This window comes from Anaerococcus porci, assembly GCF_009696575.1.
GTDB lineage: Bacteria > Bacillota > Clostridia > Tissierellales > Peptoniphilaceae > Anaerococcus > Anaerococcus porci.
The window spans coordinates 57,672-114,221 of record NZ_VULQ01000006.1 but is presented as its reverse complement, the minus strand read 5'-3'; the positions used below and the strand labels follow the sequence as shown (position 1 = coordinate 114,221).

Below are 56,550 nucleotides of genomic sequence, written 5' to 3'. Positions count from 1 at the left end.
TAACTTGCATATATTCTATTATTTTTCAAAATATTTGTCAATAGTCTTTTAAAATATTTTATATAGAAAACTAAAGCATTGAAATCTAAACATTAATATAGGTACAATTTTTAATTTTTTAATTTTACAAAAATAAAAGACTAACATAGATTTTTAAATAAAGGCTAGATAATGATAACTTCGATATTTTAAAGATAATAATGAGATTATCTTACTTATTAACTACCTTAGTTTTGCTGATAGTCAATTCTACTAGTCTTTTATAATATTATACTTTTGCACCTTCTTCTTTTAAATTCTCACGAGCCTGACTCATCATAAGCTTAACCCTATTTATTTGATTAACTTCACTTGCACCTGGATCATAGTCTATGGCTACTATATTTGCTTTTGGATAGATTTCTCTTATTTTTTTCATAACTCCTTTACCTGTAATATGGTTTGGAAGACAGCCAAAAGGTTGAATACATACTATATTTGGTGCATCTTGGTGAATTAACTCAACCATTTCACCTGCAAGAAGCCATCCCTCACCTGCTTGATTTCCAAGACTTGTAACCTCTTTTGCGTATTCTTTTACATCATTTATATAAACTGGTTCTTCAAATCTTTTTGAGTTTTTAAGAGCTCTTCGAATAGGCTTTCTATAAAACTCAATTGTATTTATCGCAGCCTTTCCAAAAAATGCTGTAAGTGGACTCTTTCCATATAAGTCTTTTTTTATCTCAGTATTTGCAAGACAATACATTAAGAAATCTGTTAAATCTGGAACTATAACCTGAGCTCCTTCATCTTCAAGTGTATCTTGTAGATGGTTGTTTGCCTCTTCTAAGTATTTAACTAAAATTTCTCCAACAATTCCAGCCTTTGGTTTTTTTATATCTAAAACTTCAACTTCATCAAAGTCATTAACTATATCTTGGATCATTTTCTTATAAGTCTTTGAACTCATTCCAAATATCTTATCACAAGCTTCACCTATCCATCTTAGCTTAAGAGAATTTACTTCACCCTTATTCTTCTCATAAGGTCTTGTTGCATTTGAAACCCTATTTATTAAATCTCCAAGTAAAAGAGATCTTACAATATTTATAAGCATAGGGATACTGGATACTTTTTTAAGATCAAAACCTGAGTGAGATTCTATACCTTGGGCTGATAGGGCAATTACAGGAATTTGTGGATAACCAGCATCTTTTAAGGCTTTTCTAATATAACCCACATAATTTGATGCTCGACAAGCTCCACCTGTTTGAGTCATTAAAAGAGCAAGCTTATCTGTATCATATCTTCCTGATTTGATAGCTTCCATAAATTGACCTACTACAGTTATTGAAGGATAACATGAATCATTATTTACATATTTTAGGCCATTATCAATGACATTACTGTCAACCTTATCCAAAAATTCTATATTATATCCATACCCATTTAAAAGACTTTCCATAATTTCAAAGTGCTCTCTTGCCATTTGTGGAGCAAGAATGGTATATCCATCATTTTTCATCTCTTTGGTGAATTCATGACTTTCATAAAGTTTAATATCATCATCTAAATTTTCTTTTAAATCTTCACGTCCCTTTTGTTGTTCAAGAGCTTGGACTAAAGATCTTATCCTAATCTTTACAGCTCCTAAATTTGATACCTCATCTATTTTAAGAAGGGTATAAATCTTTCCCCTTGATTCAAGTATTTCTTGAACTTGATCAGTTGTTACTGCATCAAGTCCACAACCAAAAGAGTTTAGTTGAACTAATTGAAGACATGGGTCATTTGCTACAAATTCAGCAGCCCTATATAATCTTGCATGGTAGGACCATTGGTCAAGAACCCTTGTTTCATATTTTAAATCTTCTATCGAATATGCTATAGCATCTTCTGATAAAACAGGTATTCTCATAGATTCTATAAGCTCTGGTATACCATGATTTATCTCAGGGTCTATATGATATGGACGTCCTGCAAGAACTATGGCCTTTTCATTATTTAAATGGACATATTCAAGAATTTCTCTTCCTTTTTTTCTTATATCTTCATGGTATTGACCTTCTTTAGCCCAAGCATTTTTAACTGCATTTATAATTTGCTTTCTAGTTAATTTATATCCATTGTGTTCATATCCTTCAAAAATTTCTACAAGCCTATCTGATATTATCTTTTCTGATTCAAAAGATAGGTATGGAGCCATATATTTGGTTTTTGAAAGGTTATCTACATTATTTTCAATAAGATCAGGATAACCTGAAACAACTGGACAATTCATGTGATTTTGAGCTTTATCAAATTGTTTATATTCATAAAATACTGCAGGATAAAATATCATATCAAGGTCTTTTTCAATTAAGCTTTCTATATGACCATGGCTAATCTTTGCAGGATAGCAGGCAGTTTCTGATGAAATTGTAGCTATACCCTTTTCATAAATCTCCCTAGTTGATTCATCTGATAAGACTACATCAAAACCTAAAGATGTAAAAAACTCATGCCAAAACGGATAATCTTCATACATATTTAAAACTCTTGGTATACCAACCCTACCTAGTATATTTTTATCTCCCAATGTTTTTCTATCAAATAGAAGTTTATTCTTAAATTTATACATATTAAGGTCTGCTAAAGTTTCTTCTTGTTTTACACCAGCACCTCTTTCACACCTATTGCCAGTAATATATCTTGAACCATCTGGAAATATGTTTATTTGTAGGGAACAATTGTTAGTACACCTACCACACCTTGCTGATTTTTGGGTGTAAGTGAAGTTATCTATCTCCTCAAGAGATAAAATCTTAGAGTGGCCAGTTGATTTTTCCTTAGATAAAAGTGCCATACCCATGGCTCCCATAAGTCCAGATATTTCAGGACGGGTAACTTTGCGAGTTGATAATTTCTCAAAGGCCCTAAGGATTGCATCTCCGTAAAATGTTCCACCTTGTACAACTATATTTTTTCCTAAAGATTTGGGATCTCTTACTTTTATTACTTTTTGAATAGCATTTTTAATAACTGAATAACAAAGACCAGCTGCTATATCAGAAACTTCTGAGCCTTCCTTTTGGGCTTGTTTTACTTTAGAGTTCATGAATACAGTGCATCTTGAGCCAAGATCTGCAGGTTTCTTAGCAAAAAGTGCCTTTTTTTGAAACTCTTCTACAGAAAGACCTACACTTGCAGCAAAGGTTGAAAGAAATGAACCACAACCTGATGAACATGATTCATTTAATTGGATAGAATCAATTATCCCATCTCTTATGTGCATAGCTTTCATATCTTGTCCACCAATATCTAGTATAAAGTCCACCTCTGGATTAAAGAATTTAGCTGCAGAGTAGTGGGCTATAGTTTCAACCTCACCATTATCTATGTGAAGAGCATTCCTTATAAATTCTTCTCCATAGCCACATATTCCACTTGATACAATCTTGGCCTTATTACTCATCTTCTTATAAGCCTTTTTAAGCATGCCTATTACAACTTCAAGAGGTCTTCCTAAATTCATTTGATAATCATCATGAAGAATTTCATTATCTTCCGAAATCATTACAAGCTTTGAAGTAGTAGAACCAGCATCTATACCAAGATAAATTTCCCCATCATAATCTTCTATTTTCCTATATTTTACAAGATCTGTCTTATGCTCTTTCTTAAATTCTTCATATTCATCTTCACTTTTAAAAAGCCTATCCAAGCTTTTTGTCATTTCCATATCTATATCTTTATCTTCCTCAAGACTTTTTATAAGTGATTTATATGAGATAGGCTCGCTTTCTTCTGCACTCATTATAGCAGCACCCTTTGCTACATAAAGTTGAGCATCTACTGGAGTAAAAAATGTATTTTCTTCTTCTCCCAAAGTTTCAATAAATCTATCTCTTAGGGCCTTTAAAAAATGGAGTGGTCCTCCTAGAAATGTTACATTTCCCTTTATAGGTCTACCACAGGCAAGATTTGATATAGTTTGGTTTACTACTGATTGGAAAACTGAGATTGCTATATCTTCCCTAGAAGCACCTTGATTCATCAAAGCTTGGATATCAGTTTTTGCAAATACACCACAACGACTTGCTATAGGATAAATTTTTTTATAGTCCTTACTTAAATCATTAAGTCCTGATGCATCTGTATCAAGAAGGGCAGCCATTTGGTCAATAAAAGCACCAGTACCTCCTGCACAAATTGAATTCATCCTTTGTTCTACAGATCCTTTTAGATAAGTTATCTTAGAATCTTCTCCACCTAACTCTATTACAACATCAGTTTCAGGAATAAATTTCTTTATGGCCTTGGTTTCTGCGATGACCTCTTGGACAAAGTCTATACCCAAGTATTTTTCCACAAACATTCCACCTGATCCTGTTACATTTACAGTTACAAAATCATTCTTAAATTGTTCATAAGCTTCTTTTAAGACAGTAGCTACTGTTTGTTTAACATCTGATTTATGCCTTCTATACACAGAGTAAAGAGTGTTAAAATCATCATCAGTTATAACAATCTTTACAGTGGTAGAGCCGACATCAAGTCCCATATGTAAATTCATACATTTTCCTTTCCTATATTATTAAAGGTAATTTATACCAATAAAAGCACAAGTAAAAACTTGTACCATCATATATTCTATGCTAATTTTAGCTAATTACAAGTAAATCACTCGTATTTATTTCAATTAAAAAATATAAGTTTTTTTAAGAAAAAATTTCCAATTTTTTATAAAAATACTGGAATTTTTTGCAGATTGAAACTTTTATTTGAAACTTCTATCCCTATATGATATTAAAAACAAAGTCTGATATCAAGCATAATTTATAAATTAACATTTAAAAATATAAATAAAAATAGGACCTTTTTCAGATGACTTGACAGCTGAAATAGTCCTATTTAACATTTTATTTTCTTATTTCTTTAACTAGATTTGAAATTTCTTTGAAATTTTTATCTTTTGAATCACTAGCTAGATCAAACATTATAAGTTCTGTATTGACTATACTTGCTCCCATATCTCTAATTAGTTTAAGACCAAGTTCTTTTTGCTCTTGATTAAAACTTGAAACTGCATCCTCAACTACAAATACCTTATAGCCTTCAAAAATAAGTCTTCTTACTGTTTGAAAAACACATATATGACTCTCAGCCCCTGTTATCACAACGTTTGTAATCTTCTTTTCTTTAAGGTATGAGAAAACATCATCAGTTATAGCATCAAAGCTTGTCTTAGAAAATATATGGTCATCATCCAAATATTTTTTTATGTCTGCTACACTTTTTCCAAGTCCCTTTGGATATTGTTCTGTAGCAATCTTATCAATACCATACATATCAAAAGTTTTTAAAAGTACAGAAGTTTTTTTAACTATCTCATCAGACTTGTATATTGCTGGCATAAGATTTTCTTGAAGGTCTACTACAAGTAAAATTGTATTCTCCTTACTATCATATGTTTTTGTATCAAAGTTATATCCTTCTACATAATAATTTCCTAATTCTCTTTCCATAAATCCCCCTGCTTTAAATTCATATCTTTTAATTTCTTGTCTATAGTTGAAAGAACAGCCGCCTTATTTTTTGACCAAATAGGCCAAACTATCCTATCATATCTACCATCTCCAGTAAGTCTTTGTATGACAATACTAGGATTTAATTTACCCAAGATCTCAATAATATAATCAGTAAACTCATCTTTTGTCATCGTAAAAAGATTCTCATTTTCTTTATAATAGTCATATATTAAAGTATCGTCTTCTATATAAAGATTGTGAATTTTAAGTCCCCAAAATCCTCTCTTATTTATATAATCCACATCCTTTAGATAATCATTTATATCTTCTTTAGGAAGACCTATTATAAGATGAGCTAAAGTTTTTATATTAAGATTATTTAGTTTTAAAACTCCCTTATCAAATTCCCTGTGGCTGTAACCTCTATTTATAAAAGAAATAGTATCCTCATTTACAGATTGTAATCCTAATTCAACTATTAAAAATGTCTTCTTGTTTAAATCATCCAATAACTCAAGTACTTCATCTGTTAAACAGTCTGCCCTAGTTGCTATAGAAAGGCCCATAATACTAGGATTATTAATCGCCTTATAAAAAACATATCTTATATAATTAATATCCCCATAAGTCGACGTAAAATTTTGAAAAAAGGCAATATAGCCCTCATCTCTATCTTTTTTTCTAAGCCTATTTATTTGGAATTCAATTTGCTTATCTATATCATCTAGCCTATTAGTAAAATCGCCTGCCCCATTTTCAGAGCAATAAATACAACCCTTATCTGAAATAGTACCATCCCTATTTGGACAAGTAAAGCCACCATCTAGAGGAAGTTTTATTATCTTTTTCTTATACTTCTTCTTAAAATAGGAATCAAAATCCCTATATCTTTTCTTATTTATCTCCATAAAATAATTTTACTTTTAAATAAAAAAAAGACACCTATAAGGTGCTTTCTTTGCTTATTGAAAATTATTTATTCTATTTATCGATTAATTTTAGTTTTCTTCATAAGGCAATAAAGCTACTTGTCTAGCTCTTTTTATTGCTCTTGTTACTTCTCTTTGATGTTTCGCATTTAGTCCTGTAACTCTTCTTGGAAGGATCTTTCCTCTATCAGAGATAAATCTTTTTAGAGTTTCAATATCCTTATAATCTATTACTTTTGAAGGGTCTTTGACAAATGGGTCGACTTTCTTTCTTGGTCTGAAATTTCTACGCATTTTATCCTCCTAATACTTAGAAAGGAATTCTTCCGTCATCTTGAATTTCTTGAAAGTCATCATCGAAAAAGTCATCATCATCGTTTATGTTTTGATTGTTGTTATTTTGTTGGAAATTACTAGAATTATTGTAAGACCTTTCTTGGTTAAAATTACTATAACCTTGATCTTGGTTCATGTTTCCAAAAGCTTGGCCATTTCCAGCATTATCTAATCTTGAACCTAAGAATTCCACATTGTCTGCAACTACATCTGTAGTATAGACCATCTTTCCATCTTTATCTTGGTAAGAGCCTGTTTCAAGCCTACCATCTATAGCACATTGACTTCCTTTTCTAAGATACTTTGATATATTCTCAGCTTGCATTCCCCATACTGTGATTCTTGGAAAATCAGCTGTTGGACGATTTTGAGATTCCATTTCTTGCTTTTTTTGTCTACTTAATCTTTTATCAACTGCTAAGGTAAAACTAACAACCGCTTGACCTGATTGGATATACCTAAGCTCAGGGTCTTTGGTTAGTCTTCCTATAAGAAAAACTTTGTTCATCTTAGTCCTCTTTTCTGATTACCATGAATCTAAGAATTAAATCTGATATTCTTAATCTTCTTTCAAATTCTTTGATGTGGTCAGCATTAGCTTTGAAATCAACAATATAATAATATCCTTCTTTGATATAGTTGATTTCGTATGCAAGTTTTCTTTTTCCCCAGTCATCTACAGATTCAACTTCTCCACTATCATTAATGATACCTTTGAATATTTCAAGAGATTTATTTCTTTCTTCATCTGAAACTTCTGGTTTGTAAATCAATACTGCTTCATACTTATTCATCTTTTTCACCTCCCTTTGGTCTTTGACCCCGATCTTTAAGTCGGAGTAGAGAATTCTTATTTATGTTACTATAAATTCAACTTTGTGTCAATATTTTTATTAAATAAACTCTCCACTATCTTCAATTTTAGAATAATATATTGCATTTGCAATAGCACGTGCCATCACCTTAGCTGATAAGGCCCCTACTAGGTTTATATCTGCCTTTACCTTGTTTGTAGCAAGGGAGAAAATTGTATCTCCATCAAGCATAGTATGGACTGGTCTTATAGCCCTGGCGTATCCATTATGAGCCATACCTGCAATTTTTCTTAGCTCAGTTTTGCTAAATTTCCCATTTGAAGCAACTATACCTATCGTTGTATTTAGGGAATTTTTCTTATCAATTTGATTTTTCTTATATAAATCACATAAGACATCTATAGTTGGTATAAATTTATTATCCTTATAAATTCCTGCAATTTGCTTACCATTTTCATCATCGAAAATGTCCCCCATAGCATTTAAGGCAACTATAGCAGATACCTTTAAATCCCCTACTTCAATTGTTGCAGATCCAAGACCTGATTTCATAAGAAAGTCTTCTCCCATTGCCTTTCCAACAGTCGCTCCTGTACCAGCACCAATTATTCCTTGGCGATTTTCATCAAAGTTTGCGTTTTCGTAAGCTTCTTTCCCCATTTTAGCATCTGGTCTTATTTTTGATTCCTTATAGTCTAAATCATATAAAATTGCTTGGGAAACTATAGGAACAATAACTCCACTTGGAAGTTTAAAACCTATCCCGTCTTTTTCAAGCTCTTCTACAACTCCAACGCTTGCAGAAAGTCCATAGCTTGATCCTCCTGATAAGACAAGAGCTGATACTTCACTTACTGTATTTATAGGATTTAATAAATCCGTTTCACGTGTTCCAGGACCTCCTCCTCTTACTTCTACACTTGCAGTATTTCCTCTTGGAGGAATAAGAACAGTTACTCCAGTTCCTGCATCAAAATTTTGAGCATGCCCTATCTTTATACCTTCTATATCAGTAATATATCCCTTATACATAAATTCTCCTTTATAAAAAGACTGTTTAAAATTTTCCTCTAAACAGTCTTTCGTTCTTATTTTCTATAATTTTCCATCATTGTCTCAAATACTTCTGCACTTGATGGAGCTGTGTATGAAATGGCATTAGCCCCAGCTTCTATGGTTTTTAGTATTGTTTCTGGCTTATTGCCACCAGTAGCTATAATTGGAAATTCCTCACCAACAATACTTCTGATTTTTGCCACAAGTTCAGGAGTTTTTGGACCACCAGAGATATTTAAAATCTCAGCCCCAGAATTAATCTTACCTAGTACATCATCCTTAAAACCTGTCACTGTAGCAATTACAGGTATATCTACAAATTCTGATATAGCTTCTATATCTTTATTTGGTATAGGTGAATTAACTACAACTCCATAGGCTCCCTCAAGCTCTGCATCAAAGGCAATATACTTACTTCTTAAGCCCTTAGTTGTTCCTCCACCTACTCCTATAAAGCATGGTACTGATGCTGTTGATATTATGGATTGAGCTATAGTGTTTTGCGGTGTATAAGGGTAAACTGCCATAATGGAATCTGCGTTTGTATTTCTAATAATGGCAAGGTCTGTCGTAAATAATAATGATTTTATTCTTTTTTCATAGATTTTAATTCCACTTGCCCTATATATTTCTTCTGGAACAGTAATAAAAGATTTTCTTAGTTTAGAGTGTACTTGAGGTATAAATTTTTTCTTTTTTTCAGTCATAAGCTCTCCTTAGTCTCTTTGGTAAATATCTCTTGAATATAGTTTATCTTTCACATCTTTTAGTTCTTCTTCAACCCTATTAGCAACAATTACATCACATTTTTTAAACTCATCTAAGTTATTTTCTACCCTCAATCCTTCAATTTCTTCAACTTTTAGAGTAGGTTCATATACAATTATTTCGATATTTTCTTTTTTGAGATTTTCAATCACATCAAAGATTGCTGACTTTCTAAAGTTATCAGAATTAGTTTTCATAGTTAGTCTGTAAATCCCAACCGTTTTCGGATTTTTATCTATTATTCTTCTAGATACAAAATCTTTTCTTATCTTATTTGACTTAATAATTGCTTCAAACATGGAATTCGGAATATTTCTATAGTTTGCATAAAGTTGCTTGGTATCTTTTGGTAGACAATATCCACCATAGCCAAAGGATGGATTATTATAATGATTTCCTATCCTTGGATCCTCACATACTCCATCAATAATATTTCTTGTATCAAGGCCTTTACTTTCAGCAAAAGAATCTAATTCATTAAAGAATGAAATTCTCATAGCAAGATAATTATTGGCAAATAACTTAACAGCTTCTGCTTCAGTTTTTCCCATAATTAAAACTTTTGGAGCATTTTTACTTGCCTTTAAGTAGGCTTTAATAATATTTTTTGTATACTTTTCATCCCCACCAAAGATAATTCTTGAAGGATATAAGCAATCATAAAGAGCTCTTCCTTCTCTCAAAAACTCAGGTGAAAATATTATATTTTCTGCATTATACTTCTTGCTAATCTCTTTGGTATATCCTATTGGAATAGTTGATTTTATAATGATTATTACGTCTTTGTTTACGCTTTTTACATCTTCTATAACCCCTTCTACAAGGGATGTATCAAAGTACTCATCTTCTTCGTCATAATTTGTAGGAACAGCTATAATTACATAGTCAGAGTCCTTATAATCTTCATCAGCTTTGGTCTTACAAGTAAGATTTAAATCTTCATTTTGAAGATATTCAATAATTTCCTTATCTTTAAGAGGTGATTTCTTATTGTTTATCATAGAAACTTTCTCTTTATCAACATCTACTCCAACAACTTCTTCATTTAAGGATAATAAAATTGCATTGGATAAACCAACATATCCTAAACCTACTACTGTAATCTTCATATCTTTCTCCTATAAAAATATTTTACCCATCTAATTAATTATTTAAAATTTGAATTTTCGTTTTACACCCAAAAACAATTCCTTCATAAGGTCTTAGGTTTAAAGTATTAACTATTCTTCTTCTTGAAATATTTCCAAGTAAAAACTTAGGCTTGGTCAAAATATTTAAGGTATCAACTAAAATATCCTTTTGACTTAGATTAATCATTATAACCAAGCACTCTCCATCCTCATAAAAAAGATAAGCCAAAAGGTCCTTATCCTTTTTATATAAAGGTAAGTATTTGCCTTTAATTATATCACTATATTCATATTTTATTAAAGATAGGTTCTTATAAAATTCAAATAAATCCTTTCTTATCTCTTTATCTAAACCATCCTTATACAATAAAAGTTCTTCCCCTTCCTTTATGAAAGAAGATTGTTTAGTTAGTATACTAATTATAGCTAAACTTTTTGCACATTCTATGTAAAAATTTGAGAAATTAAGGACTTTTGAACTTATCCAAAATCTAGATTTATTTAAAGAAATAAAATTATCATCATAGTCTTCATTTATCTTGTGAATGTAATTTTTTAAGTAAATATTCTTATCAGATGCTTTTATAAAATCAGATGAAAACTTATTGAAAATATCAAAATTTTCTAAACTAATAAAAGAAATTTTTAATCTTTTTAGCATACTAACCACATCAAATGAAGGTGTAAAGTCTAAGAAAAAACATCCAATTCCATTTTTCTTCCAATAAAAAAGGACTTCAATAAGACTATTTTCATCCTTAAAATCTTTTCTAGAAAATTTAAGATATGAACAGATACCAAGCTTCTTACAATTTCTAATCTTATCAATAAAATCATCCCTATTTCCTAAATTCGGGTATATATCAAATAAGTCATTTGGATTAATGACATCTTCTATAAGAATATTTCCAATTTGTAGGATATTTAGTAAAATAAATCTTTGATCAAGTTCATAAATATCTAAAAAACCTGTATTTTCTTTAGTATTAACTTTTTTTGGATAGGTCCTGTAAAATAAATCTCTCATGGTACATCTTATATTATTATATTGAAAAATTTATTTTATTCAAAACTTGAAATGATTTAAGCTAAGTATATATCAAAAAATAATTAGAAAGGAATAATATGCTAGAATTAAAAAATATTACCAAAATATATAAGACTGGTGAATATAAGCAAAAAGCCTTAGATGATATAAGCATCAGCTTTAGGAAAAATGAATTTGTATCAATATTAGGACCTTCAGGTGGTGGAAAAACTAGTCTATTAAATATTATTGGTGGGCTTATGGGCTACACACAAGGAGATCTTTTAATAGATGGTAGGTCAACTAAAAAATTCAAAGACAAGGACCGGGACTACTATAGGAATAAGTCTGTTGGTTTTGTCTTTCAATCTTATAATCTTATAGGACACCAATCAATACTTAAAAATGTCGAACTTGCCTTAACTCTTTCAGGAGAAGAAAAACATAAGAAAAAAGATTTAGCTATCAAAGTTCTAGAAGAAATGGGACTTAAAGATCACATATATAAAAAACCAGCTCAACTTTCTGGAGGGCAAATGCAAAGGGTTGCTATAGCACGTGCTCTTGTAAATAATCCTGACATAATCCTAGCAGATGAACCTACAGGTGCCCTTGATACTGAAACATCAAAAGAAATTATGGAAATCTTAAAAAAAATTTCAAAAGATAAGTTAGTTATAATGGTAACCCACAATCCAGACTTGGCAGAGAAATATTCAACAAGAATAGTAAAGCTAAAAGACGGGAAGATTCTTTCAGACTCTCTCCCATATGTGGAAGAAAAAAATCAGGATAATTTCAAAACTAAAAAGCTTTCCTTATCCCTTCCAACAGCACTTGGTCTGTCTTTTAATAACCTACTTACCAAAAAAACAAGAACTATACTTACAGCCTTTGCAGGCTCAATTGGGATTATAGGGATTGCCCTTATTCTTTCTCTTTCAAATGGAGTCGATGAATTTATAGTAGAAAGCCAAAGAAAAACTTTAAAATCCTACCCTATAGAAATTCAGGAACAGAGCCTAAAGCTTGGTGAAAGTTTTATAATGTCAAAAAAAGATGAAACAAATAATAAAAAAGATGATAAAAATGTGACAGCAAATGCCGAAATTATAGAAAAAAAGTCAAATCTCACTTCATCTATAAGTAAGAATAATCTATCTCCTTTCAAAGAATATTTAGAAAGTGGAGATCAAAAAATAAATAATTTGATAGGAAAGCACTCCATAAATTACTTATATAAGCTTAATTTTGATATATATGGTAAAGATAAGGATGGTGAGATAGTAAATACAGATGGGTCTGACTTTAAAGATGATGAAAATATAATATTTACTGGTCAATCTAGTCCAATTTTTACTATGGGAAATGGAGAACACAAGAATTTCAGACAAATAATCTCCAACAAAGATGGTACTATCTCTGACATAGTAAAAGAAGAATATGATTTAATAGAAGGGGATTGGCCAAGCAAGGGAAATGAATTAGTTTTATTCACTGATAAAAATAACTCAGTAAATGCTGAAAGCTTGTATGAACTAGGAATTCTTCCTAAAAAAGAATACAAGGATATATTAAAAAAGATTGATAATGGTGAAAAAATTAAGCTTGATAATAAAAAACTAAATAAATCAAAACTTATTGGTCTAAAATTCAAAGCCCTAATTCCTGCAGATTTTTACAAGAAAAGTGGAGACACTTATGAAAATATAAAAGATGATGAAAACGAAAGAAAAAAGACAATAGAAAATGGTTTTGACCTTAAAATAGTAGGTATAGCAAGAGCAAAGGAAGATAGCGAAACAAATAGTCAAACAAATGCACCAATAGGTTTCACTTCTAAGTTTACAGATATACTTATAGATAGGGCCAAAAACTCTGCCATAGTCAAAGAACAAGAGTCTAATAAAGATATAAATATCTTAAACAAAATCCCATTTAAGGCTAATAATGATAAGGAAAAAAGAGATGCTGCTAAGTCTTACCTTAAAAATCTAAAAGGCAAGGAAAAACTTGAGATCCAATCCTTTCTTCTTGCCAACTCAGATATCTTAAAGGAAAATTTGCAAAAGTCATCTAATGAAAATCTAAAAATATCTATGGAAAATCCTAGTGAAAATTCTTTGAATATTATAAATCTATTCTTAGAAAATCCAGAAGATAAGGTCTTAGATAAACTGTATGAAGAAAAGCTTTCTTCAAATACCTACACAAATAATCTAGAAAGTTTTGGATATATATCAAAATCCGCCCCATCTACCATAAAAATATATGTAGAAAACTTTGAAAATCGTGAAAATGTAAAAAATATAATAGATGACTACAACAAGGATAAAAAATTAGAAGATAAAATCAACTACGTAGACTTCGTAGGACTTCTTACCTCAAGTATTAGGACAATTATAAATACTATATCTTATGTTCTAATAGCCTTTGTTGGAGTATCTCTAATTGTTTCATCTATAATGATAGGTATTATAACCTATATATCAGTTTTAGAAAGAACTAAAGAAATAGGAATCCTAAGATCAATTGGTGCTAGCAAATCTGATATAAGAAAAGTATTCTTATCAGAGACCTTTATAATAGGTTTTCTTTCAGGTCTTTTGGGAGTTTTGATAACTTACTTATTAAATATACCTATATCAAATATCATGCAAAATGTAACCAAAATATCCTATATAGGTTCAAGACTTCCATCCAAAATAGGAGTATTGCTAATAATCATTTCAATATCACTTACCCTTATTGCAGGTATTATCCCTTCATCAATTGCAGCTAGAAAAGATCCTGTAGAAGCACTAGCAAATGAATAAAATAAAGCTCAAGAGAAATCTTGAGTTCTATTTGTGTATTTTTGTTAAGCTACTTAACTATTAAGACTTGTACAAGATTTTAAAAAAAGTATTATACAATATATGGAGAGTAATATGAAAAAAGATATATATGAAAATGAAATAATAGATAATTGGGTAAGACTTGATGATAATAAAAAAGACACCGATAGAAAATACAAAGAGTTAAGTAAACTACTTGACCCTATGTATGACTTTGTTCTTGCCTTTTCAAACTACTACAACACTAGAAGAGATTATGGATTTGGACCAGAACTTACTATGATAGAAGTTCATATCTTAACTCAAATTTCAGATAATCCATCAATAACAGTAACTGAACTTGCCAAGACTTGGCACAGATCCACATCAGCCATATCTCAAACTGTAAGAAAACTAATGAAACAAGACTTAGTTTATAGGAAAAATTCTAAAACAAATGGTAAAATTTTCCACCTTTATACAAGTAGTATTGGTGATAAACTTGCTCTTGCTCACAAAAAATATGACAACATAGACATACTTAAAACAAGAAAAAAACTTCTAAAAGAATATAGTGTAGAAGAACTAGTTGCCTTTGACAATATATGTGCCTCTTATACAAAATTACTAAGAAAATCTGAAAAAAAGTAAAGGAGCTATTGCAAAATAGATTATCTATTCTGCAACAGCCCCTTTTCTTATCACTTAAATGAAATCCAAGAATTAAAATTCATATCCCTATAAGCGACAAACCTTCTTTTTCCAGAATATCCTATATAGGAAATCCACCTATATCCACCACCTTCCCAAACCTCATCATAATAAATAACATCTCCCTTCTTATAAAGGGCAACTATTTGAGAGCTAGTAGATGGCTTAGCCCTTACATTACAATCAGCCTGACATATCCCCCTCCATTTTTCATCTTTTACCTTAAAGGCTTTAGAAAAATTAATTCCTCTTATAACAGGCCTAAAATACCTTTCATTAGCTGATCTCTTTCTTCTTAAAAATGATGAAATATAAGAATCACATCCATTAATAGTTACCGTATTATTAGATGCATTACAATGAATTATCTTATCTTTTTCTAAGAAAATCCCAGTATGACCATAAGCACCGCTAGAATATCCTTCATATCCTCTTATAAATATATCTCCTCGCCTTACATTTTTATAATCATAAACTTCCTCTAAGACTGTTCCATTTAATTTAAAGAGTGTCTCTGTATTTCCTATGGGATGATTTTTAGCTAAGAAGCCACCAGCTATAAGAGCATAATACACAAAAGAAGAACAGTCTAGAAAGTTGGGACCTAGCCTTTTAGGTCCCATAGAATATCCTACCTTATGCCATTTACTTATAGCATAGGATATCATTTTTTCAACGCTTGCCATTACTTCTCCTTCTTATCGATTTTTGCAATAAGTTCATTTACTTTTACAATCAAACAATCGACTTTCTTATCAAGACTTGTGATAAGAATTAAAGATACAACAATTGGAAAACCAAGATTAGTAATAATTTCAACTATATCCATATAAATTTTAACCACTTCATTTGTTATATCTGATAGACTCTGCATCAAAGTAGGTTAATCCTCCTTTCTTAAAGTCTATTTATCATTTTCATCATCAGATACATAGATTACTTCAATCTTTGTCATAAAAAATCACCTCCTACTTATAGATAAGTAAAAAGGTGATAATGTCCCAAATTTATATTTATTTGTAGAGTTCAAGCTCAGCTTCCATCTTAAGTCTATTAATTTCCTTACTCTTTTCTTTAGAAAGTCTTTTGATAAGGGTAAGGAGCTTTTTTTCTGCCATTTGTATATCAAACTTTTTCTTTCTCATACCTATCCTAAGTTTAATATCTGATAAGGCATTTCTTGTCGAACTATATTGGCTAAGCTTGTAAGGTAGGTCAATAATATCTGCAAGCCTTGGGTCAAAAAGCAATAAATCTGAATGGAGATTTAATAAAATATCCTGACTCCTGTCTATAGCATTATTTATGGCATTATTTTTGTTATTTCTCAAAAAATCTCCAACAATGTTTCTGCCCAGTAAAGCTGTAAGCTTGAAATCAGCTACATTTCCAACTCTTTTTGTAGACCTATTTAAAACTCCCAAGGCATATCTTGTTTTATCAATAAGTCTATCTATTTCCCTAATTCTTTCATTTGTGTAATTATAATCCTTCATATCAATCTCCCTTAATTTCCTTATTATTATATTATACCCAATTTAATTGAGTAAAATGCATTTTTGGGTATACTATTAATACTATGCAAAAAAGGAGAGAATATGGCTTTAATAGTATTATTTAACGCTAATGATATAGAAAAAGAAAAATTAAGAATATTAACAACAAAAGAAAATATTAAATTAAAACATATAGGTATGCGAGACTTAGACCAAAAAATGGGATATCTAGCAGAAATCGAAGGATTTGAAAATAACAATACCAAGTCAGACTATGTAAAAGACTACGACTTTACCTTTGCTTTTTTCAAAGACTTTGAACAAGAAGACTTATTTGACTTTATAGATAAAATGAGGGCAAATAATGTAGTAATAGAGCATAAGGCAGGTATAACTCCAACCAATATCAATTGGACCTTAAGATATCTATTAAATGAAAATCATAATGAACATGTAACTATGCAAATAGTAAATGAAATAAATACCTACCTTACAAAGGCCAAAAAAATAAAAGAAGAAACAGGCGAAGAAAATATAGAAATAGCAAAGCTTGTTAAAAACCTAAACCACTACTTCCAAACAGCAGGCGAAGACTTTGATGTAGAAATTGCAAAAGAATATAGGGATAAGATTAAAGAATTGGTTGAAAATCTTTAATAAGAAAAAAGGTCGGTTTTGTAAAAAGTTTTGTGTATCAACCTAAATCCTGATAAAAGGGTAATGGTTGATACAATTTTTTATGTATCAATATATGTCCATTTCTATAGAAATGGAGTTTATCTTAATTTAAAACTCTTGTAAAATTATGCAATAGTCTTTTTAGATTATTTACAATTAGGCTAAGATTATATATATTTTTTTATCCTTCTTCCTTATTTATGAGATTTATCTATCGCATCAATCTTCGATTTAAGCTATATCTTTATGCTAAATTTCAAAGTATAGTCAAATCCAAGACTTAGTTAATTACAACAAGTTACTTAGAACCTAGGAATAAGTTCCCTATGCTTGAATTAATTATATATTAAGAAAAACTGTTTAGTTTTATATAATAATTTAATAACTAAAGAATCCATTCATATAAGATAATATCTATTAAGGGGAACTTGTTCTTAGCAAACGAAGTAAGGCTTCAAAGCATTTTCTCTTCATTTTGATCAATTTAAGTGATTTAAGTTGCTTTTTTAATCAAATAATTCGTCCAATTTTTCTTCTAGGTCACCCTCTTTTATGTGTTCAAGAGAGTCAAGTTTTCTTAGATTATGGCTTTCTATTTTAATTTTATCGCTAAATCCTAAAACAAAATTAAGAGCTATCCTATAAATTATCTCAGTAGGAGCTAGACCATAAACTTGATTTTTAAATATATGATTTAGTCTTTCTTCCTCATTAGGAAAAATCTCTTTTATTTTTTCACTTCTAAATAATCTTTTTACAATTTCTGAAATATATAATCCTGATTTCATATATAAGTCTATGAAAGTTTTGTCTTTGCCATCAAAACATCCTGGGTTTTCTTTTTCTAATAAATCCACCATTTGTATAACTACTTTTTTAGGTGTAAATATTTGGTTAGTCTTCTGAGGAGGTATATAGTCGAATATATCCATTTTAGTATCATCTTCGAAATAATTTGAAAGTTTTTCTTTTTTATTTAAAAATTCTTTAACAGAATCATTAAATACTATTTGATCAAAGAGATTCCCCTCATAGTGTTTTGTCTCTCCACTTATTTCATCTGTGTAATCTCCACCATCTCTTAAAAATCTAAATTCATTTAAGCTTATACTTGTTACTTCTTTAAATACATAATCAGGTACAATTTGATCAAATGTTTCAAGATTTGTATTCTCATCACCATAAGCCATCAAGAAAGAAGGAATAGTTCTTGAAAAACCTCTTAGATGATCTCTAATACCATCTTCAATTGTTTTCTTTTCTTTTTCTTTTATATCTGTTTCAACTGTTTCTACTATTTCCTCTCCTGACTTCTTGAATATTTCTTCACTTTTAAATTTTTCCTCTATATTTTTAAACAATTCTTTTCTCTTAACTTCTAATTTTTCATTATAATCTTTGTCAATTTTAGTGAGCTCTTCAGATGTTTTTGCCTTAGCTTTTCTATCTTTTTTTTCTGATTCAATTATGTTTTTTTCTACTTCATAGTTACCATATTCTTTTTTGACAACCCTATCAGTCATATACTTTATTTTATTTTTTAACTTTCTACTAGAAGACTTACTTAAATCTTTACCATAATTTATTTTTGTAATTTCCATAAGATTATCTACTATAGGTTTACTAAAATCTTCTTTTAATCTTTCCAGATCATTTGTTTTTTTCTTATTTGAACTCTTATATTCCTCTGAAGTTTCATTAATCTTCTTTCTTATATCTTTATATACTTTATCTCCGAAAAGACTATTTGCTTTTCCTATTATCTTATGCTTAGGTATGGAAATCTCATTATTTTCATCTAAATCTAAATCATCTTTTGTATTATCATTTATATCTATATCTTCCTTTCTTTTGCCCTCTTTTTGTGGCTCAAATTTATTTATAATATCCCTTATCTCTTTTGGAGCTTGAAATATATTTGATATATTTGTAAATAAAAAATTAGACATAAATCCACGATTAACTACTTCATTTGCATGGATTTTTCTAGGAACTGTAAGAACTTTTTCAGAATCAAGTTCTACCATAAATCCTTCTTCGTCTTCTCCATACACAGGAAAAAAGTTAAGAAGTTCCCTAATATTTTCTTTCCTATTTTGAAGATCTCCCCCACCATTTGAAGTATCCTTGTTTAAATCATTGGCAAATTCTTCAAAAATTATAAGACTTCTTGCTGGATCAAAATCAAATACATAAGAATTTTTCTTTCGTAGATTTTTTCCATTTTCTTTAAAAAGACATGGATTTTGGGCTCTAAAAGCAGACTGCATATATAGAGCTGGACTTTTCATATTTGAAAGAATCAATACCGCAGTCCATTCTGGAATAGTGATACCAGTAGTTAATTGTCCTACTGATAAGGTTATAGTCTTATCATAATTTTTAATAGCATTTACTACCTTAGTATAGGATTGTTCAAATATATCTTCATCATCTAATTTTCCATCACCAGCTGCAAGCACTATCTCATATTCTCTAAAAACTGGATTATCAGAAAGCTTACTTGCAAGGGCTTTTGCGCTATCAACCCTATCTAAAATCCAAAAGGTGTGTTTAAGTTCATTTCTCAAATCTTCAGTTGAAAATGGAAACTTATATAAACTTGTTAAAGAATCCAGAAACTTGTCTACATCTGATTCATAAACAAATTTACCCTTGCCATTAGTTGCAAAAAACTCGTTTAAGTCAAAAGCGTATTCTTTATTCTCTCCTTCAAAATCTATCCCCTCTTTTACTTTGTCTTTTATAATTTCAGACATTTGATAGGTATATAGATGTAGCTTTGGCAAAGCTAAGTATGGGTTTTCTTCTTCCTGTGTATTGTCCCAACTCTCTTTGGCTTTTTGTTCATCAGCATAGGTCCAATTATATATAGCATCATCCGAAAACTTATAATTTGCTATTGCCTTAAAAGGAGTACCTGATAGGTGAAGAGTATTTTTTCTAGAAATATGGTCGAATGCTACATCCGTTTTATAGGTATCAACTCCCTCATGAGCCTCATCTATTATTATAATATCCCAATTAATTCCTATAGGTTTCCCTTCGCTGTCTTTAGCTGAACTTAACTCCCTTAGTTTATCACTGTTAGGATCTCCTCCAAAATACTTCGAACCTTTCAAGTCTTGTAAACTTACAAATTCTATACACCCCTTTACATTTTCATCACTTGAAACTTTTTTAATATATTGATTTCTATCTAATACATTTGAATTATCCCTTACACCTTCAACATGGCTTACAAAATAATATCCGGAGTTAAGACCTATAAATTTCTCAAAATCATTATACCAAGAATTAACTATGGCAGGTCGGTTAGTGACTATAAGTATATTTTTAAAGCCCATTTTCATGCACAAGTCATAAGCTGCAAGAGTCTTACCAAATCTAGGCTTGGCATTCCACAAGAATTCTCCTTCTTTATGACTTGCAAAATAAGCTATAGTCTTTTCTACTGCCTCTTCTTGTTCTTTTCTTAGTTTATATGGTATGGGAAGATTTTTGCTAACTTTAAATCCCCTATTTTCCCTAAAATCATTAAATTCATCCTTAGCATCTTTTGGATCTATCTTAAACCATTCAGTTCCCTTTTCTCTTTTGATACCTAATTTGTTTAGATAAGCATGGAACTCTTTGTCAGTAAAGGTTTCATTACTTCCCTCATAGGTTGCATTTTTGACCCGTTCTTTAATATATTTAATATTAGCTGTATGTGTCTGTTCTTTTATTCTTGTATCTACATCTCTTTCAGTAAAACCAATCTTGGTCCAGCCTTGATGATATTCTACTCCAGGAGTTGTGTAAGCGTAACATTTAGGAACAACTTCAACACTGGTACTTATATTAATTTTTTGCATTATTTCATCTCCTGAACCTTATCTTCTATAAAGTTAATTTCTTCATCATCTAAAGCATATTTTTTATATAACTGTTGGTCTATTTCAGCAATGGACTTAGACCAATCTATATCAGAATTTTCTGTGAAATCTTGTAATGGAACATTTGCCCATGTTTCTTTATTATTTCCTTGAGTTATTTTTAATATCCCTAATAATGTTCTACAAAATTTTGTTTTAACATATTTCAACATTGCCTTAGCTTCATATAAAGTATCAAATTTACCAAAAGAAATAAACGTTTGTGTATTCCCGATTAGGGGTTCCCCGATTAGGGGTGTACTTAAAACCTCTCCAATTGCTCCTGAACCATTAGCAGAAGGAACGAACACTTTATACTTATAGAGTACATCATCATTTTGGATATATTTTTTCTTAATATATCTATAAGCCCTTTTTTTATTAACTAATCCAAGAATTTTATAAGAATCATCATATATTTTATCTTTTGTAAATATTTCAGGTAATCTCTCCATAATAATTTGGCGTAATCTCTTATCTCTACCCTTATTCCCTATTATATTTTTATATTCAGGATAGTCTTCATACAGTGCATCCAAGTCAAATTTACTTTGTATTTCAATTATTTCTCTTATATCTTTAAATTCATTATTATTTACAACTTTATTTCTAATACTCGCTAATTCTTTAAAACTTGTAAATGCTTCTATTGGTCCGAAATCTTTACTTTCATCCCTATATGTTATTGCAACTCCACCTTTAATATCAGTTCCTTTAAAAACATCACTAGATTTCTGCTTATATTTTAAAACCTTAAAATGTTTATCATTTAACATTTTTTCATTCCAAGGCTTTGGTGTTTTTCCTGCATTAAATAAGAATCTAGCTGGAGTAATAAGTAATACTTTATCAGCAATATTAAATGATTCATCCATAAATAAATTATATACAGGACTATCACTTGTACTTTGACCTTTCGCTTCTAAATTATAAGGCGGATTCCCAATCACAAAATCAAATTTTTTCATCTCTTTCTCCTTTATTTCCTTAAATAAGACTGACTTATTGGAACGCCAATCATATATTCTACAAGGTGTAGCCTTTATTTTTTTATCTTCATCAGTTTTTTCAAATAAAGAAACTTGACTCTCTTTTTCTAACTTTTGACTAAATGGTTCCTCATCTTTCAGTCCATTCATTTGCCATATATTCCAAGCTATAATATTTGCTATCTTTTTTATTTCTTTATCACTTGGCCTTTCATTCCATCTTTTTTCATAATATTCAACATAAGTTAGAAGGATATTTATTCTAGCTATAAGTAGATTATCTCCTTGATATTCATAGCCGTAGATTGCTTCTATTGCCCTAGTTGCCCGCTTCTTCCATTCAGCCTTATTCCTGCTATTTTCATTTACAATCCTTAATTTCCTATCTAGAATACCAATTCTTTGATTCAAATCTTCTATAAGTTTTCCACTTACTACATCATATCTTGAAACAAGGTAAGGAGCCTCTCCACAAGTTATTTCAAGCTTTCTTGAATCAACATAGTCTTTCCAAGTCTTATCTTTTGGAAATTTTATCTTATTTTCTATGGATTCCCATGACTTATCTTTTTCTATATTGAAGACATTTTTGTATCCAAACCACTCTTCATCTATAAAATTTATCATTTGGTTAACCACCCAGGATGGAGTAAATACTTCAGCCCTCTTTCTAGTTCTTTCAAGTTTGATATCTTCATTTTTGTTAATTCTTGCATTAAGTATCCTTGTAACATTGAAGGTATCAGCTAAAATATAGGAAGTTTCATTATAGGCCTCTCCCAAATTTTTATAATTATCACTAGCCCATATTATATTTTTCTTTGTACTTTTATTCTCTAATAGACGTTTTAGACCAACTCTTACTGCATATGAACTTTGATCTAAATTATTTATTTTTTCTGACATTTGCTTATCTTTCTCTATCTAAAAATTCTTTTTAAAATTGGATTATTATCTATATTGTATCAGTTTTAATAGATTATTTCACTTTATTAATTCATATTACTACTATAAAAAAATATTTTGTAAAATTATTTGACAACTATCTTTTAATTTGTTATTATCTAAGAAATACTTTGAAAAGCAAGTAAGTTATAGAATTATCTTAAGAGAGGTCTTGGTTGGTGTGAAAGACTGGGTTTTGTGATTGAAGAGAGGCTTTTAATAGTTGGGAGTATAATACATAAGCTTTCCCGTCTAACCCTCGTTATGGGTTCTAATGAGGCAAATTTATTTTGTGAATTAGGGTGGCAACACGTTTTTTTCGTCCCTTTTGTCGGGGCGATTTTTTATTTGGAGGATAATATGGATGATAATATTTACTATGGATTTTTGTCACTATTACCTGCACTTATTGCAATTATTTTATCTATATGTACTAAAAATATTATAGTTTCACTTTTGATTGCAGTTTATGTGGGTGCTTTGATTATTAATAATTTTAATCCTTTTACAGGACTGATTTCTATGATTTCTGATTTTATGTATGTAAAAATTGCAGAGGAGTCTAACGCCCAGACTATTTTTATGATGTCTATTATTGGGGGTTTTGTGGCTCTTTTAACTAGTACTGGTGCTGCCAATTCTTTTGCAAAGAATATGACTCATAAATTAGATAGTCGTTCCAAGGGTGAGTTTTTAACATGGATTGGAGGAATTGTTATATGGTTTACTGATACTGGTAATTCTCTTATACTTGGACCTATATTTGAAGAGATTTTAGATAAGCTTAAGACTTCCAAGGAGAAGTTTGCCTATATTCTAGATGTTACTTCAATTTGTGATGCTGCTTTAATTCCTATTATAGGTTGGGGTGTTTATTCTATGGGTCTTATAGATACTGAACTTAAAAATTTAAGTATAAACAGTATTAGCTCATGGACTGTTTATGTAGGAGCTATTCCTTTTAATTTTTATGCTATAATCTCCCTTGTTTTAGCTGGTTTTTTAGCCTTTAGTCAGTTTGATTTTGGTCCTATGCTTAAGGCTCAACATAGGGCAGCTGTTAAGGGTGAGACTATGAGAGAAGGTGGAACTCCTATGAGAAAACCCATTAAAGAGCATTTTAATAAGGATGTAGATGTTTCTGTTTGGATTATGATTATTCCTTTGATTGTAATGGTTATAACTATTTTTACTAACCTTATTTTAAATGGCTTTCCAAGAGATGTTGTTCCTGGAAAGATGATTAGGTCATCTATTGCTGCAGGATTTTTGCTTGCATCTTTGACTTTGATTTTACTTTCTATGAAAGATAAGATTATGACTTTTAATGAGTGTATGTCCATATTTTTGAAGGGTGTTTCTAATTCTTCTTTTATGGCAGTATTACTTACTCTTGCTTGGTCTTTGGGAGGAGTTTCTACTCAAATGGGAACTGCTGAGTATATCTTAAGAATTACAGAAGGATTCTTGAGTCCAGAAGTTCTTCCAGGAATATTTTTCCTTATAGGATGCATAATGTCCTTTGCTACAGGTTCTTCTTGGGGAACTATGGCAATTCTTATGCCACTTGCTATACCTATGGCTTACAAGCTTGATGTATCCCTTTCAGTTGTAGTTGCCGCAGTATCATCTGGTGGACTTTTTGGTGATTCATCATCTCCAATATCAGATACAACTATGCTAGCCTCAACTGGGGCCGGTGGAGACCATATGGACTTTTTCACCTGTATGCTACCTTACTCATTAACTGTAGGAGTTATCTCTTTTGTAACTTTTATAATAGCAGGACATATGGCATCTAATCTTATAATATTTGCCTCACTAGTATTTGTTCTTGTACTAGCCTATCTACTACACAAGTTCTTTATGAAAAAGTATGGCTTTGATAAATTTTAATAAAAAAATATTTTATTTATTAAGTTATAAGCTAGTCTATAACAAAAAAGGATAGAGCCCGTATAATTGTGTAAAAAGAAAAAGGTCATTTGAAACCTAACCTAGTACAATGTTTTTAACAAGCCAAAACTAAACTAGGAGGTATCAAATGACCCAATTACATTGTAGACTTAAATCAACCAATTGCTTAGAAAGACTAAACGAAAAAGTTAGAAGACGTAAAAAAGTGATTGGAATATTTCCAAATCAAGAATCGGCTATTAGACTAATAGAAGCAATCCTCATTGATATCAATGAGGATTGGATAACATCTTCTAAATTGTATATTAGAATGAAATAGTAAATATTTTACTAGTAATTTTTGCACAATATTATGGACTTGACTAAAATCATGTAAAATAAAGCGATTTCTTTATCTTATTATATTAAAATTTATCCCTATAGTTTTCTAATTTTATAAAAAAAGCACCGTCTCCAGTGCTTTTAAAATATTTGCTAACTATTTTTTTATATAATTTCATAAGTTTTCCTACACATTCAAATTCTAGCATATTCTTCTAATCAAATCTAGGTATTTATTAGTTTAGTTGGCTTATATCAGCCAAATTTCAAATTAAAACATCATCTCTTATTTGATATGCTTAGTAAAGCTGAACAAAAAGAATACTTTTCAAAAACTAAATTTGGCAAATATTCTTTAATTTCTTCATATACAAAATATATTTCTTCATCATCCCGGTATTTTCCAGCTTTTAATTTACAAGATTCTAAATCTTTTCTTCTCTCAAAAGCTACATCTCCAATAAATATTTTTCCACCTTCATTTAATAGTAAAAGTAAAGATTTTATAAACGAAATCTTTTGTGAATCTTTCAAATGGTGAAGTGAATATGTTGCAATAATTACATCATATCTTTGTTTTCCCAAATCTTCTACTAGTCCTTTAGTAAAATCGCCTTTATATAGCCTTGCATTTGGCATTTTTTCTTGAGCAGTCTTAATCATCTTTTCAGAGAAATCTTGCCCATAGATTTTATATCCTTTTTCATATAAATGACTTGCTAAATTTCCTGTACCAAAGCCAATATCTAAAACTTTTTTTCCATTTGATTTTAATACTCTATTATAAATCTCATTTAAAATTTTTTTATAAGCTGCAAAAGGATATTCCTTATTATCATCTGATAAAGTAACACTTTCATTATAATTTTCAGCCCACAAGTTAAATCCATTATTATCTAACAATTATTTCTCCTCGATTTTTATATATGATTTTACAAATTTATTTATATCAATATCTACTCTCATAATATCTTGAAATGAAAATCATGATTAAGGGAGATATAAAGACTGATATTCCTAAAAATATTGCTGGTAAGTATGCCTTTATTGACATTGAGATTATTGCGATTATTCCCATTAACACCATTAATATTGCTGACATTGTTGCATTTACCTTATCTCTTATTTTCTCATTTCTTTCATCATTTATACTTATTCTATAATCTAAATCTTCCTTTAACATTTTATTATGAATTATTTTTACATAACTAACAGTAAAGCTTATAGCAAATACTTGGGTTAATATTATTTCTAATGTTTTATTTAAATCTAATAAAAATACTACTAAAAGGCTTAAGATTCCTATTAAACATCCTAAATACCAAATTTTATTATTTTTCATAATCTTTCTCCTCATAGATAAAAATTTCTTCAATTTTTAGATTAAAATAGCTTGCAATTTTAAAGGCCAGTATTATTGATGGATTGTATCTTCCATTTTCCAAAGAACCTACAGTTTGTCTTGATACTTCTAGTGCTCTTGCAAGCTCTTCTTGCGTTATACCCTTTTCCTTTCTTACTTCTTCAAGTCTATTTTTCATTTAACCACCCCACTTATGTAAAGTTAGCTTTACATATATTATAATAATTTTAATAATTTATGTCAAGTTTACTTTCCATATTTGTTGATTGATAAAAAAATAAACCCTGGAAACTGGGTTTATTTTCTATTATCTTCACTTATTTTTCTAATCTCTCTACAAGGATTACCAAAGGCAACTGTGTTGTCTCCTATATCTTTTGTTACGACTGATCCTGATCCTATTACAGTATTATCTCCTATTTTTACTCCAGGATTTATTATAACACCTGCTCCTATCCATACATTGTCCCCTATTTCGACTGATTTTGCATATTCTAGGCCCTCATTTCTTCTTTTATAGTCGATTGGGTGTCCTGCTGTGGATATGGTTACATTTGGGGCTATAAAGACGTTTTTTCCTATTTTTACTTTCGCCCCATCTAGTATTATAAGCTTGTGGTTTGCGTAAAAATTTTCTCCAACTTCTATATTAAATCCATAGTCACAATAAAAAGGACTTACTATTTCTATGTTTTTTCCATGCTTTATTTGTAATTTATCAATAATTTCAAGTTTTTTCTTCTCATCACTTGGCATAGTATTATTATATTCAAAACATATGTCTTTCGCTTTAAGTCTTAGTTTTAAGATTTCTTTATCATAGTTTGCATCGTATATTTCGCCTTTTAGCATTTTTTCAAATTCCCTCATATTTTTATCCCTAGTGATTTTTTAGCCAGGGCATCTGCCAAGTCGTTGTATTTGTCGTTTGAGTGAGCCTTTACTTTTATAAAATGAATATCTATCATCTTTTTAGCGTTTTGGAAAAAGTTATAGTATCTTTGGGTTAGTTCGTTATTTCTCTTCCAAGATCCTTTTGCCCATGATTCTATTCCTTGATAGTCAAAGTGAATATAGATTGTTTTTTTACCTTCTTCTATTGCCTTATTTATAGCTCCAACGCTCGCCTTAACCTCTCCTGCCACATTTCTATGAATGTGAAATTTATCATCAAAGGCTTCATATATCTCTTCTATCTTATCATCAGTAATGTAGACTATACCTGTCCCATATTTCTTATCATTTTTGGAATAGGAACCATCTATATATGCTATTACTGAATTCTTGTCTGCCTTTACTTCTATTTCTTTGTCTAAAAGGAAGTCTTCTGCCTCTTCTTTTTTCTTGAAGGATTTGTATATAGCTCCCTTATATCCTTTTACCTCTTTTAAACACAAATCCCAGGATGTATATATCCCGGGATTTCTGCCCTTTTTAACTGCATAATATTTCATTATTTTTCTATACTTTCTTCACTTACCCAATATGCTACTGAGCCCGGTCCAACATTAAACATTCCATTTCCATTTTCATCTATGGTTACTTTATTTTTGTTTTTCCCAGATAAATCTACATAATTTTTTCCAGCTTCTTCTTCTCCAACAAACATTTGTTTTTCTGCCATATCCCCTATAGATATAATTACTGCTAGGGAGGAAGTATCCTTATCGGTCCTTCTTACCCATCCAACTACTTGTGGATTATCAAAATAGTCATCTTGTTCTCCAAATGAATATTTTATTCTTACGCTTAACATATTATCTATCATATCTTTAAGTGGCTCTTTTTTAACCTGACCTTTTAGACCATAATAATCGCCTGCAAAGATACAAGGATAGCCGTCTTTTCTAAATAATATAAGTGAATAAGCAATTTCTTTAAACCAATCCTCTACCCATGAGTCTAAAGATTGACCTGGTTGAGAGTCGTGATTATCAACAAAAGTCACTGCTTGGAGTGGATGCCTTTCAACTATTGTGTTATTAAAAATATTTCTCATATCATAGCTTCCGTTGGATTTGCTTGCCTCTTCCATATGAAAGTGAAGTGGTACATCAAACAAGTCTATCTTCCAATCAGTATCATCAAGATAACCATCTATTTTCTTTTCATCATATTGCCAATATTCTCCAAAAAGATAAAAATCATTTCCTTTTTTATCCATTATATGTTTGGAAAGATCATAGATAAAGTTTTCTGATATGTGTTTTAATGCATCATACCTAAAACCATCTACCTTGGTTTCTTCCATAAACCAATCAACCCACTTGAATATTTCTTCCCTTACTTCTGGATGGTTATGGTCTATATCAGCATTCATAAGATAGTCAAAATTTCCCTTCTCATGACTTACACCTTCATCCCAATACTTCCCATCACCTAATATCCTATATATGGCCTTGGTACCTGTATTTGAATCATAGTCTACACCTGAAAAGTGATAATAGTGCCAAACAAAATCTGAGTATTTGCCGGCTCTTCCAGGAAAGTCAAAACCTGTCCAAGCCTTTATTTTTATATCTCCAGATACGTCTTTTTCTCTATTATTTTGATCTACCATTCTTGCCATGAATTCTTCTTCAAAGTCAGCATTTCCTTTATGGTTTAATACTACATCTGCATAGACTCTTATATCATTTTTATGGAGTTCATCTATTGCATCTAGAAGTTCTTTTTTTGTACCATACTTTGTTCTTATACTTCCCTTTTGATCAAATTCTCCCAAATCCCATAAATCATATATACCATAACCTACGTCTTGGTCTCCACCACCCTTACACATAGGTGGAAGCCAAAGAGCATCTATACCAGATTCTTTAAGCTTTTTTGCATTTTTCTTTAAATTTTTATAAAAGTTACCATCAGCTGGTGTATCCCACTCAAAGGCTTGCATCATAACATCAGGCATTTTCTTCTCCTTTAACTATAGCAACAGATGCAGAAGAGCCTAGTCTATTTGCACCAGCCTCAATCATTTCTATTGCTTCAGCATATGTGTGAATTCCACCACTTGCCTTAACTCCTAAATCATCTCCTACAGTTTTTCTCATTAAGGCAACATCTTCCTTTTTAGCACCAGCTGTTGAAAATCCAGTAGAAGTTTTTACAAAATCAGCTTTTGCTTCTTTAGAAAGTTCACATATCTTTACTTTTTCTTCATCATTTAAAAGGCAAGTTTCAATTATTACTTTTAAAATCTTATCTTTTGAAGCTTTCCTAACTTCTTTTATATCATTTAAAATATAATCGTAGTCCTTATCTTTTAACCTTCCTACATTTATAACCATATCTATCTCATCTGCTCCGTCTTCTATGGCACACTTTGCCTCAAAGGCTTTGGCTTTAGTTGACATTGCTCCAAGTGGAAAACCTACTACAGATGTTATTCTTATATCTTTATCCATATTCCTTATATATTTTACAAAGGATGAGTTTACACAAACTGATTTAAACTTATATTTCTTAGCTTCTTTTACAAGTTTTTCTATTTGCTCTACTCTTGCATCTGCCTTTAGAAGTGTATGGTCAATATAATCATTGATTTTCATCTAATTCTCCTTATATTCTAACAAGCAAAGACTTATGTCGTCTTCTTGCTCACCCCAATAGTATTTATCTAGCTCGTCTAAAAGCTCATCTAATTTCTTTAGCTTTTTTATGCTTTCTTCTAATCTATATACCCCAAATTCTTCTTTATTTGCATCTTTTGCTTCTGTTACTCCGTCTGTATAAAATAAAATCTTGTCATTTGGATGTAGTTTAACTGTGACTTCCTGATAGATATTTTGCTCTATTATATTTGATATCATTCTTCCTGATACAAGAAGTTTGTTTACATAGTTCTTATTTTCTTGGTAATGGAGAGGTGGGCAGTTTAGTCCTGCATTTGAATAGGTAAGGATATTATATTTAGTATTGAATATACCAACCCAGACTGTAAAATACTGGGATGAGTTCATATCAAGCTTTACAAATTCAGACCTCAATTTCTTTAAAACTTGACCTGGTGAATAGTTTTTATGACTTTCAAGTATTCCTATTATAGATAATTTTACAAACATGGTCATAATTGATGCCTTGACTCCATGTCCCATTACATCTGCAATATAGAAAGCGAACCTATTTTCATCAATTTTTATTATATCAAATAAATCCCCTGAAACATCATTTGAAGGAATGTATCTTCCTTCAAGTTTTATTTTCCCATATTGCTTGTTTTTAGGAAGAATACTTGATTGAATTTTTCTTACAAATCTGATATCATCTAGCATCTTTCTGTTAGCATTAAAAAGCTCAACTTTCATTTTAGATTCACTGGTAATATCTCTATAAACTTCGATAGTGCCTACAAATTCTTTGTCAAAATATAAAGGTGATGACTTTTTTGAATAGTACTTGCCTGCTATCAACTTTTCTTCTTCTATTGTATTATTTTTAAAAATATCAGCTTGTTCTTCTAAGTTTTCACTTTCTACATTTAACTCAATGAGTGATCTATCAAGGTGAATATCTCTTCTCATCTTTTCATTTACAAAAATAAGTCTTCCGTATTTATCAAGAATTCTCACCCAATCATCCATTGAGTTTAAGGCATAAAAGTTAATTCTACTAAAATTTTCGATTTTTTCCTTACCCATTTCTACCTCTTTATAACATATTCTACTTTTATGTTATCATTTATAGGATATATTTTCAATTTATAAGTGATTTTATTATATTTCTACACAAAATTAATTTAAAATTCTGCCTATAAATCTTTAATTAGCAATATTTAGTATATATAAAACTATAAGTAAATATATATTCATAAATAATAGATAGTATTATACCACTTGTTTATATATTTTAAATTTTTCAATTAAAAAAAGCACCTTATTTTCATAAGATGCTATAGAGTAAGTTTATTATACTAGTTCTATAATAGCTCTTTCAGAACCATCGCCTCTTCTTGGTCCTAATTTTAGTACTCTAGTATATCCACCATTTCTGTCCTCATATCCAGGTGCTATTTCATTGAATAATTTTTGAACTGTAGATGGTTTATATATATAACTTGCTGCTTGTCTTCTTGTGTGAAGTGTATTCTTCTTACCTAATGTAATCATACGATCAGCCATTTTTTGTGTTTCTTTTGCTCTTGTTAGTGTAGTGATTATTCTACCATTATCTAACAAAGAAGTTACTTGATTTCTAAGTAAGGCAGTTCTATGATCTGTCCTTCTACCAAGCTTTCTTTTATTAGCCATCATTTCCTCCTAATCTTCTTTTAAGCTAAGACCTAAACTTTCAATCTTATCTTTTACTTCATCAAATGATTTTTTACCAAAGTTTTTGATTTCTTTAAGTTCAGATTCACTTTTTTCTATAATATCACCCACATTTGTAAAGCCTGCTCTCTTTAGGCAGTTAAATGATCTTAGTGATAGGTCTAATTCCTCAATTGTTTTAGCCTTTTGTTCAGATTGATTGTCTTCTTCGATTATTTCATCTTCAACTTCAACCTCTTCTTCTTCAGGTGGGAATTGTTGACCTGGTAATTCTTTGAAAAATCTAATATCATCCATAAGAATTGTTGCTCCAACACTAAGTGATTCTTGAGGAGTGATTGTTCCATCGGTCCAAACTTCAAGTATTAATTTATCATAGTCTGTTGATTCACCTACTCTTGTATTTTCTACTGTGAAATTTACACTCTTTACTGGTGTAAATGATGAATCTATGGCTATGGCCCCTATTGGGTCTGTATCTTTTTTGTTTTCTTCTGCTACCCTATAACCCTTACCATCAGTAACATCAAGAGCTATGAATAATCTTCCCTTTTCATTTACTGTAGCAAGATAGTGGTCTGGATTAGCGATTTCAACTTGATTGTCAGTTTTTATATCTTTTGCTGTAACAATCTTTGGACCTTCAATATCTAAAAAAAGTGTTATATCTTCTTTTGTATATTTTTTTATATCGATACCTTTGATATTTAATATTAATTCAGGCACATCTTCAACAACTCCTGGAATTGTTGAGAATTCATGTAGTACCCCGTCTATAAGAATCTTTGAGACGCTAGAACCAGGTAAGGATGATAAAAGCATCCTTCTCATACTGTTTCCTATGGTTGTACCATAGCCTCTTTCGAGTGGATATAGAACAAACTTACCGTAGTTGGTTTCTTCATCTATATCTAAAATTTCAATCTTTGTATCTAATTTCTCTATCATTGTATCTCCTTAGTTCTAACAATTTATCTAATTCTATTTAGAATAGAACTCAACAATCATACGCTCTTCTACAGGTATATCAATGTCTTCTCTTGCAGGGAAGTGTTCTACCTTAACCTTAAGATTTTCAAGGTCGCTATCTAACCAAGATACCACTCCAAATGAAGCGTTAGCTTCCTTTACAGCCTTGAATAGTTGTGATGATCTTGATTTTTCTTTAACTTCAATTACATCACCTTCATTTACAAGTATTGAAGGAATATCTACATTCTTACCATTTACTAAAAGGTGTCCATGAGTTACTATTTGTCTTGCTTCTCTTCTTGTACGAGCAAGTCCTGATCTAAATGCTATATTATCAAGTCTTCTTTCACAAAGAATAATTAGGTTTTCACCTGCTTGTCCTTCTAATTTAAGAGCTTTTTCATAATAGCCTCTAAATTGTTTTTCACTTACTCCATAAATGAATTTAGCTTTTTGTTTTTCCCTTTGTTGCATACCATATTCACTAAGTTTTCTTCTTTGATTAGAGTTTGTTCTTTTAGATTCTCCTGAATAACCTAAGTATGCTGGGCTTATTCCTAAGCTTCTACATCTTTTAAATATTGGATCTCTGCTTACTGCCATAATCTCTCCTTACTAAACTCTTCTTCTCTTAGGTGGTCTACAACCATTGTGTGGAATTGGTGTTACATCTTTTATCATTGTTACTTCAAGTCCTGCTGCTTGCAAGCTTCTGATTGCAGATTCTCTTCCAGAGCCTGGTCCTTTAACAAAAACTTCTACTGTCTTAAGACCGTATTCCATAGCTTTTTTAGCTGCCTCTTGTGCTGCCTCTTGTGCTGCGAAAGGAGTAGATTTTCTTGATCCTCTAAATCCTAATTGTCCAGCACTAGCCCATGAAAGTGCGTTACCTTGAGCATCTGTCAAAGTTACCATTGTGTTATTGAATGTTGAATTGATATGAGCTTGTCCTCTTTCGACATTCTTTTTAACTCTTCTTCTACCTCTTTTAGCAGAAGATTTTCTAGTCTTTGCTGCCATATCTCCTCCTAATGTCTTCCTTTTCTAGTTCTAGCGTTGTTTTTTGTATTTTGACCTCTTACAGGTAGACCTTTTTTGTGTCTCATTCCCCTATAACAGTTGATTTCTCTAAGGTTTCTGATATTCATTGATACTTCACGTCTAAGGTCACCTTCGATTGTGTAATCATCAAGTGCCTCACGAATTTTACCTAATTCGCCTTCTGTAAGATCTTTCATTTTTGTATCAGGGTCGATTCCTGTTTTTTCTAATATTTCTTGTGCTGAAGATTTTCCTATACCATAAATATAGGTTAATCCAATTTCTGCTCTTTTTTCTCTAGGTAAGTCTATACCAGCTATTCTTGGCATCTAAAACCTCCTTAACCTTGTCTTTGTTTATGTTTTGGATTTTCGCAAATTACCATTACTTTACCATTTCTTTTGATAATTTTGCATTTATCACACATTTTTTTTACTGATGCTCTAACTTTCATTATCGTTCTCTCTTTCTTTATACTAACTTGAATAAAATAATCTAACTTTGACTAAACAGCTTATTTGCTCGCTTAGTTTTTCGGACTCACTTCGTTCGTCTCGAAAATTAAAGATTTTTTTCAAAAATCTTTAACACTGCCGTGACTACTTCTTTCTCCAAGTAATTCTACCTTGAGTAAGATCATATGGGGATAGTTCTACTGTTACTGTATCTCCTGGTAATATCCTAATGTAGTTCATTCTAAGTTTACCTGAAATATGTGCTTGTATTTGGTGACCATTTTCAAGTTCTACTTTAAATATTGCATTTGGTAGAGCTTCTTTAACTACTCCTGTTACTTCTATAGCATCTTTTTTTGACATCGATAAAATCTTCCTTTCTTTAGTGTTTATCTATTAATGTCTGATTGATTCGCTTTTAACAACAAGACATGATCTAGATATCTTTAGGTAAAGACTCTATCTTCATCTCGTTTTCGATTTTGTAATTTATTGAAAAATTCAGTATATTTGTCATATCTCGAAAATTATTTTCCTAAACTTTTTTTAATTTGCTCAAAAACTTCATCAGGAGTTTTTGTACCGTCAATAGTAACTAATATACCTTTATCATTATAGTAATCAATCAAAACTGATGTGTGTTTCTTGTAAACATCAAGTCTTTCTTTAACTGCTTCTGGTCTATCGTCTTCTCTTTGGATAAGTTTTTCTCCTGTTTCATCATCAATTCCTTCAACTTTTGGAGGATTGTATTTTATATGATAAACTTTTCCAGTTGATATATTTACTCTTCTTCCAGATATTCTTTCAATAATTACATCTTCTGGTACTTCTATATTTATTACCTTATCAATCTTATTATCTCTTTTTTGCATTCCTTCATCAAGTGCTTCGGCTTGAGTAATATTTCTAGGGAAACCATCAAGTAGAATTGTTTTGCCATCTTCTACCTTATCAAGGGCATCCCAAACCAAATCTATTGTTAATTCGTCTGGAACTAGTTGTCCTTTGTTCATGAAGCCAACAGCTTTTTGGCCTAAAGGAGTGTTGTTTTTTATATTTGTTCTAAATATATCCCCGGTAGATATTTGAACTGCATCCAATTCTTTTATTAACTTTTCTGCTTGTGTTCCCTTACCTGCTCCCGGTGGTCCTAACAATATGATATTCATTATATTACCTATTTAAAAATCCTTTGTAGTTTTTCATAGTAAGCATAGCTTCTATTTGTTTTACTGTTTCAAGTATTACACCAACAACTATTATTACTGAACTTCCACCAAATGATAAGTTTAGTCCTAAAAATCTTGATGATATTGCTGGTACTATTGTTAGTAAGGCTAATGAAATAGCACCAATAAATGTGATTTTATTTGCAACTTTGGCTAAATAGTCACTTGTTGGTTTTCCAGGTCTTATTCCTGGTATAAATCCACCATTTTGTTGTAGTTGCTTAGCATACTCAACTGTATTAAATTGTATCATGTTATAAAAGTAAGCAAATACTAATATAAGTACTGCTTGTATTATAAGATATAATACGAATCCAAATGTTGATTGGCTAAAGAATTTATTTAAAGCTCCTCCGCCTGCATTTCCCATAAATAATGAAATTGTTGATGGTATTGCAAGAACTGCTGAAGCAAATATGATTGGCATTACTCCACTCATGTTTACCTTAACTGGTATATGGGTTGATTGTCCACCATACATCTTTCTTCCAACTACTCTTTTTGCATATTGTATTGGAATTTTCCTCTCACCTTCTGTAATCTTAACGGTGAATAATACTATAAAGATTACTACAATTGCCATTATTATTATTGATAAGATGGAAGTTGTATTGTAGTGAAGTCCTGTCTTCCATGTACTTAATGTTTTTGGTACGTTAGCGATTATACCCATAAAGATTATAATTGATACACCATTACCTATACCTTTTTCTGTTATGGTCTCACCCATCCATGTAACAAGCATTGTTCCACCGATAAGCACTACATTCATAACAAATTTTTGGAATGTTGTTGCAGATGATAGTGCAGCTCCATATAATCCGTTTGTTATGGCTATAGCTTGGAATATTGCAAGAAATATTGTCATATATCTTGTATATCTTTGTATAGCCTTTCTACCTGCTTCGCCTTCTTTAGTTAGCTCTTCAAACCTTGGTATTACTACTGTTAATAATTGCATTACGATTGATGCTGTAATGTAGGGTTGTACACCAAGTGCAAATATTGATAGGGTTGAAAGTCCACCACCTGTTAACATATTTAAATAATCAACGAGTGTTCCTTCCATTCCTTTATAGGCATCAGCCAACTTTTGGGCGTCTATAAATGGAATCGGGATGTTGTTACCTAGCCTATAGATAACTAACATCACTAGAGTGAAGTAGAATTTTTTTCTAATTTCTTCTTCACTCCAAGCTCTCTTTAGCGTATCTAACATTAGATCACCTCAGCCTTTCCCCCTTGGGCTGTGATTTTTTCTTCTGCTTGCTTTGTAAATTTGTGAGCTTTAACTGTTAATTTCTTTGTTAATTCACCATCGCCTAAAATTTTGATTCCAGCTTTAGCTTTGTTTTTATTTAAGATTTTGTTTTCAAATAAAAGTTCAGGTGTAACTTCTGTTCCGTCTTCAAAGATTTCTAATTCTTCAACATTTATTACTTCATATTGTTTTCTGTTGAAGTTTTTAAATCCTCTTTTTGGAAGACGTCTAAATAGTGGCATTTGTCCACCTTCAAATCCTGGTCTAACTCCTCCACCACTTCTTGAGTTTTGTCCGTCTTGACCACGACCTGCTCTTGTACCATTTCCACTTCCTGGACCTCTACCTTTTCTATTTTTTGTTTTTAGCTTTTGGTTAGGTTTTAAATCGTGAAGTTTCATTCTACACCTCCTAGCTTAATTCTTTTACTTCCAACATAAATGGAATTTTATTTATCATTCCTCTTAAGGCAGGATTATCTTCTCTTACTACAGATTGTCCAATCTTTCTAAGACCTAAGGCTTTAGCTGTAGCGATTTGATCATCTTTTCTACCTATGAAGGATTTTTTTAATTTGATTTCAACTTTTGCCATAGAATACTCCTTAATAATCGAATTCTTCTATCGATTTACCACGTAATCTTGCAACCTCTTCTACTGTTTTCATAGATTGAAATGCTTTTATACAAGCATTGATTATGTTTTGTGGGTTTGATGAACCTAGGTTTTTAGCTCTGATATCTTTATAACCTGCAAGTTCACAAATAGCACGAACTGGTCCTCCAGCTATGATTCCAGTACCTTCTGATGCTGGCATAAGAAGTACTTGACCAGCACCTTTTTTTGCTAAGATTCTGTGTGGAACTGTAGTATTTACTATAGGAACAGAAATCATGTGTTTTTTACCATCTTCTGTTGCTTTTCTAATAGCTTCTGGAACCTCTGTTGCTTTTCCAGTTCCTATACCTACATGTCCATTTTGATCTCCTACTACCACTAGGGCAGCAAATCTCATGTTACGTCCACCTTTTACAGTTTTAGCAACTCTATTTATACTAACTACTCTATCTTCGAGGTTTAGTTTGTCTACATCTTGTTTTAATAAATACATCTAAATCCTCCCTCGTTAAAACTTAAGACCATTTTCTCTTGCTGCTTCAGCTAGGGCTTTTACTTTTCCATGATAAAGATATCCGTTTCTGTCAAAAACAACCTCTTCAATTCCTTTATCAAGTGCATTTTTTGCAATTTGCTCACCAACTTTTGTGGCAGCATCAATATTTGCACAGTTTTCTAAGCCTTCTTTTACTTCACTTTGAAGAGTGTTTGCACTTGCTAGTGTAACACCATTTACATCATCTATTAGTTGTGCATATATATTAGTATTTGATTTGTAGACACTAAGTCTTGGTTTTTGAGCAGTTCCACTGACTTTATTTCTTACTCTAAACTTACGAGTTTTTAATTTTTGCTCTTTTGTTCTTTTAGCCATTTATTGCCCCCTACTTACCTGTCTTACCAACTTTTCTTCTAACATGTTCGCCCTCATAACGGATTCCTTTACCCTTATATGGTTCAGGTTTTCTCCAATTTCTGATATTTGCTGCATGTTGTCCAACTAGTTGTTTATTTGTTCCCTTTACAATAATAGTTCTATCGTTAGGAACTTCTACTTCAATACCTTCAGGATCTTCCATCTTAACTTGGTGAGAGAATCCTAGGTTCATTACAAGTGTATTTCCTTGCTTTTGAGCTCTATATCCTGTACCTTCAATTTGAAGTGTTTTTGCATAGCCTTCTGTTACACCTACTACCATATTGTGAACTAATGATCTATAAAGACCATGTTCTTGATTTTCAAGTTTTGTAGGATTTTCAGAGGCAATTATATTTAATTCATTATCTTTTTGCTCAATTTTTAGTCTTTTAGATACTAATTGAGAATCTTCGCCTTTTGGTCCTTTTACTGTAATCAAATTGTCTTTAACATCAATAGTTACTCCAGAAGGGATTTCAATTGGTTTTTTACCTATTCTTGACATTTATTCCTCCTTACCATACGTAACAAATAACTTCTCCACCAACATTAGCTTGGCGAGCGTCTTTATCTGTTAATAGTCCTTTTGATGTTGATATTATTGCAATTCCAAGTCCATCTAATACTTTAGGCACTTCATTTGCTTTAACATAAACTCTTAATCCTGGTTTGGATATTCTTCTAAGTCCTGTTATAACTTTTTCGCCTTCTTCTGTATATTTTAAATCTATTGTAAGAACACCTTGCTTATTGTCTTCTTCTACATCAAAGCCTTTAATATAACCTTCATCTAAAAGGATTTGAGCAATAGCACGTTTCTCATTAGAAGATGGTAAGCTTACAGATAAATGATTAGCCTTGTTACCATTTCTTATTCTAGTTAGCATATCCGCAATTGGATCTGTCATCATAATTAATTTCCTCCTAACTTACCAGCTTGCTTTTCTTACTCCAGGAATTTCCCCTTTGTTTGCGAGCTCCCTAAAGCATATACGACATAAACCGTATTTTCTTAGTACACCATGTGGTCTTCCGCAAAGCTTACATCTTGTGTATGCTCTTGTACTATATTTTGGTTTTCTTTTTTGTTTCGCAATCATTGACTTTTTTGCCATTTTTTGCTCCTTTATTTCTTGTAAGGCATTCCCATTAGTGTTAAGAATGCTTTAGCTTCTTCATCAGTTTCAGCTGTTGTTACAAATGTGATATCCATACCATGTAAGAAATCTACATCATCGTATTTAATTTCTGGGAATATTAATTGTTCCTTAATTCCTAACGAATAGTTTCCTCTTCCATCAAATGAATTAGGATTTATTCCTCTGAAGTCTCTAACTCTAGGTAGGGAAATTGAAATTAACTTATCCATAAAATCATACATTCTTTCTCCTCTAAGAGTTACTTTTGTACCTATTGCTTGTCCTTCTCTTAGTTTGAAGTTAGATACAGATTTTTTTGCTTTTATTTCAATTGGTTGTTGACCTGTGATAAGTGCAAGTTCGTTTTTAGCTTTTGTTAATAAGTTTTTATTATCCTTAGCTTCCCCAAGTCCTATATTTATAACAATTTTTTCAAGTTTTGGAACTTGCATTAAATTTTTATAACCGAATTGATCCACAAGTTCTTTAACAACTTCTGATTTATATTTTTCTTTTAATCTACTTGTCATAATTACTCCTTTTGGACCTAATCGAATTTCTCGTCAGTTTTTTTGCAAACTCTAACTTTTTTGCCATCGATTATTTCAGTTGATGTTCTAACACCTTTTTTAAGACTTTCTGAGTAAAGAAGAACTTTAGAAGCATAGATTTTTCCTTCTTTTTCAATTCTTCCACTTTCTTCTCCCATTTGTCTTGCCTTTTGGTGTTTAACTATGATGTTTGCACCTTCAACTATTACTTTATTTTCTTTAGGGAAAGCTTTAAGTACTTCTCCTACATGTCCTTTATATTCACCTGATATTACTTGGACTTTATCGCCTTTTTTAATATGCATGTAATCCTCCTATAATACTTCCGGTGCAAGTGAGATAATTCTCATGAAACCTTCATGACGAAGTTCTCTTGTTACTGGCCCGAATATACGAGTTCCTACAGGTGTTTTATCGTCTTTTACGATTACTGCCGCATTATCATCAAATTTGATTGATGATCCGTCACTTCTTTTAACACCTCTTGATGTTCTAACTATAACCGCTTTAACAACTTCACCTTTTTTTACCGCTCCACCGGGTGTTGCACTTTTAACTGAACAAGTAACTATGTCCCCAATGTTTGCGTATCTTCTTCCGGCTCCACCAAGAACTTTGATAACTAAAAGTTCTCTTGCTCCGGAGTTATCTGCTACTCTCATACGAGATTCTTGTTGTATCATAATAATCTCCTTTACCTAATTAAGCACGAACTGCAGTTTCGTTAATTTTAACTAGTCTCCATCTTTTTGTCTTAGATAATGGTCTAGTTTCCATTATGGTTACAGTATCGCCTACTTTAGCTTCATTGTTCTCATCGTGAGCTTTATATTTCTTACTTACACTTAGTCTTTTTTTGTATACAGGATGTTGGATTTTTGTTTCAACTTTTACAGTTATTGTCTTATCCATACTATCTGATACAACTACTCCTTGAACGGATCTTCTACTATTTCTTTCCATCAAGTTAAGCCTCCTTATTTATATTGAGCTTTCTCTCTGTTTGGATTGTTTTTACTCTAGCTATATCTCTTTTAACATTTCCAATAGCAGCTGGGTTTTCAAGTTGACCTGTAGCCAATTGGAAACGAAGATTAAATAATTCAGATTGTAAATCGAAAAGTTTTTTATTTAATTCGCTATCACTTAATTTTCTGATTTCTACTGCTTTCATTAAGCTTCCTCCACTTCTTTGACTTCAAGCCTTTTAACAAATTTTGTCTTGATTGGTAGCTTTTGTGCAGCAAGTCTCATAGCTTCTCTTGCAACTTCTTCATTAACACCACTCATTTCAAACAAAATTCTACCTGGTTTGACTACCGCTACCCAATATTCAGGAGCACCCTTACCAGAACCCATTCTTACTTCGGCTGGCTTCTTTGAAACTGGCTTGTCTGGAAATACTTTAATCCAAATATTTCCGCCTCTTTTTATATATCTTGTCATAGCACGTCTTGCAGCCTCAATTTGATTTGCTGTAAGCCATGTACTACCTATTGCTTGTAATCCGTATTCACCATAAGCAAGTGTATTACCCTTTTGGGCTTTACCTTTCATTCTTCCCCTATGTTGTCTACGATATTTAACTCTTTTAGGCATTAACATAATCTTGTTTCCTCCTTGAGATAATAATCTTATCTATCGTTATTTCTATTATTAGGACGTCTTCTTCTGTTTTTTCTGTTGTTTTGGTTTGGTTTTTTTATCTTTGGTTGTCTTGGAGCTTTTTCTCCTGGAAGAATTTCTCCTCTATTAATCCAAACTTTACATCCTATTTTACCGTATTGTGTATCTGCTTCTGCAAAACCGTAGTCAACATCTGCTCTTAGTGTTTGAAGAGGAACTTTACCTTCGTTGTATCCTTCGCTTCTAGCCATATCAGCTCCACCAAGTCTTCCAGATACTTGAGTTTTTATACCTACAGCTCCAGCTCTCATTGTTCTTTGAACTGCTTGTTTCATTGCACGTCTGAATGTTATACGGTTCTCAAGTTGTGCTGCAATGTTTTCTGCAACTAATTGTGCATCAACATCTTGGTTTTTAATTTCTTCTACATTGATGATTACTCTTTTGCCTGTAGCTATTTTCTCAACTTTGTTTTTAAGTTCTTCTACTCCAGAGCCACCTTTTCCTATAACCATTCCTGGTTTTCCTGTGTAGATAGATATTTTGATGTTGTTTACTGCTCTTTCAATTTCAATATCAGAAATTCCTGCATCATAAACTTCTTTTTTGATTAATTTTCTTATTTTCTGATCTTCAACTAAAAGATCAGAAAAGTCTTTTTTTTCTGCAAACCACTTTGAGTCCCATTCTTTTATAACTCCAACTCTAAAGCCTTTTGGATTTACTTTTTGACCCATATTATGCCTCCTCTGTTTCTAATTCTGTAAGAACTACACCTATATGAGATGATCTCTTAAGGATTGGATAAGCTGCACCCTTAGCTTTAGGTCTCCATCTTTTCATAGTTGGAGCATCATTAGCGAAGGCTTTTTTTACAAATAAGTTATCTCTTGATAATCCATTATTATTCTCAGCGTTTGCTATTGCACTTTTTAGCACATCTGAAAGTAGTTTAGCACCTTTTTTGTTAGTAAATCTAAGAATTGTAAGTGCTTCATCTACTTGTTTACCTCTAATTTCTCTGCATATATAATTAACTTTAAGAGGAGATATTCTTACATATTTAGCTGTTGCTTTGACTTCCATTTATACTCTCCTAACTTAATCTTGATTTTAATTCAGTTGCTTTTTTAGCATGGCCTCTGAATGTTCTTGTTGGAACAAACTCTCCAAGTTTGTGGCCTACCATGTCTTCTGTTATATAGATTGGCACGTGTTTTCTACCATCGTGAACTGCTATAGTATGTTCTACAAATTCTGGAAATATTGTTGAACGTCTTGACCAAGTTTTTATAACCTTTTTGTCATTTTTTTCATTTAAAGCTTCTACTTTTTTCATTAAATGTTCATCGACAAAAGGTCCCTTTTTTAAAGATCTTGCCATTAAATCCCCCTATTTTTCGTTTCTTCTTCTTACAATGTATTTAGAAGATTTGTTTTTCTTTTTTCTTGTTTTAAGACCAAGTGCTGGTTTACCCCATGGTGTAGATGGTGCTGGTCTACCTACTGGTGTTCTACCTTCACCACCTCCGTGTGGATGGTCTACTGGGTTCATTGCTGATCCTCTTACATGTGGTCTTTGACCCATATATCTAGTCTTACCAGCCTTACCTACTCTTACAAGTTCGTGTTCTATGTTTCCAACCATCCCGATTGTAGCTTTACAATTGTTGTGGATTAGTCTTGTTTCACCACTTGGTAATTTAACTGTTGCAAATCTTCCTTCTTTAGCCATAAGTTGAGCAGAAACTCCCGCACTTCTTACTAGGATTGCTCCTCTTCCAGCCTTAAGTTCGATATTATGAATCATTGTACCTACTGGGATATCTTTAAGCTCAAGTGCATTACCTGGCTTGATATCAGCTTCGGATCCACTTTCTACAACATCTCCTACTTTAAGATTTCTTGGAGCAAGAATATATCTTTTTTCTCCATCAGCATATGATAGTAGGGCAATATTTGCTGATCTATTTGGATCATATTCTATTGCTTTTACTGTTGCTGGTATATTATCTTTATTTCTTTTAAAATCAATAATTCTATATTTTCTCTTAGCTCCACCACCTCTATGGCGAACTGTAATTCTACCAGTATTGTTTCTACCACCCTTTTTCTTTAAATCGGTAAGTAAAGATTTTTCTGGTTGTTTTTTTGTAATCTCATCAAATGTCAAAACAGACATATTTCTGTGTCCGTTTGAAGTTGGTTTAAGTTTTCTTATAGGCATTTAAATCCTCCCTACATTCCGTCGAAGTATTCAATTGCTGCAGAATCTTCAGTTAAAGTAACATAAGCTTTCTTCCAATCTGCTTTTTTACCATAACCATATCTAGTTCTAACTTTTTTACCAGTAAAGTTTAAAGTTCTCACTTTTTCTACTTTTACTCCGTCAAAGATAGATTCAATAGCTTCTTTGATTTCTGCTTTGTTAGCATTTTTGTCTACTTCAAAAGTGTATTTATTATCTTCAAGTAATTCCATACTTTTTTCAGTAATTATTGGTCTTTTTACTATATAGTAAGGTGACTTCATTATTTAAATACCTCCTCAAGTTTTGCAATTGCATCTTTTGTAATTACAAGTTTATCATGTCTTAATAAATCATATACATTGATTAGGTTTGCTTTTTCTACATCAACACCTTCAATATTTCTAAATGATTTATAAATTTTGTCATCATTTTCTGCTATAACAACATAGGCTTTACTATTTGCATCTATGTTATTTAAGATTGTTTTTGCTTCCTTAGTTTTGTATGAATCAAGTTTTAAGTCATCTAAAACAACCAATTCATTTTCATTAACTTTTGAAGTTAAAACTGAGTAAAGAGCTTTTCTTCTCATTTTCTTAGGAATTTTGTAGCTATAGTCTCTTGGCTTTGGTGCAAATACAATTCCACCGCCTGTATAATGAGGAGCTCTTATAGATCCTTGTCTAGCTCTACCTGTTCCCTTTTGTCTAAATGGCTTTCTTCCACCACCTCTTACTTCTGCACGAGTCTTAGCGGATTGTGTGCCTTGTCTTTTATTAGCTAGTTGGTTTTTAACTGTGTCATAAACAGCATTTTCAGCGATTTCTGCTGCGAAAAGAGTTTCGTTTAACTCGATTTCACCAATATTTTCTCCCTTAATATTTAAAACTTCTACTTTAGGCATTTATTCCTCCTTATTATAGGCTCTTTGTAGCTTGTTTAACTTGAACAAGTCCACCTTTTGGTCCTGGAACAGCGCCTTTAACTAGGATGTAGCTGTCTTCTGTATTAACCTTAACAATTTTTAGGTTTTGAACTGTCACACGTTCATTACCCATCTTTCCAGAGCCTTTTCTACCTTTGAACACTCTAGCTGGGTCAGAACCTGCAGCTCTTGCACCTGCTACCCTGTGTGATTTAGAACCGTGGCTTGCTGGTCCTCTTCCATAGTTCCATCTTTTTATGGCACCTTGAGTTCCTTTACCTTTTGAAGTGGCTGTAATATCAACCAATTCACCTTCTTTAAAGATATCTACTGATATTGTTTCCCCAGGATTAAGTTCTGATTTTTCATCAAGTCTTATTTCCTTTAAGAATCTCTTGTAAGAAACTTCTGCTTTGTCAAAGTGTCCTTTAATAGGTTTTTTAACATTTTTTTCTTTTTTGTTTAAATATCCAACTTGGATAGCATTGTAACCATCAACATCTTCTGATTTCACTTGTACTACTACATTATCATCAGCCTTAAGTACAGTTACAGGTGTCACTATGCCATCTTCGTTGATGACTTGAGTCATGCCTATTTTTGTTGTAAATATACTCTTCATTTGAGTACCTCCTTAATTACAGCGGATTGATCCAAAATATTTTGGAAAATCTTCAATCATTCTAATTACAGTTTTATCTCTATATCAACACCAGCTGGTAGATTTAATTTCTTTAAAGAATCTAAAGTCTTTGCATTTGGTCCAATGATGTCGATTAATCTTTTGTGTGTTCTTTGTTCAAACTGTTCTCTTGAGTCTTTGTATTTGTGAACCGCACGAAGAATTGTTATTATTTCTTTCTCTGTTGGCAATGGGATTGGTCCACTTACTTGTGCTCCTGATCTTTTTACCGCTTCTACGATTTTTTCTGCTGAGCTATCAATTATTTCATGATCATATGCTCTTAGTCTAATTCTTATCTTTTGATTAGCCATTTTTCCTCCTTTTGATGTGCCACCCATCCGGGCGTTTAATTATATTTGGAAAGCACTAGAGATTCTTCTCTAGCTTGCTTGGTGAAAATTACCTTCCACATCTGGCCTAAGTGTGAAAGCAACCTCCCACTTCATAGCACTTGAATATAATACAACAAATTCTAGAAAAAATCAAATATTTTGTTATTTTTCTAATATTTTTTAATCTCTTTAGAATCTACCATATCAATCTTTTTTATTATATATTGTTTTTAAGTTTTTTTCAAATTATTTTTCAATTTTTTTCTTTTATTTTTTAATCTAATAAATTTTCTTTCCTTTTATATTATATGGATATATAGGCATTAAAAATTCATTATATAAGTAGATATTTATACTAATATATCAAGTTCTCCAAAATATTCTTTTTTAGTATAAAAATTTCCTTTTTATCTACTTTTATAATACCCTCATCCATCATTTTAGAAAGTTCCCTAGAAAGTGACGGTCTTGTTGTTGAAAGAAAGTCTGCAAGCTCTTCTCTGGTCTGATTTAATATTACCTTATTATCTTTTTCTTCAAGTAATAGGAAATTTCCTATCTTTTGTCTTAAAGTAAATTGAGTATTGATTTGATTTTTTTGACTAAGGACAAGACACTTTTTACTAAGTAGGTCTATATAATTTAGTAAAAATGACTTGGGCATAGCTTTATTAATTATATTTCTAAAATTTTTTATATGAAAAACTTTAGATTCTTTTTGGCAAAGTGCCGAAAAGTCATACGGAACCTTAAGATAGGCGTAGACTTCTCCAAAAATACCTTTATTATTAAAGGTTTGAATTATTGATCTTTTTCCATTCGAATCAAATTTTGCAACTAAAATTGACCCCTCCTTTAAGTAATAAAGATCGTTTTTAATCTCTCCTTGCTCAAATATATAAGAATCTTTTGGATATCTTACTTCTACTATATCTATATTATCTTCTAAAATCTTAAGATCATCTTGACTTAAGTTTTCAAAAAGTGGTATTTCTCTTAAATTCATTTTTCACCTCTGATATTTTTTACCCAATTCAAGACTAAAACACTAAAATTAAACACTAGTATTTTTTCAAAAATCCTTAATAATTTTTTGTATTTTAAAAGCTAAATAATGGACTAAAATATTCCATTATATTTTTATTCTTTATTGAAATATTCTTCAGCTAGCAAACTATACATCGAAGCATCAACTATTCCTTTGTTACTCCAATCAGCCTTCCTTAATGTGCCCTCAAAGGTCAATCCAGATTTTCGCATTACTTTTCCAGAATTTGGATTATTGGGATCATGCTGTGACTCAATTCTTTGGACCTTAACTTGCTCAAATAGAAAAGGAATAATAGCTTTTAAAGCTTCACTAGTAATGCCTTTATTCCACCATTTACTTCCAATTGCATATCCAATATGAACCATATTTGTTTTTTCATTCATATCTACAACAGAAATCGAACCAATTGGCTCACAAATTTCTTTTAATACAATTGCCCGCTGATAGAATTTCTTATTTTTATAACTAGATATCCAATCTTCAATTACTCTCTTTGTAATAATTTTATCTTCATGCCTTGTCCACCTTAAAAATTCAGTCACCTTATCATCATGTGTCCAATTCTTATAAGCAAACTCTACATCATCAATATTGAATTGCCTTAACAGTAGACGATTTGTCTCAATTACAACTGTTCCTTTATGTTCCATAAAAACTCCTTAAATCTATTCCATCTTATAATAAGAACATTTTGAATCTATCTTATAACATTTCTGGGATTTTTAATACATTATATCTTATTCATTTTTCTTGAGCATATTTCTTATTAAATGTTATATCTTTGTCAACTTACACTTAATAATATTTTAAAGATAAGTTAAGGAGCATTATTGATAATTTTCCTTCCTTATTTATATTCTATGAGGGGAATCTTTTGATAACATTTGGTATTTTTCTTATAATAGAGCTTATTGTATTTTTGCTTGTATTTGTACTTGCAGGAATATGGGCAACAAAAAATGCTAATATTGCAGAAACTTTACCTATTTTTTATCTTTTGAATTGGTGTATAAAAATTTTTCTTACGATGTTACCAAGTTTGGCAAGTATATGGGCAATCACTATAATTTTTGATAAAGTAATATTGTCTGTTGGACTAAATATTCTTTTGGTAATTCCAAGTATACTTGTAGCAGCTACTCCACTTAGAATAGTTTATCCATATTGTTATAGTGGTTATTTGGTGTCATGTTCATTATATGATTTTACGTCAACTGGTATAAATAATAATTTTGAATTATTTCCACTTATGCCTATTGCAATTTTTATTTTGGCTTTTGCAATTTTGGTTGCAATAATACAATTTGGAAAAAAAGAAATGAGGTAAAATTTCAATTTATCTTAAACAAACAATACTCATGCAAAAAGTAAAATTACTTTTATACAAAATTTTTCAAGATTAGTAAAGTTCTATTATTAAGAAATTTAATAACAAGGCTATAAGATAAAATTACACAATCTATAAGTTATATAATTAAAAAGGAAGTATAGAAAAATCAAAACTATACTTCCTTTTTATATTTTTACTATAAATTAATCTTTAGTGATTCTGAAATTTATGAAACTATTAATACATATAGAAGAATATTTTAATTTCAGGATAATGAATAAAATCATAGCTGTTAAATATTTGTAATAAATCCAATCCTAACGAATTTCTATTAAAAAGGATATACAATCGCATATCCCCCCAATTTTCATTCAATTATCAAAAGCTCTTTTACCTCACTATCATCAACATCTAAGAGGTTTTTGCTTGGCCAGTTTGGTTTATCTTCTTTGTCTATTATTTGAATTCTTATTCCTTCTTGGATATAAGCTTTTTTTATAGCATAGTTTATTATTTTTAAATCTAGGTTATAAGTTTCTTCTTGACTTATTTCTTTTCCTAGAAAATATTTTTCAAATTGTACCTTTAACATAAATGGTGAGCACTTTTTTATATTTTCAAGTGTCTTTTTGGCAAAGTCATTATCTTGATTTTCCTCAAGTTCTTTTATTATCTCTTCAATACTTTCTTTTTTAAAGTATTTTTCTATTTTTTCTTTATTTTTGTAATTTTCAGTTTCCTTAAGCTCTTTTGCATATTTTGATGCTTCTTTTTTAAATTCTTCCAAAAGTTTCTCAGCTTCATATTTTTCTGAAATTTCAAATAGTTTTTCTATTAGACTTTCATAAGAATTTTTATCTATTAATATATGGGCTATATTATATTTAACTAAGTCATCTGGAAAAAGCCTTGCTCCTATAAGTCCTACGTACTGTCCTAATGCTTGAGGTAGTTTTGAAATGTGTTTTCCTACTCCCACATCTGGAACAAATCCTAATCTTGTTTCTGGCATAGCCCAATTTACTGTTTGATCGGTTATTATAAAGTCTGAGTTTATTGTAAGTCCTACTCCACCACCCATAGTTACTCCGAACCAATGGCTTATAATTGGTTTTTTGTAGTTTAGAACATACTTGTCAAGGTCAAACTCTTCTACAAAGAACCTATCCTTATCATAAAGCTCTTTATCTATAATATCTTCATAGATTTCTTTTAGATCTCCACCAGCTGAAAATCCTTTTTCTACTTTTGAGTCAAATAATATGGCTCTTATATTATCATTATTTTCCCATTTTTCCATGGTGTTTTTTATATCTTTCACCATTTTTTTATCTAATGCATTTAATTTTTCTGCTTTATCTAAGTAGATTATGCCTATCTTATTTTTTATTTTTTCTATTATCATAAATTCTCCTTTTTATTAAGATATTTGATTAATAAAAAAAGTCAATATTTTTTTGATAATTCTTATCAATATTTATTTTAAATAATTTATGAAATTTTAATAATTAAGATTTTAGTTGGTAGCTAAAGTTAGGATATAACTTTCTAATTTCCCTATAAGTTTATAATTTACTAGGAATAATTTAAAACTTTTGCAATCTTTCCTTTATACTTATTTTACCAATTTAATATTGTAAAATACCAAATAATATTATTGATAATCTAGTTGTATTATTTATAGGTCATTTTCTTCTTTTTCTATCTTTATATTTAAAGCTCTTAATGTATCATCATGTAATTTTTCTTTTTTGTTTTTGTCTTCTTTTACAAAATATGAATAAATCAAATCTACCATTACTGATATTGGAAACTGAGGACTTATAACGTTACCATGGTTTAGGTGAATTAGAGATGGAACAAGTATTACCTCATCACAATAATTCTTATATGCTTTTTTATTTTGAGATGTTATAAGAACTGTTTTTGCATTTTTCTTGTGGGCTTCAAACAAGTAATATAGTACTTCTTCAGTATTTCCACTTATACTAAGACCTATAGCTAGAGAGTTTTCATTATGAAAGATTGATCTCATTTTCATCTGGTCTGAGTCTGTAATAGAGTCAATATTTACACCTATTCTCATAAATCTAAGTTCCATTTCATTTGCTGCAAGTCCTGATGAGCCTTTTCCACAAACAAAGACTTTTTCTACTGTATTTAAATAATTGATTATTCTTTTTATTTGATTTTCATCAACTAAACTATAAGTTTTGTTTAATAGTTCCTGGTATGTGTTTAGTACTTGACTTATATTTCCTGTTACATCTTGTTCTTTTTCTACAAAGTCTTCCAAATATTGATAAATGAATTCTCTATATCCTCTAAAACCACATTTTTGAGAAAATCTTGATAGAGACGCTTGTGATACAAACAGTTTATCAGCGAGATCTTTGGATGAAAATTTTTGCTTTTTGTTGTTATGTATGAAAAAATCTGCTATATTTTTTTCAACATCTGTAAAGTTATCATAGTTTGATTCTATTATTTCAACTACTGATTTTATATAGTATCCTATAGCATCCTCCTTGCTATTGATTTATCCTCTTGAAATTATAGTAAGCTCCTAACATTCCCGCACTATTTTTATGTTTTGCAAATTTTAAGCTAAGATGTTTGTATAGTTGCTTTCCAAGATGCTTGGATAGACTAGAGTTTATTCTTTCTTTAAGATAGCCTTCTTGAGCCATGATTCCACCACCAAGTACAACCGTATCTGGATTTAGAACATAGCAAATATTTGAAATTCCTAAAGCAAGCATGTCACACATTTCATCTATTGCTTTTATACAAATTTCATCATTATTCTTTGCAGCTTCAAATACTTTCTTCCCATCCCAATCTTTAGGATTTTCATTTTTTCTTTTAGCAACTTTTTCAACAAGTGCCTTTGCAGAAGCATAATTCTCAAAAGTATCATCTTTTACTTTCATGTATCCTACTTCACAAGCAGAGCCTGATACGCCATGCAGTACTTTACCATTTATTATAGCACAACCGCCTATTCCAGTCCCTATTGTTAAGATTAAGGCTATTTTACTTTTCATGCAGGCTCCTGATTCATATTCAGCAATCCCTGCACAATTAACATCATTTTCTACTTGGCACTCTAATGCAAATTTATCCATTATTGTTTGTTTAAAGTTTATACCAGTATAATTTGGTATAAGTTCTGATGCATGATATATCTCACCTTTTTTGGTATCAACAACACCTGCTGTCGAAATCGAAACTCCTTCTATTTCTTCTTTGCATATTTTTTCTAAGTAAGTCTTTATAATTACTAAAACTTTTTTTAAAATATTTACTCCACCTTTATAGGCCTCAGTTTCTATCTCATTTTTTTCTAAAATATTGCTATTTTCATCAATTATTCCATATTTTATGGCAGTTCCGCCTATATCTATACTAATATATTTCTTCATGATACTTCCTACTTTTTATAATTAAAGAGGCATATGTTTAAAAAACATCTTGCCTCTTTAATTATATTATATTTTTATTTTAAAAATTGCTTTTTTTATTTTTTGAGCTTTTTTATAAGCTATGGCTGTCATGTGCCCATCATTTGGAAAACAGATTAGAAAATCTTCATTGTTTAATATTACGAAGGAATTATTATCTCCTTCTAAAGCTTGATAATCATCTTTTTTAACATATTCTCCAAGTTCTAAATTAGATATAAAGTTTAAATCAATTTGCTCACACCCATCAAGCATAAGGTGTAAATCTAGGTAGTCTTTATGAGCTTCCCAAAAGCTATCTTCCTTATTTTTTGTTTCATATTCAACTATATTTACAAATAATCTGTCACCATCAATTTGATAACTTCCTTTTTCAAAAGTTTTTAAATCATTGTTTTTGGCATAGTCAAAGCATTCTAGTATTTTATTTTCTAAAAATGAATATTCTTTTAGATTTTTAATATTTCCAAATATCATATTTTCTCCCAATCTATTTATATATGGTTGTTTCTTTTGGTGGACTAATTTTGTCTCCTTTTATTTTGTTATAGACTATTGATCCTATAATTCCAACTATTAGTGAAACTACTATTGAAATTATTGAATAAGACCAGAAGGAAATTTTTGCTGGATCTACAAAGTATTTTATATATACCATAACACAACTTGCTGCAATAAAGGCCAAGCTTGCCCCAAATTTATTTGCTATTTTTGTAAATGCACCTAATATAAATGTTCCAACCAATATACCTAGGACAAGGCCCATAAAACCATTAAACCATTCATAAGCTGATTTTATATTACCATTTGCAAGAACCATAGAAACGATTATAGCAAAGATACCCACTATTAGTGATACTCTTTGTCCAATTTTAGTTTGTTTTTCAAAACTTAAGTCTTTTTTACTTATATTGGATTGAACATCTAAAGTCCAACTTGAAGCAACTGAGTTAAGTCCTGTTGAAAGTGTTGATTGGGCTGCTGCATAGATAGCTGCAAGTAAAACTCCTGTAAATCCTACTGGAAGTTCAAATGCAATCCATGATGCATAGATTTGGTCTTGTTGTGCTGCAGGTGGTAGTGGATTTCCTTGTGTTTGATAGAAAACATATAAACCTGTACCTATAAGGTAGAAAACAGTTGCAATAAATATTGATAGACAACCATTAGCTATCATCATCTTGTTTAATTGTTTTGTGTCTGTTGTTGTAGTAAACCTTTGTACTATATCCTGACTTGAAACATATGAACCTACTGTATTTAAACCTGCACCGAAAATTAATAAGAATATACTATCTCTGAATATATTCGCATCAAATATTGGTTGATCTACTGCTAAGAACTTATGATTATTTATAAGCTCATCTGCTATAGTTGAAAATCCTCCATCAATATTGCATAATAGATAGATTAAACCAAAAGTTACACCAAGTAGTAATACTGAACCTTGTATAAAATCTGTCCATAATACTGATTTAAGTCCACCAGTATAAGAATAGATTATAGCTATAATTCCCATTATAATAATAAGTATATTAACATTAATGCCTATAAGTTTTGAAAGCACCATACATGGTAGATACATTATAATTGACATACGTCCTACTTGATAGATTATAAACATTAGTGCACCAAGTATTCTCAAACCTTTGCTATCAAATCTTAGTTCAAGATATTGATAAGCTGTATCTATATCAAGCTTGCTATAAATAGGCAAGAAAAATCTAATAGTAAATGGAATTGCTATCAACATACCTAGTTGAGCAAACCACATTATCCATGTTCCAGCATATGAGTTACCTGGAAGTGATAAAAAGGAAATAGGACTTAAAAGTGTTGCAAATATAGATACTGATGTTACCCACCATGGAATTGTACCATCACCTTTAAAGTATTCTTTGCCCTTCATCTCTTTTTTTGAGAAATGAAGGCCAGCAAATAATACCACCGCTAAATATACTATTAATATAATTAGATCAATTTTAGTAAATCCTTGCATATTATCATCCTTTAATCAATATATTTGTCTCTTGCTTTATTTATCATCTCAGCAGCTTCTTTTGCTATAGACATATCATCTTCAACAAGTCCAGATAGAGGTTTTCTTACACTTCCTATATCTAGATTTTCATCAATCCTAAGTATCTCTTTAATTACTGCATACATATTTCCATGAGCTGAACACATTTTGTAGATTATTTCATCTACATCATATTGGATATCCCTTGCCTTATCTAAATCTTTATTCTTTAAACATTCATCCATTTTTAAGAATAGTTCAGGCATAGCTCCATATGTACCTCCGATAGCTCCCTCTGCTCCTATAATTCTACCTGATATAAACTGTTCATCTGGACCATTGAAAATTACATAGTCATCTCCTGCTTTTTGTTTAAACATTTGAATATCTTGAACTGGCATAGATGAATTCTTTACACCAATAACATTAGGATTTTTTCTCATTTCAGTAAAAAGTGCATCTGTTAAGGCTACACCAGCAAGTTGTGGTATATTATAGATTACAAAATCTGTGTTCTTTGCAGCAGATGAAATATCATTCCAATATTCTGCTATTGAATATTCTGGTAGTCTAAAATAAATTGGTGGTATAGCTGCTATAGCATCTACTCCTAAGCTTTCTGCATGTGCTGCAAGTTCCATTGAATCTTTTGTATTATTACAAGCAACATGAGCTATAACTGTAAGTTTATCCTTAGCCTCTTTCATTACATTTTCAAGAACCGTTTTCTTATCTTCTACACTTTGGTATATACATTCTCCTGAAGATCCATTTACATACACACCCTTAACTTTCTTATCTATAAAATATTTAGTTAATTCTCTTACTCTTTCTGGACTAATTTCACCCTCATCATCATAACATGCATAAAATGCTGGTATAACACCCTTATACTTATCTAAATTTCTCATCATATCCCCCCTTATATTATTTTTTATTAATTTCTTTAATTTCATCTACAAACGCTTTTGTTATTACTTGTGGTCTTGTAATAATAGATCCTACTACTACACTAAAGCATCCAAGTTCAATTACTCTTCTAGCCTTCATAGGAGTATTAATATTGCCCTCAGCTATAACTTCATGTTTTACATTTGCTATAATTTTCCTAATTATTTCAAAATCATTATTTTCTATTTTGTCACCTTTTGATTGGTCTGTATATCCAACTAAAGTTGTTCCTATAAAGTCAAAACCAAGCTTGTCTGCCCTTATAGCTTCATCAACTGTAGAGCAATCCGCCATAAACAGTTGATTTGGATATTTTTTCTTAACTTCTGTGAAAAACTCTTCTATACCAATTCCACCTGGTCTTAAATTCTCTGTTGAATCCATAGCTATAATTTCAACACCACTTTCAACCAAACTATCAACTTCATCCATAGTAGGTGTTATGTATATTTTAGAATCAGCATAGTCTTTTTTAATAATTCCAATTATAGGCAAATCTACTTCTTTTTGTATTTCTTTTATATCTGCGCAAGTGTTTGCCCTAATTCCACTAGCTCCTCCAACTTTTGCAGCCCTAGCCATTCTTCCCATTATAAAAGATGAATGTAGGGGTTCACCTGGAAGTGCTTGACATGATACTATTAACTTATTTCTAATAGAATCTATTTTTTCTCCATAGGTCATGTTAGCCTCCTTACTGATTAAAGTATATACTCCTTTGAATTTTATTTCAATATTTAACTTAATTTAGAAATTAATTTCATTAATTCGAACAAAATGATATCATTTTCCTGTTTTCCTTTATTTTTTCTTGTTTTTTTTGAAATTAAGTCCAAAAATTAATATTTTTTAATTCCCTAGAAACAATAAAAAAACTCAAAGTTTTTTAGAGAATTTAAAACTTTGAGTTTTTCTATACTTTACTTATTTAATTACATATTCTTTAAGTCTACTAAAAGCTTCAACTACCTTATGATAAGGCAAAGCAAGATTCATTCTTATAGCATATTTTCCATTAAATGGTCTGCCGTCCTGCCATGCTACACCGACATCCCAACCTTTTTTAAGAATTTCTCCTACATTAACATTGTGTTCTTTACAATAATCTCTGAAATCTAGAAAAAGCATGTAGGTTCCCTCTGGTTTTGATAAGTTGACTCCTCTAAAGTTTTCCTTAATGAATTCATAAGCATAGTTTACATTTTTTGATATAGTTTCACATAATTCATCAACCCACTCTTGACCAGTCTTACTATAGGCTCCTATCAAAGCATGCATAGATAAGAGATTCATATCATTGTAGTGTGAAAGTGAAGATTCTTTATCCACCCTATTTCTTATATATTCATTGTAGATTATATGGTATGAGCCAACAAGGCCTGCAAGGTTAAAAGTCTTGCTTGGAGCATAAAGGGCAACTGTATTTTCATGAGCATAATCTGAAACTTCTTGAGTTGGGGTTTGTTTTGCTCCATTAACAAGGATATCCGACCAAATTTCATCTGATACTATCTTTACATTGTGTTTTTCAAATATAGCTACTGCTTTTTTGAGTTCTTCTTTAGTCCATACCCTACCTGTTGGATTGTGAGGATTACACATAATAGTTGTAACTATTTTTTCTTCTACAATCTTTTTTTCCATATCTTCATAATTCATAACCCATCTTCCATTTTCATCTTTAATGAGCTCGGAATGAACAATATTGTAACCATTGTTTACTAAGGACATAGTAAAACCAATATAAGTTGGGG

68 protein-coding genes and 2 pseudogenes (1 of these 70 cut by a window edge) are annotated in these 56,550 nt (G+C 30.8%); 6 read left to right on the top strand and 64 right to left on the bottom strand.

Annotation, left to right across the window (positions count from 1 at the left end; all coding sequences use genetic code 11):
• Nucleotides 1-268: 268 nt before the first annotated feature.
• From FYJ26_RS06295 to FYJ26_RS06250, 10 genes are all read right to left on the bottom strand, one after another.
• Nucleotides 269-4,537, bottom strand: a complete 4,269-nt coding sequence (locus tag FYJ26_RS06295; RefSeq protein ID WP_154540753.1) for a 2-hydroxyacyl-CoA dehydratase — start codon at nt 4,535-4,537, stop codon at nt 269-271.
• A gap of 346 nt (nt 4,538-4,883) precedes the next feature.
• A complete protein-coding gene (locus tag FYJ26_RS06290; RefSeq protein WP_154540751.1) occupies nt 4,884-5,489 on the bottom strand; it encodes an isochorismatase family protein in 606 nt (201 codons plus the stop codon).
• Nucleotides 5,474-6,400 (bottom strand): TIGR01212 family radical SAM protein, encoded by a 927-nt coding sequence (locus FYJ26_RS06285; RefSeq protein WP_154540749.1) that lies wholly within the window; start codon nt 6,398-6,400, stop codon nt 5,474-5,476. Before FYJ26_RS06285 ends, FYJ26_RS06290 begins: the two co-directional genes overlap by 16 nt.
• A gap of 90 nt (nt 6,401-6,490) precedes the next feature.
• Nucleotides 6,491-6,715, bottom strand: coding sequence for a 30S ribosomal protein S18 (gene rpsR, locus FYJ26_RS06280; protein ID WP_154540747.1), 225 nt, complete (start codon nt 6,713-6,715; stop codon nt 6,491-6,493).
• A gap of 16 nt (nt 6,716-6,731) precedes the next feature.
• The gene (locus tag FYJ26_RS06275) at nt 6,732-7,265 is read right to left on the bottom strand and encodes a single-stranded DNA-binding protein (protein ID WP_154540745.1); all 534 of its coding nucleotides are present in this window, start codon (nt 7,263-7,265) and stop codon (nt 6,732-6,734) included.
• Between the two features lies 1 nt (nt 7,266).
• Nucleotides 7,267-7,551: a 30S ribosomal protein S6 gene (rpsF, locus tag FYJ26_RS06270; RefSeq protein WP_154540743.1), complete on the bottom strand. Its 285-nt coding sequence runs from the start codon at nt 7,549-7,551 to the stop codon at nt 7,267-7,269.
• Between the two features lie 99 nt (nt 7,552-7,650).
• Nucleotides 7,651-8,604, bottom strand: a complete 954-nt coding sequence (locus FYJ26_RS06265; protein WP_154540741.1) for a P1 family peptidase — start codon at nt 8,602-8,604, stop codon at nt 7,651-7,653.
• 56 nt (nt 8,605-8,660) lie between these two features.
• Nucleotides 8,661-9,335, bottom strand: coding sequence for a beta/alpha barrel domain-containing protein (locus FYJ26_RS06260; protein WP_154540739.1), 675 nt, complete (start codon nt 9,333-9,335; stop codon nt 8,661-8,663).
• A gap of 9 nt (nt 9,336-9,344) precedes the next feature.
• Nucleotides 9,345-10,505: a nucleotide sugar dehydrogenase gene (locus tag FYJ26_RS06255; RefSeq protein WP_154540737.1), complete on the bottom strand. Its 1,161-nt coding sequence runs from the start codon at nt 10,503-10,505 to the stop codon at nt 9,345-9,347.
• A gap of 34 nt (nt 10,506-10,539) precedes the next feature.
• The gene (locus FYJ26_RS06250; protein WP_154540735.1) at nt 10,540-11,553 is read right to left on the bottom strand and encodes a hypothetical protein; all 1,014 of its coding nucleotides are present in this window, start codon (nt 11,551-11,553) and stop codon (nt 10,540-10,542) included.
• Nucleotides 11,554-11,651: 98 nt separating this feature from the next.
• On the opposite strand from FYJ26_RS06250, the gene FYJ26_RS06245 reads away from it, so the two are divergent.
• Together FYJ26_RS06245 and FYJ26_RS06240 are read left to right on the top strand one after the other, a co-directional pair.
• The gene (locus FYJ26_RS06245) at nt 11,652-14,369 is read left to right on the top strand and encodes an ABC transporter ATP-binding protein/permease (RefSeq protein ID WP_154540733.1); all 2,718 of its coding nucleotides are present in this window, start codon (nt 11,652-11,654) and stop codon (nt 14,367-14,369) included.
• 114 nt (nt 14,370-14,483) lie between these two features.
• The gene (locus FYJ26_RS06240) at nt 14,484-15,020 is read left to right on the top strand and encodes a MarR family winged helix-turn-helix transcriptional regulator (RefSeq protein WP_154540731.1); all 537 of its coding nucleotides are present in this window, start codon (nt 14,484-14,486) and stop codon (nt 15,018-15,020) included.
• Nucleotides 15,021-15,070: 50 nt separating this feature from the next.
• On the opposite strand, the gene FYJ26_RS06235 is transcribed toward FYJ26_RS06240, so the two are convergent.
• The 3 genes from FYJ26_RS06235 to FYJ26_RS06225 all read right to left on the bottom strand — a co-directional run bounded on the left by FYJ26_RS06235 (nt 15,071) and on the right by FYJ26_RS06225 (nt 16,576).
• Entirely contained in the window at nt 15,071-15,766 is a 696-nt protein-coding gene (locus FYJ26_RS06235; RefSeq protein ID WP_154540729.1) for a peptidoglycan amidohydrolase family protein, read from the bottom strand.
• The gene (locus tag FYJ26_RS06230) at nt 15,766-15,954 is read right to left on the bottom strand and encodes a YvrJ family protein (RefSeq protein ID WP_216629230.1); all 189 of its coding nucleotides are present in this window, start codon (nt 15,952-15,954) and stop codon (nt 15,766-15,768) included. Before FYJ26_RS06230 ends, FYJ26_RS06235 begins: the two co-directional genes overlap by 1 nt.
• A 139-nt stretch (nt 15,955-16,093) precedes the next feature.
• Nucleotides 16,094-16,576, bottom strand: coding sequence for a hypothetical protein (locus FYJ26_RS06225; RefSeq protein WP_154540727.1), 483 nt, complete (start codon nt 16,574-16,576; stop codon nt 16,094-16,096).
• A 102-nt stretch (nt 16,577-16,678) separates the two neighbouring features.
• On the opposite strand from FYJ26_RS06225, the gene FYJ26_RS06220 reads away from it, so the two are divergent.
• On the top strand, nt 16,679-17,233 hold the full coding sequence (locus FYJ26_RS06220; protein ID WP_154540725.1) for a DUF3783 domain-containing protein: 555 nt from the start codon (nt 16,679-16,681) through the stop codon (nt 17,231-17,233).
• Between the two features lie 527 nt (nt 17,234-17,760).
• Here the strand turns inward: FYJ26_RS06220 and FYJ26_RS06215 are convergent.
• Entirely contained in the window at nt 17,761-21,111 is a 3,351-nt protein-coding gene (locus FYJ26_RS06215) for a DEAD/DEAH box helicase (protein WP_154540723.1), read from the bottom strand.
• The gene (locus tag FYJ26_RS06210) at nt 21,111-23,066 is read right to left on the bottom strand and encodes an Eco57I restriction-modification methylase domain-containing protein (protein WP_154540721.1); all 1,956 of its coding nucleotides are present in this window, start codon (nt 23,064-23,066) and stop codon (nt 21,111-21,113) included. The genes FYJ26_RS06215 and FYJ26_RS06210 overlap by 1 nt, the downstream gene beginning before the upstream one ends.
• A 399-nt stretch (nt 23,067-23,465) precedes the next feature.
• Here FYJ26_RS06210 and FYJ26_RS06205 point away from each other — a divergent pair, with 399 nt between their 5' ends.
• On the top strand, nt 23,466-25,001 hold the full coding sequence (locus FYJ26_RS06205; RefSeq protein ID WP_229771220.1) for a Na+/H+ antiporter NhaC family protein: 1,536 nt from the start codon (nt 23,466-23,468) through the stop codon (nt 24,999-25,001).
• A gap of 160 nt (nt 25,002-25,161) precedes the next feature.
• A pseudogene (locus tag FYJ26_RS06200) lies at nt 25,162-25,341 on the top strand (transposase); the annotation flags it as partial.
• Nucleotides 25,342-25,622: 281 nt separating this feature from the next.
• On the opposite strand, the gene FYJ26_RS06195 reads toward FYJ26_RS06200, so the two are convergent.
• From FYJ26_RS06195 to FYJ26_RS06000, 40 genes are all read right to left on the bottom strand, one after another.
• The gene (locus tag FYJ26_RS06195; RefSeq protein WP_154540717.1) at nt 25,623-26,246 is read right to left on the bottom strand and encodes a class I SAM-dependent methyltransferase; all 624 of its coding nucleotides are present in this window, start codon (nt 26,244-26,246) and stop codon (nt 25,623-25,625) included.
• Between the two features lie 46 nt (nt 26,247-26,292).
• Entirely contained in the window at nt 26,293-26,685 is a 393-nt protein-coding gene (locus FYJ26_RS06190; protein ID WP_154540715.1) for a DUF2178 domain-containing protein, read from the bottom strand.
• Nucleotides 26,675-26,884: a helix-turn-helix transcriptional regulator gene (locus tag FYJ26_RS06185; protein WP_154540713.1), complete on the bottom strand. Its 210-nt coding sequence runs from the start codon at nt 26,882-26,884 to the stop codon at nt 26,675-26,677. The genes FYJ26_RS06190 and FYJ26_RS06185 overlap by 11 nt, the downstream gene beginning before the upstream one ends.
• 119 nt (nt 26,885-27,003) lie before the next feature.
• Nucleotides 27,004-27,576: a sugar O-acetyltransferase gene (locus FYJ26_RS06180; protein ID WP_154540711.1), complete on the bottom strand. Its 573-nt coding sequence runs from the start codon at nt 27,574-27,576 to the stop codon at nt 27,004-27,006.
• Nucleotides 27,573-28,160 (bottom strand): ribonuclease H1 domain-containing protein, encoded by a 588-nt coding sequence (locus FYJ26_RS06175; RefSeq protein ID WP_154540709.1) that lies wholly within the window; start codon nt 28,158-28,160, stop codon nt 27,573-27,575. Before FYJ26_RS06175 ends, FYJ26_RS06180 begins: the two co-directional genes overlap by 4 nt.
• The gene (locus FYJ26_RS06170) at nt 28,160-29,614 is read right to left on the bottom strand and encodes an alpha-amylase (protein ID WP_154540707.1); all 1,455 of its coding nucleotides are present in this window, start codon (nt 29,612-29,614) and stop codon (nt 28,160-28,162) included. Before FYJ26_RS06170 ends, FYJ26_RS06175 begins: the two co-directional genes overlap by 1 nt.
• The gene (gene deoC / locus FYJ26_RS06165; RefSeq protein ID WP_154540705.1) at nt 29,607-30,254 is read right to left on the bottom strand and encodes a deoxyribose-phosphate aldolase; all 648 of its coding nucleotides are present in this window, start codon (nt 30,252-30,254) and stop codon (nt 29,607-29,609) included. Before deoC ends, FYJ26_RS06170 begins: the two co-directional genes overlap by 8 nt.
• On the bottom strand, nt 30,255-31,343 hold the full coding sequence (locus tag FYJ26_RS06160; RefSeq protein WP_154540703.1) for a SpoIIE family protein phosphatase: 1,089 nt from the start codon (nt 31,341-31,343) through the stop codon (nt 30,255-30,257).
• 267 nt (nt 31,344-31,610) lie between these two features.
• Complete coding sequence (gene rplQ, locus FYJ26_RS06155) at nt 31,611-31,952, bottom strand: 50S ribosomal protein L17 (protein ID WP_154540701.1); 342 nt, start codon at nt 31,950-31,952, stop codon at nt 31,611-31,613.
• A 9-nt stretch (nt 31,953-31,961) separates the two neighbouring features.
• On the bottom strand, nt 31,962-32,921 hold the full coding sequence (locus FYJ26_RS06150) for a DNA-directed RNA polymerase subunit alpha (RefSeq protein ID WP_154540699.1): 960 nt from the start codon (nt 32,919-32,921) through the stop codon (nt 31,962-31,964).
• A gap of 33 nt (nt 32,922-32,954) precedes the next feature.
• Nucleotides 32,955-33,548 carry a 30S ribosomal protein S4 gene (rpsD, locus tag FYJ26_RS06145; protein WP_154540697.1) on the bottom strand — a complete coding sequence of 198 codons (594 nt, stop codon included), beginning with the start codon at nt 33,546-33,548 and terminating at the stop codon, nt 32,955-32,957.
• A gap of 12 nt (nt 33,549-33,560) precedes the next feature.
• On the bottom strand, nt 33,561-33,965 hold the full coding sequence (rpsK, locus tag FYJ26_RS06140) for a 30S ribosomal protein S11 (protein ID WP_154540695.1): 405 nt from the start codon (nt 33,963-33,965) through the stop codon (nt 33,561-33,563).
• Nucleotides 33,966-33,973: 8 nt separating this feature from the next.
• The gene (rpsM, locus tag FYJ26_RS06135) at nt 33,974-34,315 is read right to left on the bottom strand and encodes a 30S ribosomal protein S13 (protein WP_154540693.1); all 342 of its coding nucleotides are present in this window, start codon (nt 34,313-34,315) and stop codon (nt 33,974-33,976) included.
• A gap of 11 nt (nt 34,316-34,326) precedes the next feature.
• Entirely contained in the window at nt 34,327-34,440 is a 114-nt protein-coding gene (rpmJ, locus tag FYJ26_RS06130; protein WP_004818043.1) for a 50S ribosomal protein L36, read from the bottom strand.
• Between the two features lie 145 nt (nt 34,441-34,585).
• Nucleotides 34,586-34,804: a translation initiation factor IF-1 gene (gene infA, locus FYJ26_RS06125; protein ID WP_154540691.1), complete on the bottom strand. Its 219-nt coding sequence runs from the start codon at nt 34,802-34,804 to the stop codon at nt 34,586-34,588.
• Nucleotides 34,805-34,968: 164 nt separating this feature from the next.
• Entirely contained in the window at nt 34,969-35,613 is a 645-nt protein-coding gene (locus FYJ26_RS06120; protein WP_154540689.1) for an adenylate kinase, read from the bottom strand.
• 4 nt (nt 35,614-35,617) lie between these two features.
• Entirely contained in the window at nt 35,618-36,892 is a 1,275-nt protein-coding gene (gene secY, locus FYJ26_RS06115) for a preprotein translocase subunit SecY (protein WP_154540687.1), read from the bottom strand.
• Nucleotides 36,892-37,335: a 50S ribosomal protein L15 gene (gene rplO, locus FYJ26_RS06110; RefSeq protein ID WP_154540685.1), complete on the bottom strand. Its 444-nt coding sequence runs from the start codon at nt 37,333-37,335 to the stop codon at nt 36,892-36,894. Before rplO ends, secY begins: the two co-directional genes overlap by 1 nt.
• Before the next feature lie 10 nt (nt 37,336-37,345).
• Nucleotides 37,346-37,528, bottom strand: a complete 183-nt coding sequence (gene rpmD, locus FYJ26_RS06105) for a 50S ribosomal protein L30 (RefSeq protein WP_154540683.1) — start codon at nt 37,526-37,528, stop codon at nt 37,346-37,348.
• A 10-nt stretch (nt 37,529-37,538) separates the two neighbouring features.
• Nucleotides 37,539-38,045: a 30S ribosomal protein S5 gene (rpsE, locus tag FYJ26_RS06100; RefSeq protein WP_154540681.1), complete on the bottom strand. Its 507-nt coding sequence runs from the start codon at nt 38,043-38,045 to the stop codon at nt 37,539-37,541.
• Between the two features lie 15 nt (nt 38,046-38,060).
• Nucleotides 38,061-38,426, bottom strand: coding sequence for a 50S ribosomal protein L18 (rplR, locus tag FYJ26_RS06095; protein ID WP_154540679.1), 366 nt, complete (start codon nt 38,424-38,426; stop codon nt 38,061-38,063).
• A 10-nt stretch (nt 38,427-38,436) separates the two neighbouring features.
• On the bottom strand, nt 38,437-38,976 hold the full coding sequence (rplF, locus tag FYJ26_RS06090; protein ID WP_154540677.1) for a 50S ribosomal protein L6: 540 nt from the start codon (nt 38,974-38,976) through the stop codon (nt 38,437-38,439).
• Nucleotides 38,977-38,986: 10 nt separating this feature from the next.
• Nucleotides 38,987-39,382: a 30S ribosomal protein S8 gene (gene rpsH, locus FYJ26_RS06085; protein WP_154540675.1), complete on the bottom strand. Its 396-nt coding sequence runs from the start codon at nt 39,380-39,382 to the stop codon at nt 38,987-38,989.
• Nucleotides 39,383-39,400: 18 nt separating this feature from the next.
• Nucleotides 39,401-39,586 carry a type Z 30S ribosomal protein S14 gene (locus tag FYJ26_RS06080; protein WP_154540673.1) on the bottom strand — a complete coding sequence of 62 codons (186 nt, stop codon included), beginning with the start codon at nt 39,584-39,586 and terminating at the stop codon, nt 39,401-39,403.
• An 11-nt stretch (nt 39,587-39,597) separates the two neighbouring features.
• Nucleotides 39,598-40,140 carry a 50S ribosomal protein L5 gene (gene rplE, locus FYJ26_RS06075; protein WP_154540671.1) on the bottom strand — a complete coding sequence of 181 codons (543 nt, stop codon included), beginning with the start codon at nt 40,138-40,140 and terminating at the stop codon, nt 39,598-39,600.
• A gap of 17 nt (nt 40,141-40,157) precedes the next feature.
• Nucleotides 40,158-40,466 carry a 50S ribosomal protein L24 gene (gene rplX / locus FYJ26_RS06070; protein ID WP_154540669.1) on the bottom strand — a complete coding sequence of 103 codons (309 nt, stop codon included), beginning with the start codon at nt 40,464-40,466 and terminating at the stop codon, nt 40,158-40,160.
• Nucleotides 40,467-40,475: 9 nt separating this feature from the next.
• Nucleotides 40,476-40,844, bottom strand: a complete 369-nt coding sequence (gene rplN / locus FYJ26_RS06065) for a 50S ribosomal protein L14 (RefSeq protein WP_154540667.1) — start codon at nt 40,842-40,844, stop codon at nt 40,476-40,478.
• A 19-nt stretch (nt 40,845-40,863) separates the two neighbouring features.
• Complete coding sequence (gene rpsQ, locus FYJ26_RS06060) at nt 40,864-41,124, bottom strand: 30S ribosomal protein S17 (RefSeq protein ID WP_154540665.1); 261 nt, start codon at nt 41,122-41,124, stop codon at nt 40,864-40,866.
• Nucleotides 41,125-41,128: 4 nt separating this feature from the next.
• Nucleotides 41,129-41,335 (bottom strand): 50S ribosomal protein L29, encoded by a 207-nt coding sequence (rpmC, locus tag FYJ26_RS06055; RefSeq protein WP_154540663.1) that lies wholly within the window; start codon nt 41,333-41,335, stop codon nt 41,129-41,131.
• Entirely contained in the window at nt 41,335-41,766 is a 432-nt protein-coding gene (gene rplP, locus FYJ26_RS06050) for a 50S ribosomal protein L16 (RefSeq protein WP_154540661.1), read from the bottom strand. The genes rpmC and rplP overlap by 1 nt, the downstream gene beginning before the upstream one ends.
• 29 nt (nt 41,767-41,795) lie before the next feature.
• Nucleotides 41,796-42,524 (bottom strand): 30S ribosomal protein S3, encoded by a 729-nt coding sequence (gene rpsC / locus FYJ26_RS06045; protein WP_154540659.1) that lies wholly within the window; start codon nt 42,522-42,524, stop codon nt 41,796-41,798.
• Nucleotide 42,525: 1 nt separating this feature from the next.
• Entirely contained in the window at nt 42,526-42,873 is a 348-nt protein-coding gene (gene rplV, locus FYJ26_RS06040; protein ID WP_154540657.1) for a 50S ribosomal protein L22, read from the bottom strand.
• A 10-nt stretch (nt 42,874-42,883) separates the two neighbouring features.
• Nucleotides 42,884-43,171, bottom strand: a complete 288-nt coding sequence (rpsS, locus tag FYJ26_RS06035) for a 30S ribosomal protein S19 (protein ID WP_154540655.1) — start codon at nt 43,169-43,171, stop codon at nt 42,884-42,886.
• A gap of 9 nt (nt 43,172-43,180) precedes the next feature.
• On the bottom strand, nt 43,181-44,014 hold the full coding sequence (gene rplB / locus FYJ26_RS06030) for a 50S ribosomal protein L2 (protein ID WP_154540653.1): 834 nt from the start codon (nt 44,012-44,014) through the stop codon (nt 43,181-43,183).
• A gap of 11 nt (nt 44,015-44,025) precedes the next feature.
• Nucleotides 44,026-44,319, bottom strand: a complete 294-nt coding sequence (gene rplW, locus FYJ26_RS06025) for a 50S ribosomal protein L23 (protein ID WP_154540651.1) — start codon at nt 44,317-44,319, stop codon at nt 44,026-44,028.
• Nucleotides 44,319-44,942, bottom strand: coding sequence for a 50S ribosomal protein L4 (rplD, locus tag FYJ26_RS06020; protein WP_154540649.1), 624 nt, complete (start codon nt 44,940-44,942; stop codon nt 44,319-44,321). Before rplD ends, rplW begins: the two co-directional genes overlap by 1 nt.
• A gap of 13 nt (nt 44,943-44,955) precedes the next feature.
• The gene (rplC, locus tag FYJ26_RS06015) at nt 44,956-45,585 is read right to left on the bottom strand and encodes a 50S ribosomal protein L3 (RefSeq protein WP_154540647.1); all 630 of its coding nucleotides are present in this window, start codon (nt 45,583-45,585) and stop codon (nt 44,956-44,958) included.
• Nucleotides 45,586-45,650: 65 nt separating this feature from the next.
• Nucleotides 45,651-45,959 (bottom strand): 30S ribosomal protein S10, encoded by a 309-nt coding sequence (rpsJ, locus tag FYJ26_RS06010; RefSeq protein ID WP_154540645.1) that lies wholly within the window; start codon nt 45,957-45,959, stop codon nt 45,651-45,653.
• 376 nt (nt 45,960-46,335) lie between these two features.
• The gene (locus FYJ26_RS06005) at nt 46,336-46,986 is read right to left on the bottom strand and encodes a Crp/Fnr family transcriptional regulator (protein WP_154540643.1); all 651 of its coding nucleotides are present in this window, start codon (nt 46,984-46,986) and stop codon (nt 46,336-46,338) included.
• Nucleotides 46,987-47,120: 134 nt separating this feature from the next.
• Nucleotides 47,121-47,681, bottom strand: coding sequence for a GNAT family N-acetyltransferase (locus FYJ26_RS06000; RefSeq protein WP_154540641.1), 561 nt, complete (start codon nt 47,679-47,681; stop codon nt 47,121-47,123).
• Nucleotides 47,682-47,905: 224 nt separating this feature from the next.
• Between FYJ26_RS06000 and FYJ26_RS05995 the strand changes: the two genes are divergently transcribed.
• Entirely contained in the window at nt 47,906-48,358 is a 453-nt protein-coding gene (locus FYJ26_RS05995) for a hypothetical protein (RefSeq protein ID WP_154540639.1), read from the top strand.
• 370 nt (nt 48,359-48,728) lie between these two features.
• On the opposite strand, the gene FYJ26_RS05990 is transcribed toward FYJ26_RS05995, so the two are convergent.
• The 9 genes and pseudogenes from FYJ26_RS05990 to FYJ26_RS05955 all read right to left on the bottom strand — a co-directional run.
• Nucleotides 48,729-49,766: a 3-hydroxyisobutyryl-CoA hydrolase gene (locus tag FYJ26_RS05990; RefSeq protein ID WP_154540637.1), complete on the bottom strand. Its 1,038-nt coding sequence runs from the start codon at nt 49,764-49,766 to the stop codon at nt 48,729-48,731.
• A gap of 273 nt (nt 49,767-50,039) precedes the next feature.
• Nucleotides 50,040-50,657, bottom strand: a complete 618-nt coding sequence (locus FYJ26_RS05985) for a MurR/RpiR family transcriptional regulator (RefSeq protein ID WP_229771219.1) — start codon at nt 50,655-50,657, stop codon at nt 50,040-50,042.
• A gap of 21 nt (nt 50,658-50,678) precedes the next feature.
• A pseudogene (locus tag FYJ26_RS11245) lies at nt 50,679-50,846 on the bottom strand (MurR/RpiR family transcriptional regulator); the annotation flags it as partial.
• A 46-nt stretch (nt 50,847-50,892) separates the two neighbouring features.
• On the bottom strand, nt 50,893-51,786 hold the full coding sequence (locus FYJ26_RS05980; RefSeq protein WP_154540635.1) for an ROK family protein: 894 nt from the start codon (nt 51,784-51,786) through the stop codon (nt 50,893-50,895).
• Nucleotides 51,787-51,852: 66 nt separating this feature from the next.
• Nucleotides 51,853-52,302, bottom strand: coding sequence for a YhcH/YjgK/YiaL family protein (locus FYJ26_RS05975; protein ID WP_154540633.1), 450 nt, complete (start codon nt 52,300-52,302; stop codon nt 51,853-51,855).
• Between the two features lie 13 nt (nt 52,303-52,315).
• A complete protein-coding gene (locus tag FYJ26_RS05970) occupies nt 52,316-53,824 on the bottom strand; it encodes a sodium:solute symporter family protein (protein ID WP_154540631.1) in 1,509 nt (502 codons plus the stop codon).
• A gap of 11 nt (nt 53,825-53,835) precedes the next feature.
• Nucleotides 53,836-54,756 carry a dihydrodipicolinate synthase family protein gene (locus tag FYJ26_RS05965; protein ID WP_154540629.1) on the bottom strand — a complete coding sequence of 307 codons (921 nt, stop codon included), beginning with the start codon at nt 54,754-54,756 and terminating at the stop codon, nt 53,836-53,838.
• A gap of 16 nt (nt 54,757-54,772) precedes the next feature.
• Entirely contained in the window at nt 54,773-55,480 is a 708-nt protein-coding gene (locus FYJ26_RS05960) for an N-acetylmannosamine-6-phosphate 2-epimerase (protein WP_154540627.1), read from the bottom strand.
• 240 nt (nt 55,481-55,720) lie between these two features.
• Nucleotides 55,721-56,550, bottom strand: the 3' portion of a protein-coding gene (locus tag FYJ26_RS05955; RefSeq protein ID WP_154540625.1) for a MalY/PatB family protein. The gene runs 379 nt beyond the window's last position; 830 of the gene's 1,209 nt are visible here — the last part of the coding sequence; its start codon lies off the right edge, out of view; the stop codon is at nt 55,721-55,723.

Coding starts and splice junctions, on each gene's coding strand:
- FYJ26_RS06295 (WP_154540753.1), bottom strand. CDS start 4,537: ATGAATTTACATATGGGACTTGATGTCGGCTCTACCACTGTAAAGATT.
- FYJ26_RS06290 (WP_154540751.1), bottom strand. CDS start 5,489: ATGGAAAGAGAATTAGGAAATTATTATGTAGAAGGATATAACTTTGAT.
- FYJ26_RS06285 (WP_154540749.1), bottom strand. CDS start 6,400: ATGGAGATAAATAAGAAAAGATATAGGGATTTTGATTCCTATTTTAAG.
- rpsR (WP_154540747.1), bottom strand. CDS start 6,715: ATGCGTAGAAATTTCAGACCAAGAAAGAAAGTCGACCCATTTGTCAAA.
- FYJ26_RS06275 (WP_154540745.1), bottom strand. CDS start 7,265: ATGAACAAAGTTTTTCTTATAGGAAGACTAACCAAAGACCCTGAGCTT.
- rpsF (WP_154540743.1), bottom strand. CDS start 7,551: ATGAATAAGTATGAAGCAGTATTGATTTACAAACCAGAAGTTTCAGAT.
- FYJ26_RS06265 (WP_154540741.1), bottom strand. CDS start 8,604: ATGTATAAGGGATATATTACTGATATAGAAGGTATAAAGATAGGGCAT.
- FYJ26_RS06260 (WP_154540739.1), bottom strand. CDS start 9,335: ATGACTGAAAAAAAGAAAAAATTTATACCTCAAGTACACTCTAAACTA.
- FYJ26_RS06255 (WP_154540737.1), bottom strand. CDS start 10,505: ATGAAGATTACAGTAGTAGGTTTAGGATATGTTGGTTTATCCAATGCA.
- FYJ26_RS06250 (WP_154540735.1), bottom strand. CDS start 11,553: ATGAGAGATTTATTTTACAGGACCTATCCAAAAAAAGTTAATACTAAA.
- FYJ26_RS06245 (WP_154540733.1), top strand. CDS start 11,652: ATGCTAGAATTAAAAAATATTACCAAAATATATAAGACTGGTGAATAT.
- FYJ26_RS06240 (WP_154540731.1), top strand. CDS start 14,484: ATGAAAAAAGATATATATGAAAATGAAATAATAGATAATTGGGTAAGA.
- FYJ26_RS06235 (WP_154540729.1), bottom strand. CDS start 15,766: ATGGCAAGCGTTGAAAAAATGATATCCTATGCTATAAGTAAATGGCAT.
- FYJ26_RS06230 (WP_216629230.1), bottom strand. CDS start 15,954: ATGCAGAGTCTATCAGATATAACAAATGAAGTGGTTAAAATTTATATG.
- FYJ26_RS06225 (WP_154540727.1), bottom strand. CDS start 16,576: ATGAAGGATTATAATTACACAAATGAAAGAATTAGGGAAATAGATAGA.
- FYJ26_RS06220 (WP_154540725.1), top strand. CDS start 16,679: ATGGCTTTAATAGTATTATTTAACGCTAATGATATAGAAAAAGAAAAA.
- FYJ26_RS06215 (WP_154540723.1), bottom strand. CDS start 21,111: ATGCAAAAAATTAATATAAGTACCAGTGTTGAAGTTGTTCCTAAATGT.
- FYJ26_RS06210 (WP_154540721.1), bottom strand. CDS start 23,066: ATGTCAGAAAAAATAAATAATTTAGATCAAAGTTCATATGCAGTAAGA.
- FYJ26_RS06205 (WP_229771220.1), top strand. CDS start 23,466: ATGGATGATAATATTTACTATGGATTTTTGTCACTATTACCTGCACTT.
- FYJ26_RS06190 (WP_154540715.1), bottom strand. CDS start 26,685: ATGAAAAATAATAAAATTTGGTATTTAGGATGTTTAATAGGAATCTTA.
- FYJ26_RS06185 (WP_154540713.1), bottom strand. CDS start 26,884: ATGAAAAATAGACTTGAAGAAGTAAGAAAGGAAAAGGGTATAACGCAA.
- FYJ26_RS06180 (WP_154540711.1), bottom strand. CDS start 27,576: ATGAGGGAATTTGAAAAAATGCTAAAAGGCGAAATATACGATGCAAAC.
- FYJ26_RS06175 (WP_154540709.1), bottom strand. CDS start 28,160: ATGAAATATTATGCAGTTAAAAAGGGCAGAAATCCCGGGATATATACA.
- FYJ26_RS06170 (WP_154540707.1), bottom strand. CDS start 29,614: ATGCCTGATGTTATGATGCAAGCCTTTGAGTGGGATACACCAGCTGAT.
- deoC (WP_154540705.1), bottom strand. CDS start 30,254: ATGAAAATCAATGATTATATTGACCATACACTTCTAAAGGCAGATGCA.
- FYJ26_RS06160 (WP_154540703.1), bottom strand. CDS start 31,343: ATGGGTAAGGAAAAAATCGAAAATTTTAGTAGAATTAACTTTTATGCC.
- rplQ (WP_154540701.1), bottom strand. CDS start 31,952: ATGGCTAATAAAAGAAAGCTTGGTAGAAGGACAGATCATAGAACTGCC.
- FYJ26_RS06150 (WP_154540699.1), bottom strand. CDS start 32,921: ATGATAGAGAAATTAGATACAAAGATTGAAATTTTAGATATAGATGAA.
- rpsD (WP_154540697.1), bottom strand. CDS start 33,548: ATGGCAGTAAGCAGAGATCCAATATTTAAAAGATGTAGAAGCTTAGGA.
- rpsK (WP_154540695.1), bottom strand. CDS start 33,965: ATGGCAGCAAAGACTAGAAAATCTTCTGCTAAAAGAGGTAGAAGAAGA.
- rpsM (WP_154540693.1), bottom strand. CDS start 34,315: ATGCCAAGAATAGCTGGTATAGACTTACCTAGAGAAAAAAGAGCAGAA.
- rpmJ (WP_004818043.1), bottom strand. CDS start 34,440: ATGAAAGTTAGAGCATCAGTAAAAAAAATGTGTGATAAATGCAAAATT.
- infA (WP_154540691.1), bottom strand. CDS start 34,804: ATGTCAAAAAAAGATGCTATAGAAGTAACAGGAGTAGTTAAAGAAGCT.
- FYJ26_RS06120 (WP_154540689.1), bottom strand. CDS start 35,613: ATGAATATCATATTGTTAGGACCACCGGGAGCAGGTAAGGGAACACAA.
- secY (WP_154540687.1), bottom strand. CDS start 36,892: ATGTTAGATACGCTAAAGAGAGCTTGGAGTGAAGAAGAAATTAGAAAA.
- rplO (WP_154540685.1), bottom strand. CDS start 37,335: ATGAAACTTCACGATTTAAAACCTAACCAAAAGCTAAAAACAAAAAAT.
- rpmD (WP_154540683.1), bottom strand. CDS start 37,528: ATGGCAAAAGTTGAAATCAAATTAAAAAAATCCTTCATAGGTAGAAAA.
- rpsE (WP_154540681.1), bottom strand. CDS start 38,045: ATGTATTTATTAAAACAAGATGTAGACAAACTAAACCTCGAAGATAGA.
- rplR (WP_154540679.1), bottom strand. CDS start 38,426: ATGGCTAAAAGAACAAAAGAGCAAAAATTAAAAACTCGTAAGTTTAGA.
- rplF (WP_154540677.1), bottom strand. CDS start 38,976: ATGTCAAGAATAGGTAAAAAACCAATTGAAATCCCTTCTGGAGTAACT.
- rpsH (WP_154540675.1), bottom strand. CDS start 39,382: ATGATGACAGATCCAATTGCGGATATGCTAACTAGAATAAGAAATGGT.
- FYJ26_RS06080 (WP_154540673.1), bottom strand. CDS start 39,586: ATGGCAAAAAAGTCAATGATTGCGAAACAAAAAAGAAAACCAAAATAT.
- rplE (WP_154540671.1), bottom strand. CDS start 40,140: ATGACAAGTAGATTAAAAGAAAAATATAAATCAGAAGTTGTTAAAGAA.
- rplX (WP_154540669.1), bottom strand. CDS start 40,466: ATGCATATTAAAAAAGGCGATAAAGTCCAAGTAATATCAGGTGAATAT.
- rplN (WP_154540667.1), bottom strand. CDS start 40,844: ATGATACAACAAGAATCTCGTATGAGAGTAGCAGATAACTCCGGAGCA.
- rpsQ (WP_154540665.1), bottom strand. CDS start 41,124: ATGGAAAGAAATAGTAGAAGATCCGTTCAAGGAGTAGTTGTATCAGAT.
- rpmC (WP_154540663.1), bottom strand. CDS start 41,335: ATGAAAGCAGTAGAAATCAGAAAATTAAGTGATAGCGAATTAAATAAA.
- rplP (WP_154540661.1), bottom strand. CDS start 41,766: ATGTTAATGCCTAAAAGAGTTAAATATCGTAGACAACATAGGGGAAGA.
- rpsC (WP_154540659.1), bottom strand. CDS start 42,524: ATGGGTCAAAAAGTAAATCCAAAAGGCTTTAGAGTTGGAGTTATAAAA.
- rplV (WP_154540657.1), bottom strand. CDS start 42,873: ATGGAAGTCAAAGCAACAGCTAAATATGTAAGAATATCTCCTCTTAAA.
- rpsS (WP_154540655.1), bottom strand. CDS start 43,171: ATGGCAAGATCTTTAAAAAAGGGACCTTTTGTCGATGAACATTTAATG.
- rplB (WP_154540653.1), bottom strand. CDS start 44,014: ATGCCTATAAGAAAACTTAAACCAACTTCAAACGGACACAGAAATATG.
- rplW (WP_154540651.1), bottom strand. CDS start 44,319: ATGAAGTCACCTTACTATATAGTAAAAAGACCAATAATTACTGAAAAA.
- rplD (WP_154540649.1), bottom strand. CDS start 44,942: ATGCCTAAAGTAGAAGTTTTAAATATTAAGGGAGAAAATATTGGTGAA.
- rplC (WP_154540647.1), bottom strand. CDS start 45,585: ATGAAGAGTATATTTACAACAAAAATAGGCATGACTCAAGTCATCAAC.
- rpsJ (WP_154540645.1), bottom strand. CDS start 45,959: ATGGCTAATCAAAAGATAAGAATTAGACTAAGAGCATATGATCATGAA.
- FYJ26_RS06005 (WP_154540643.1), bottom strand. CDS start 46,986: ATGAATTTAAGAGAAATACCACTTTTTGAAAACTTAAGTCAAGATGAT.
- FYJ26_RS06000 (WP_154540641.1), bottom strand. CDS start 47,681: ATGGAACATAAAGGAACAGTTGTAATTGAGACAAATCGTCTACTGTTA.
- FYJ26_RS05990 (WP_154540637.1), bottom strand. CDS start 49,766: ATGATAATAGAAAAAATAAAAAATAAGATAGGCATAATCTACTTAGAT.
- FYJ26_RS05980 (WP_154540635.1), bottom strand. CDS start 51,786: ATGAAGAAATATATTAGTATAGATATAGGCGGAACTGCCATAAAATAT.
- FYJ26_RS05975 (WP_154540633.1), bottom strand. CDS start 52,302: ATGATATTTGGAAATATTAAAAATCTAAAAGAATATTCATTTTTAGAA.
- FYJ26_RS05970 (WP_154540631.1), bottom strand. CDS start 53,824: ATGCAAGGATTTACTAAAATTGATCTAATTATATTAATAGTATATTTA.
- FYJ26_RS05965 (WP_154540629.1), bottom strand. CDS start 54,756: ATGAGAAATTTAGATAAGTATAAGGGTGTTATACCAGCATTTTATGCA.
- FYJ26_RS05960 (WP_154540627.1), bottom strand. CDS start 55,480: ATGACCTATGGAGAAAAAATAGATTCTATTAGAAATAAGTTAATAGTA.